This window comes from Ruegeria atlantica, from assembly GCF_013032505.1.
Lineage (GTDB): Bacteria > Pseudomonadota > Alphaproteobacteria > Rhodobacterales > Rhodobacteraceae > Ruegeria > Ruegeria atlantica_F.
Genome location: NZ_WQCG01000005.1, coordinates 224055 through 277343 on the forward strand (window position 1 = coordinate 224055; position 53289 = coordinate 277343).

Annotated in this window: 67 protein-coding genes and 2 tRNA genes (2 of these 69 running past the window's edge); 39 read left to right on the forward strand and 30 right to left on the reverse strand. The window is 60.4% G+C overall.

The annotated features are described in order from the left end of the window. From GOW92_RS18365 to GOW92_RS18430, 14 genes are all read right to left on the reverse strand, one after another. Positions 1 to 2139, reverse strand: partial view of a host specificity factor TipJ family phage tail protein gene (locus tag GOW92_RS18365; protein ID WP_170563009.1) — the beginning only. Its footprint begins 3141 nt before the window's first position; the window shows 2139 of its 5280 coding nt (coding positions 1–2139); the start codon lies at positions 2137 to 2139; its stop codon lies beyond the left edge, outside the window. Beyond that, positions 2139 to 2546 (reverse strand): hypothetical protein, encoded by a 408-nt coding sequence (locus GOW92_RS18370; protein WP_170563011.1) that lies wholly within the window; start codon positions 2544 to 2546, stop codon positions 2139 to 2141. Before GOW92_RS18370 ends, GOW92_RS18365 begins: the two co-directional genes overlap by 1 nt. Then, a complete protein-coding gene (locus tag GOW92_RS18375; protein WP_170563013.1) occupies positions 2546 to 3049 on the reverse strand; it encodes a DUF1833 family protein in 504 nt (167 codons plus the stop codon). The genes GOW92_RS18370 and GOW92_RS18375 overlap by 1 nt, the downstream gene beginning before the upstream one ends. Further along, positions 3046 to 3414, reverse strand: coding sequence for a hypothetical protein (locus GOW92_RS18380; protein WP_170563015.1), 369 nt, complete (start codon positions 3412 to 3414; stop codon positions 3046 to 3048). Before GOW92_RS18380 ends, GOW92_RS18375 begins: the two co-directional genes overlap by 4 nt. Next, on the reverse strand, positions 3414 to 6068 hold the full coding sequence (locus GOW92_RS18385) for a phage tail tape measure C-terminal domain-containing protein (protein ID WP_170563017.1): 2655 nt from the start codon (positions 6066 to 6068) through the stop codon (positions 3414 to 3416). The genes GOW92_RS18380 and GOW92_RS18385 overlap by 1 nt, the downstream gene beginning before the upstream one ends. Positions 6069 to 6193: 125 nt before the next feature. Beyond that, entirely contained in the window at positions 6194 to 6718 is a 525-nt protein-coding gene (locus GOW92_RS18390; RefSeq protein ID WP_170563020.1) for a DUF6631 family protein, read from the reverse strand. A gap of 4 nt (positions 6719 to 6722) precedes the next feature. After that, on the reverse strand, positions 6723 to 7535 hold the full coding sequence (locus GOW92_RS18395) for a hypothetical protein (RefSeq protein WP_170563023.1): 813 nt from the start codon (positions 7533 to 7535) through the stop codon (positions 6723 to 6725). Further along, positions 7532 to 8002 (reverse strand): phage tail terminator protein, encoded by a 471-nt coding sequence (locus tag GOW92_RS18400; RefSeq protein ID WP_170563026.1) that lies wholly within the window; start codon positions 8000 to 8002, stop codon positions 7532 to 7534. Before GOW92_RS18400 ends, GOW92_RS18395 begins: the two co-directional genes overlap by 4 nt. Beyond that, a complete protein-coding gene (locus GOW92_RS18405) occupies positions 7999 to 8514 on the reverse strand; it encodes a phage virion morphogenesis protein (protein WP_170563029.1) in 516 nt (171 codons plus the stop codon). Before GOW92_RS18405 ends, GOW92_RS18400 begins: the two co-directional genes overlap by 4 nt. Then, entirely contained in the window at positions 8511 to 8918 is a 408-nt protein-coding gene (locus GOW92_RS18410) for a phage protein Gp36 family protein (RefSeq protein WP_170563032.1), read from the reverse strand. Before GOW92_RS18410 ends, GOW92_RS18405 begins: the two co-directional genes overlap by 4 nt. Further along, positions 8915 to 9322 (reverse strand): hypothetical protein, encoded by a 408-nt coding sequence (locus GOW92_RS18415; protein ID WP_170563035.1) that lies wholly within the window; start codon positions 9320 to 9322, stop codon positions 8915 to 8917. Before GOW92_RS18415 ends, GOW92_RS18410 begins: the two co-directional genes overlap by 4 nt. Positions 9323 to 9358: 36 nt before the next feature. After that, entirely contained in the window at positions 9359 to 10438 is a 1080-nt protein-coding gene (locus GOW92_RS18420) for a capsid protein (protein WP_170563038.1), read from the reverse strand. 17 nt (positions 10439 to 10455) lie between these two features. Beyond that, positions 10456 to 10818 carry a DUF2190 family protein gene (locus GOW92_RS18425; RefSeq protein WP_170563041.1) on the reverse strand — a complete coding sequence of 121 codons (363 nt, stop codon included), beginning with the start codon at positions 10816 to 10818 and terminating at the stop codon, positions 10456 to 10458. Next, positions 10815 to 12074, reverse strand: coding sequence for a hypothetical protein (locus GOW92_RS18430; RefSeq protein ID WP_170563044.1), 1260 nt, complete (start codon positions 12072 to 12074; stop codon positions 10815 to 10817). Before GOW92_RS18430 ends, GOW92_RS18425 begins: the two co-directional genes overlap by 4 nt. A gap of 347 nt (positions 12075 to 12421) precedes the next feature. On the opposite strand from GOW92_RS18430, the gene GOW92_RS18435 reads away from it, so the two are divergent. Further along, a complete protein-coding gene (locus GOW92_RS18435) occupies positions 12422 to 13084 on the forward strand; it encodes a TIGR02594 family protein (protein ID WP_170563048.1) in 663 nt (220 codons plus the stop codon). A 144-nt stretch (positions 13085 to 13228) separates the two neighbouring features. Beyond that, complete coding sequence (locus tag GOW92_RS18440; RefSeq protein WP_254453081.1) at positions 13229 to 13456, forward strand: hypothetical protein; 228 nt, start codon at positions 13229 to 13231, stop codon at positions 13454 to 13456. A 17-nt stretch (positions 13457 to 13473) separates the two neighbouring features. Here the strand turns inward: GOW92_RS18440 and GOW92_RS18445 are convergent, their stop codons facing one another. Both GOW92_RS18445 and GOW92_RS18450 read right to left on the reverse strand, forming a co-directional pair. Next, entirely contained in the window at positions 13474 to 14427 is a 954-nt protein-coding gene (locus GOW92_RS18445; protein ID WP_170563051.1) for a DNA adenine methylase, read from the reverse strand. Then, entirely contained in the window at positions 14427 to 15818 is a 1392-nt protein-coding gene (locus GOW92_RS18450) for a hypothetical protein (protein ID WP_170563054.1), read from the reverse strand. The genes GOW92_RS18445 and GOW92_RS18450 overlap by 1 nt, the downstream gene beginning before the upstream one ends. Positions 15819 to 16317: 499 nt before the next feature. On the opposite strand from GOW92_RS18450, the gene GOW92_RS18455 reads away from it, so the two are divergent. Continuing rightward, the gene (locus tag GOW92_RS18455) at positions 16318 to 17109 is read left to right on the forward strand and encodes a DNA adenine methylase (RefSeq protein WP_217356567.1); all 792 of its coding nucleotides are present in this window, start codon (positions 16318 to 16320) and stop codon (positions 17107 to 17109) included. A gap of 201 nt (positions 17110 to 17310) precedes the next feature. On the opposite strand, the gene GOW92_RS18460 is transcribed toward GOW92_RS18455, so the two are convergent. Continuing rightward, complete coding sequence (locus GOW92_RS18460) at positions 17311 to 19167, reverse strand: P-loop NTPase fold protein (protein WP_170563060.1); 1857 nt, start codon at positions 19165 to 19167, stop codon at positions 17311 to 17313. 227 nt (positions 19168 to 19394) lie between these two features. Between GOW92_RS18460 and GOW92_RS18465 the strand changes: the two genes are divergently transcribed. Beyond that, entirely contained in the window at positions 19395 to 20999 is a 1605-nt protein-coding gene (locus GOW92_RS18465) for a reverse transcriptase domain-containing protein (protein WP_170563063.1), read from the forward strand. A 227-nt stretch (positions 21000 to 21226) separates the two neighbouring features. Here GOW92_RS18465 and GOW92_RS18470 read toward each other — a convergent pair whose 3' ends face one another. After that, positions 21227 to 22138, reverse strand: a complete 912-nt coding sequence (locus tag GOW92_RS18470; protein WP_170563067.1) for a S24 family peptidase — start codon at positions 22136 to 22138, stop codon at positions 21227 to 21229. 79 nt (positions 22139 to 22217) lie between these two features. On the opposite strand from GOW92_RS18470, the gene GOW92_RS18475 reads away from it, so the two are divergent. The 5 genes from GOW92_RS18475 (at position 22218) to GOW92_RS18495 (ending at position 24490) form a co-directional block, all read left to right on the forward strand. Next, positions 22218 to 22502: a hypothetical protein gene (locus GOW92_RS18475; RefSeq protein WP_170563070.1), complete on the forward strand. Its 285-nt coding sequence runs from the start codon at positions 22218 to 22220 to the stop codon at positions 22500 to 22502. A gap of 238 nt (positions 22503 to 22740) precedes the next feature. Further along, positions 22741 to 23004: a hypothetical protein gene (locus GOW92_RS18480; protein WP_170563073.1), complete on the forward strand. Its 264-nt coding sequence runs from the start codon at positions 22741 to 22743 to the stop codon at positions 23002 to 23004. Then, entirely contained in the window at positions 23001 to 23462 is a 462-nt protein-coding gene (locus tag GOW92_RS18485) for a hypothetical protein (protein ID WP_170563076.1), read from the forward strand. Before GOW92_RS18480 ends, GOW92_RS18485 begins: the two co-directional genes overlap by 4 nt. Beyond that, positions 23459 to 24052 (forward strand): helix-turn-helix domain-containing protein, encoded by a 594-nt coding sequence (locus GOW92_RS18490; RefSeq protein ID WP_170563079.1) that lies wholly within the window; start codon positions 23459 to 23461, stop codon positions 24050 to 24052. The genes GOW92_RS18485 and GOW92_RS18490 overlap by 4 nt, the downstream gene beginning before the upstream one ends. 33 nt (positions 24053 to 24085) lie before the next feature. Further along, complete coding sequence (locus GOW92_RS18495; protein WP_170563082.1) at positions 24086 to 24490, forward strand: hypothetical protein; 405 nt, start codon at positions 24086 to 24088, stop codon at positions 24488 to 24490. A gap of 138 nt (positions 24491 to 24628) precedes the next feature. On the opposite strand, the gene GOW92_RS25215 is transcribed toward GOW92_RS18495, so the two are convergent. Further along, positions 24629 to 24757: a hypothetical protein gene (locus GOW92_RS25215; RefSeq protein ID WP_302477315.1), complete on the reverse strand. Its 129-nt coding sequence runs from the start codon at positions 24755 to 24757 to the stop codon at positions 24629 to 24631. Between GOW92_RS25215 and GOW92_RS18500 the strand changes: the two genes are divergently transcribed. From GOW92_RS18500 to GOW92_RS18590, 19 genes are all read left to right on the forward strand, one after another. After that, the gene (locus GOW92_RS18500) at positions 24752 to 25009 is read left to right on the forward strand and encodes a hypothetical protein (RefSeq protein WP_170562401.1); all 258 of its coding nucleotides are present in this window, start codon (positions 24752 to 24754) and stop codon (positions 25007 to 25009) included. The genes GOW92_RS25215 and GOW92_RS18500 overlap by 6 nt on opposite strands. Next, a complete protein-coding gene (locus GOW92_RS18505; RefSeq protein ID WP_170563085.1) occupies positions 25002 to 25298 on the forward strand; it encodes a hypothetical protein in 297 nt (98 codons plus the stop codon). The genes GOW92_RS18500 and GOW92_RS18505 overlap by 8 nt, the downstream gene beginning before the upstream one ends. Continuing rightward, positions 25291 to 26109, forward strand: coding sequence for a hypothetical protein (locus GOW92_RS18510; RefSeq protein ID WP_170563088.1), 819 nt, complete (start codon positions 25291 to 25293; stop codon positions 26107 to 26109). The genes GOW92_RS18505 and GOW92_RS18510 overlap by 8 nt, the downstream gene beginning before the upstream one ends. Next, entirely contained in the window at positions 26106 to 27875 is a 1770-nt protein-coding gene (locus GOW92_RS18515) for a Mu transposase C-terminal domain-containing protein (protein ID WP_170563091.1), read from the forward strand. Before GOW92_RS18510 ends, GOW92_RS18515 begins: the two co-directional genes overlap by 4 nt. Before the next feature lie 3 nt (positions 27876 to 27878). After that, on the forward strand, positions 27879 to 28844 hold the full coding sequence (locus GOW92_RS18520; RefSeq protein ID WP_170563094.1) for an AAA family ATPase: 966 nt from the start codon (positions 27879 to 27881) through the stop codon (positions 28842 to 28844). Continuing rightward, positions 28841 to 29032: a hypothetical protein gene (locus GOW92_RS18525; RefSeq protein ID WP_170563096.1), complete on the forward strand. Its 192-nt coding sequence runs from the start codon at positions 28841 to 28843 to the stop codon at positions 29030 to 29032. The genes GOW92_RS18520 and GOW92_RS18525 overlap by 4 nt, the downstream gene beginning before the upstream one ends. 1 nt (position 29033) lies before the next feature. Beyond that, positions 29034 to 29735: a DUF3164 family protein gene (locus tag GOW92_RS18530; RefSeq protein ID WP_254453082.1), complete on the forward strand. Its 702-nt coding sequence runs from the start codon at positions 29034 to 29036 to the stop codon at positions 29733 to 29735. Between the two features lie 3 nt (positions 29736 to 29738). Then, a complete protein-coding gene (locus GOW92_RS18535) occupies positions 29739 to 29966 on the forward strand; it encodes a hypothetical protein (protein WP_170563099.1) in 228 nt (75 codons plus the stop codon). 1 nt (position 29967) lies between these two features. Beyond that, positions 29968 to 30183 carry a hypothetical protein gene (locus GOW92_RS18540; RefSeq protein ID WP_170563102.1) on the forward strand — a complete coding sequence of 72 codons (216 nt, stop codon included), beginning with the start codon at positions 29968 to 29970 and terminating at the stop codon, positions 30181 to 30183. Next, entirely contained in the window at positions 30180 to 30653 is a 474-nt protein-coding gene (locus GOW92_RS18545; protein WP_254453083.1) for a phage protein GemA/Gp16 family protein, read from the forward strand. Before GOW92_RS18540 ends, GOW92_RS18545 begins: the two co-directional genes overlap by 4 nt. Before the next feature lie 166 nt (positions 30654 to 30819). Continuing rightward, a complete protein-coding gene (locus tag GOW92_RS18550) occupies positions 30820 to 31194 on the forward strand; it encodes a helix-turn-helix domain-containing protein (RefSeq protein ID WP_170563105.1) in 375 nt (124 codons plus the stop codon). Next, entirely contained in the window at positions 31191 to 31469 is a 279-nt protein-coding gene (locus tag GOW92_RS18555) for a hypothetical protein (protein ID WP_170563108.1), read from the forward strand. The genes GOW92_RS18550 and GOW92_RS18555 overlap by 4 nt, the downstream gene beginning before the upstream one ends. A gap of 32 nt (positions 31470 to 31501) precedes the next feature. Further along, positions 31502 to 31924: a hypothetical protein gene (locus GOW92_RS18560; protein WP_170563111.1), complete on the forward strand. Its 423-nt coding sequence runs from the start codon at positions 31502 to 31504 to the stop codon at positions 31922 to 31924. Beyond that, positions 31921 to 32217, forward strand: coding sequence for a VpaChn25_0724 family phage protein (locus GOW92_RS18565; RefSeq protein ID WP_170563114.1), 297 nt, complete (start codon positions 31921 to 31923; stop codon positions 32215 to 32217). Before GOW92_RS18560 ends, GOW92_RS18565 begins: the two co-directional genes overlap by 4 nt. Positions 32218 to 32221: 4 nt before the next feature. After that, on the forward strand, positions 32222 to 32803 hold the full coding sequence (locus tag GOW92_RS18570) for a phage protein Gp27 family protein (RefSeq protein WP_170563118.1): 582 nt from the start codon (positions 32222 to 32224) through the stop codon (positions 32801 to 32803). After that, the gene (locus GOW92_RS18575) at positions 32800 to 34221 is read left to right on the forward strand and encodes a hypothetical protein (RefSeq protein ID WP_170563121.1); all 1422 of its coding nucleotides are present in this window, start codon (positions 32800 to 32802) and stop codon (positions 34219 to 34221) included. Before GOW92_RS18570 ends, GOW92_RS18575 begins: the two co-directional genes overlap by 4 nt. 2 nt (positions 34222 to 34223) lie before the next feature. Continuing rightward, positions 34224 to 35801, forward strand: a complete 1578-nt coding sequence (locus GOW92_RS18580) for a phage portal protein family protein (protein ID WP_170563124.1) — start codon at positions 34224 to 34226, stop codon at positions 35799 to 35801. Then, positions 35794 to 37197, forward strand: coding sequence for a phage head morphogenesis protein (locus GOW92_RS18585; protein ID WP_170563127.1), 1404 nt, complete (start codon positions 35794 to 35796; stop codon positions 37195 to 37197). The genes GOW92_RS18580 and GOW92_RS18585 overlap by 8 nt, the downstream gene beginning before the upstream one ends. Next, the gene (locus GOW92_RS18590; RefSeq protein WP_170563130.1) at positions 37194 to 37667 is read left to right on the forward strand and encodes a hypothetical protein; all 474 of its coding nucleotides are present in this window, start codon (positions 37194 to 37196) and stop codon (positions 37665 to 37667) included. The genes GOW92_RS18585 and GOW92_RS18590 overlap by 4 nt, the downstream gene beginning before the upstream one ends. A 270-nt stretch (positions 37668 to 37937) precedes the next feature. Here GOW92_RS18590 and GOW92_RS18595 read toward each other — a convergent pair whose 3' ends face one another. After that, complete coding sequence (locus GOW92_RS18595; protein WP_170563133.1) at positions 37938 to 38378, reverse strand: pyridoxamine 5'-phosphate oxidase family protein; 441 nt, start codon at positions 38376 to 38378, stop codon at positions 37938 to 37940. Positions 38379 to 38493: 115 nt separating this feature from the next. On the opposite strand from GOW92_RS18595, the gene GOW92_RS18600 reads away from it, so the two are divergent. From GOW92_RS18600 to GOW92_RS18610, 3 genes are all read left to right on the forward strand, one after another. Further along, on the forward strand, positions 38494 to 38925 hold the full coding sequence (locus tag GOW92_RS18600) for an excalibur calcium-binding domain-containing protein (RefSeq protein ID WP_170563136.1): 432 nt from the start codon (positions 38494 to 38496) through the stop codon (positions 38923 to 38925). Between the two features lie 89 nt (positions 38926 to 39014). Then, the gene (locus GOW92_RS18605) at positions 39015 to 39305 is read left to right on the forward strand and encodes an antibiotic biosynthesis monooxygenase family protein (RefSeq protein WP_170414756.1); all 291 of its coding nucleotides are present in this window, start codon (positions 39015 to 39017) and stop codon (positions 39303 to 39305) included. 50 nt (positions 39306 to 39355) lie between these two features. Further along, positions 39356 to 39709: an MmcQ/YjbR family DNA-binding protein gene (locus GOW92_RS18610; RefSeq protein ID WP_170563139.1), complete on the forward strand. Its 354-nt coding sequence runs from the start codon at positions 39356 to 39358 to the stop codon at positions 39707 to 39709. Here GOW92_RS18610 and GOW92_RS18615 read toward each other — a convergent pair. The 6 genes from GOW92_RS18615 to GOW92_RS18640 all read right to left on the reverse strand — a co-directional run bounded on the left by GOW92_RS18615 (position 39706) and on the right by GOW92_RS18640 (position 45256). Beyond that, entirely contained in the window at positions 39706 to 40413 is a 708-nt protein-coding gene (locus tag GOW92_RS18615; RefSeq protein ID WP_170563142.1) for an ORF6N domain-containing protein, read from the reverse strand. The genes GOW92_RS18610 and GOW92_RS18615 overlap by 4 nt on opposite strands. Positions 40414 to 40832: 419 nt before the next feature. Beyond that, positions 40833 to 41261, reverse strand: coding sequence for a hypothetical protein (locus GOW92_RS18620; protein WP_170563145.1), 429 nt, complete (start codon positions 41259 to 41261; stop codon positions 40833 to 40835). A 50-nt stretch (positions 41262 to 41311) separates the two neighbouring features. Further along, positions 41312 to 41476 (reverse strand): hypothetical protein, encoded by a 165-nt coding sequence (locus GOW92_RS18625; RefSeq protein WP_170563148.1) that lies wholly within the window; start codon positions 41474 to 41476, stop codon positions 41312 to 41314. A gap of 110 nt (positions 41477 to 41586) precedes the next feature. Continuing rightward, positions 41587 to 42378, reverse strand: a complete 792-nt coding sequence (locus GOW92_RS18630) for a formate/nitrite transporter family protein (protein WP_170563151.1) — start codon at positions 42376 to 42378, stop codon at positions 41587 to 41589. A gap of 131 nt (positions 42379 to 42509) precedes the next feature. Then, positions 42510 to 44696 (reverse strand): excinuclease ABC subunit UvrB, encoded by a 2187-nt coding sequence (uvrB, locus tag GOW92_RS18635; protein ID WP_170563154.1) that lies wholly within the window; start codon positions 44694 to 44696, stop codon positions 42510 to 42512. An 80-nt stretch (positions 44697 to 44776) separates the two neighbouring features. Continuing rightward, positions 44777 to 45256 carry an SRPBCC family protein gene (locus tag GOW92_RS18640; protein WP_170563157.1) on the reverse strand — a complete coding sequence of 160 codons (480 nt, stop codon included), beginning with the start codon at positions 45254 to 45256 and terminating at the stop codon, positions 44777 to 44779. A 154-nt stretch (positions 45257 to 45410) separates the two neighbouring features. Between GOW92_RS18640 and GOW92_RS18645 the strand changes: the two genes are divergently transcribed. The 4 genes from GOW92_RS18645 to GOW92_RS18660 all read left to right on the forward strand — a co-directional run bounded on the left by GOW92_RS18645 (position 45411) and on the right by GOW92_RS18660 (position 47975). Then, on the forward strand, positions 45411 to 45722 hold the full coding sequence (locus tag GOW92_RS18645) for an ETC complex I subunit (protein ID WP_109312827.1): 312 nt from the start codon (positions 45411 to 45413) through the stop codon (positions 45720 to 45722). Next, on the forward strand, positions 45723 to 46199 hold the full coding sequence (locus GOW92_RS18650) for a GNAT family N-acetyltransferase (RefSeq protein WP_170563160.1): 477 nt from the start codon (positions 45723 to 45725) through the stop codon (positions 46197 to 46199). It begins immediately after the preceding gene. A gap of 21 nt (positions 46200 to 46220) precedes the next feature. Next, positions 46221 to 46297: transfer RNA gene (locus tag GOW92_RS18655), tRNA-Arg, on the forward strand. Between the two features lie 238 nt (positions 46298 to 46535). After that, positions 46536 to 47975 carry a CAP domain-containing protein gene (locus tag GOW92_RS18660; protein WP_170563163.1) on the forward strand — a complete coding sequence of 480 codons (1440 nt, stop codon included), beginning with the start codon at positions 46536 to 46538 and terminating at the stop codon, positions 47973 to 47975. A 154-nt stretch (positions 47976 to 48129) separates the two neighbouring features. On the opposite strand, the gene GOW92_RS18665 is transcribed toward GOW92_RS18660, so the two are convergent. After that, positions 48130 to 48205, reverse strand: a tRNA-Val gene (locus GOW92_RS18665). Positions 48206 to 48467: 262 nt separating this feature from the next. Between GOW92_RS18665 and modA the strand changes: the two genes are divergently transcribed. The 3 genes from modA to modC are packed head-to-tail and all read left to right on the forward strand — an operon-like array spanning position 48468 to position 51032. After that, positions 48468 to 49241 (forward strand): molybdate ABC transporter substrate-binding protein, encoded by a 774-nt coding sequence (modA, locus tag GOW92_RS18670; protein ID WP_170563260.1) that lies wholly within the window; start codon positions 48468 to 48470, stop codon positions 49239 to 49241. 4 nt (positions 49242 to 49245) lie between these two features. After that, positions 49246 to 49938: a molybdate ABC transporter permease subunit gene (gene modB / locus GOW92_RS18675; RefSeq protein WP_170563167.1), complete on the forward strand. Its 693-nt coding sequence runs from the start codon at positions 49246 to 49248 to the stop codon at positions 49936 to 49938. After that, the gene (gene modC / locus GOW92_RS18680) at positions 49935 to 51032 is read left to right on the forward strand and encodes a molybdenum ABC transporter ATP-binding protein (protein WP_170563170.1); all 1098 of its coding nucleotides are present in this window, start codon (positions 49935 to 49937) and stop codon (positions 51030 to 51032) included. The genes modB and modC overlap by 4 nt, the downstream gene beginning before the upstream one ends. On the opposite strand, the gene GOW92_RS18685 is transcribed toward modC, so the two are convergent. Further along, positions 51029 to 51949, reverse strand: coding sequence for a Hint domain-containing protein (locus tag GOW92_RS18685; RefSeq protein WP_170563175.1), 921 nt, complete (start codon positions 51947 to 51949; stop codon positions 51029 to 51031). The two genes, modC and GOW92_RS18685, sit on opposite strands and share 4 nt — an antisense overlap. Before the next feature lie 14 nt (positions 51950 to 51963). Beyond that, positions 51964 to 52293: a toxin-activating lysine-acyltransferase gene (locus GOW92_RS18690; protein ID WP_170563178.1), complete on the reverse strand. Its 330-nt coding sequence runs from the start codon at positions 52291 to 52293 to the stop codon at positions 51964 to 51966. A 179-nt stretch (positions 52294 to 52472) separates the two neighbouring features. Here GOW92_RS18690 and GOW92_RS18695 point away from each other — a divergent pair, with 179 nt between their 5' ends. After that, positions 52473 to 52883 carry a hypothetical protein gene (locus tag GOW92_RS18695; protein ID WP_170563181.1) on the forward strand — a complete coding sequence of 137 codons (411 nt, stop codon included), beginning with the start codon at positions 52473 to 52475 and terminating at the stop codon, positions 52881 to 52883. A gap of 4 nt (positions 52884 to 52887) precedes the next feature. On the opposite strand, the gene hemF is transcribed toward GOW92_RS18695, so the two are convergent. Then, positions 52888 to 53289: the final stretch of an oxygen-dependent coproporphyrinogen oxidase gene (gene hemF, locus GOW92_RS18700; RefSeq protein ID WP_170563185.1), read on the reverse strand. Its footprint extends 483 nt past the window's final position; the window shows 402 of its 885 coding nt (coding positions 484–885); its start codon lies off the right edge, out of view; its stop codon occupies positions 52888 to 52890.

A 53289-nucleotide genomic window follows, 5' to 3' on the forward strand; every position in this document is an offset into this window, starting at 1 on the left:
GTCCTCCGGCAGGGCGGTGGCGGGGCGCAACAGCGGGCCGTCGGCCGTGATCCGGCTGGTGTGCAACCGGCCATCGTCGAGGCGCAACATGGCAAACCAGGTCTCATCTTCAGGGATATCGAAGGCGCGGCCCAGATCCCAGCGCTCGGGGTACGTGTCACCTGATTCCTGTACGCCAGCCAGCCGCCCGGTGAAGCCGCCATCGATGAGACTGTGGGTGAGATAGACCACATCGCCGCGCGCGATGTTGAGCCCCTCACCGGCCATTTCCCAGGACATGCGGCGGCGGTGATAGAGTTGACGCGCGGCCTGAAGGTTGCATTCGCTGGCCGCCTGACGCCCATCGGTGACGCCCGAGAGCGTGACAGTGGCGGTGCGGCGCGGTGTGGTGACGCCGGGCATGAGGCGACGGATTGTCTGGTATTGCCAGTCCGTGTTTGGGTCGAGATAGCGCATGGCGATCTCGTCGGCGGGCTCCTTGCCTGACCAGGTGACCTCGAAACTGCCCTGGATGATATTGCCCGGGGTAACCAGCGCGGTGGCGGGTGTGGCGGGATCATCCCAGATAACACCGTATTTGCCGCTGGCCAGGGTCGGGCTGGCGCGGCCGCACTGGCAGATGGTCCGGATCACGTCATCGATCTCCATCTTGCGGTCGATCACCAGGTTGCAGGTGAGGCCCTGTTCATCGCACCAGCCCGCCCAGGCGGTGATGGCGGGCAGATCGATCAGGCTGTCGGGCTTGCCCATCCCCCAGGCCAGACGGCCATTGATGAAGCTGCCGCGCAGAAATCCCAGCAGGATCCAGGCCGGGTTGGAGGTGGCGCGCGGCCGGTGCCGCCGCGTGGGGCCGGCAGGAAAGGGCTGATGCGCGATGACATGAACCGCAGGCAGTTGGCCGGAGGCCTGGGCGGAGGCCGGCAGGCGCAGGCGGACGCGGGTCTGACCCGCATAATCGGCGGTGTCGGGCTGGAACGAGCGCAGGGCGGTCCAGGATATCTCATCCACCCTGTTGTCGGCGGTGGAAGGCGGGTGCGCACGGCGAACGCGCAGCTCCCATTGGGCGGTCGTGGCCAGGTCGATGCGGATGGTGCGGCGAATGGCATCGCGGGGCGATCCGGAGCTTTGCAGCCTGACGCGCCGCCGGGTCCATCCCTCGCGCACGCCCACCCTGCGCCAGGCGATCTCCACGAACCCGGGTGCGTGATAGGAATCGCCCGACTCCCGGTTGATCCCGAACAATCGGCCTACGAAGTCGAGATCGATGCGATGGGTTCCGGCGCTAGTGCGGCGAATGACCGAGCGGGTGTCTTTAAGATCCGCCCCCTGGACGGTATCCACATTTGCGGGCCAGGCCGGGTCGGAGCCGCGCAGGATGGTGGCGATGGCCCCGGGGAAGGATGAAAGTGGCTGATCGCCGATGCGCAGATCCTCGACTGTAAACTGCGGATTGCCCAGCCCGAAGTGCAGCATCATGTTGAGCCACTGGTCATCTCCCTCGAACTCGGTCCAGGGCCTGGCACCGAGATCGGGAAACACCCGGTGGCGGCCGAGCAGCAACAGGAGTGGCTCGTAAGGACGCGCGCGGTTGCTGCCGCCGGTCAGGGAATAATCCGTGCGCACCGGTGCGCCTGCGTTGAGCCCGTCGGGATCGCGCGCCGGGACCAGCGCGTTGATGATCAGCCCGCCCGTGAACGAGATCGCGGCCCCGGCCGCCGCTCCGGCCCAGGTGGCGGCCCCGGAGCCCGCCGCGAACCCGCCGATCTTGCCCGCGGCGATGCCCGAGGAGACCCCGGCGGTCACAATAGCCGTAACGATGGTCAGGACTGCAACAAGCGGATCGGAATCGCCACCCTGAAGGGCCGCGCGAAGTGTGAGGCGCTGGCCCGGCGCAACAGGGGTGAGCGCCCAGGCAGCCTCAGGCAGCGTGACCCCGTCAAGCGAGACGATCACCGGTGCAGCACCCCGCTCCGGCCAGATCTGCCCGAGCGCCTGCATCACCGTCATCCCCGGCTCCACCGGCAGGCTGATCTGTGGAACACGGCCCTCTGCGGTCAACGGGTGCGGCCAGAGATCGGCAAGGACCCGCCCGCATGCAGGCGCGTTGCAAAGGCCTTGCAGGGGCGTTTCATCGGCCATTACAGATCCCCTTCCTCCTTCCAGCGGTAGAGTCCCACCACCTCCAACCCGCGAGGGGGAAGCATGCGCAGCGGGTGCAGCACGGTGCCGAGACCGGCGCGCCAGTGCAGGCAGGCGGGATCTGGCAGGGCTGCATAGAGCCCGATATGATGGCCCACACCGCTGCGGCGGCCGCGCGCGCGCATCAGCACGCCGTCACCGTCCACAGGTGTCTCGCTCTTTCCCAGCGGTCGCGCCAGGCAGCCGGTGAGCGCGTCCCGGATCGCCCGGTCATTGGCGCGGATACCGCCCGGTGCGGCGGGCAAGATCACGGCCCGTCCAAACTCTTGCGCGAGTACATGGGCAACCAGCGCGGCGCAATCGGCCGCGTCCTGTCCGATCCAGCGCTGCGTCCAGTGGGCGTTCATCAGAAGAGCCCCGGGCTGGTGGCCGGATCGTGGCGCATCATCACCGCCGGGCGGCCGATCTGGGGATCAAAGCCCAGCACCGCTGTGACGTGACGGCTCTTGGCGGTGATCGAGAGCACACCCATGCTCACGTCGTAATCAGGCGCGACCACAGGGGCCAGGCCGCGGGCGGTGACCGCCATGACCCGCACGGAGATGCCATGGATGCCCGTACGCGTGGCCTGCGCCTGGTCGATCCATTGGATAATCTCGCGGCCGACATTGTCGATGGAGAGCTCGGCCGCGGGGCGGCGGCCGGGCCGGTCATCGGCGATGCGCGCGTTAAACCCTAGCGCTTTATATTTGTAGCGCCCGATCCGCCGGTCCCGCTTAGGGGCGTCATTGATGATCCGCACCCGGCGGCTGATATCCGGATGCGAGATTTCCAGCGCTGCCAACTGGGTGTCCTCGGGCGTCAGCGCCGTGCGGGCGCGTTTTGTGGCGCGGCTTGCGGGTCTGCTCATATCGTCTCCACCTCCATCTCCAGCAGCCAGATGCGCGTTCCGGCCTCCGAGGCCTGTGCCTGGTATGTGATGCCCCCGTCGCCGCCCACGACCCGCACCCGGATGGAAGCGCCGGTCTCATCGGGAAAGCGGAAGGCCCGGTGGGCGTTGGCCCTGGCCCAGTCGCGGAAGAGGCCCAGATCATTGTCAGCACTGCTCTCATCGTCACCGGTGAGCCAGGCCCGGACCTGGCGACGATCGGGCGTGGCGGTAAACCGGCGCTCCTGGCGCACCGCACCGTCGTCAAGCTCGGTGCGCTCGACCACGGCTACGGGGAGGAACTGCCGTTCGGGATCAATCGAGGCATAAGAAGGCCAGCTCGACATCAAAAGGTTCCTCCCCCGGTGCCGCCAGGCATGACCGCTTGCAGGGCCGTGCTCAATTCACCCCCGGCCGCCAGGTCCTCCAGAACGACCCCGATCACCATACGGTTGAGGTCCAGACGGGCCTGGGCCTGTGCGACGCGCTGCGGCCGGTCGCGGTGGGAGAGGTTGATCTCGACCGGCACCATTGCAGGGCCTGGCATCGCGGCCGGGCGTGGCAGGCTGAGCGCGGGAATGTCACCGCCGCGCAATCCCGGTATGCCCGGCACCCCGGCAACACCGCCCGCGTGATAGCGCGCCGCCTCGCGCAGGATCTCCAGCGCCCTTTTTTGATCGGGTTGACCGGGGTGCCCCGCCAGCAGGGCTTGCGACTGGCGTGAGGTCAGAACGGCCTCGCCTTCCATGAGCACGGTATGGACCTCACCCGGTGCCAGATCCGGCATGTATGTCTGCGCCTTCGGCACACCGCCTTCATGGAAGGAGCGGGCTTTGGGGCGCAGGGAGGTCTTTGGTGCGCTGCTGCCCAAAAAACCCGCGACGAGATTTTCGGCAAGGTCTCCCAGCAGACCGGACAGCGGGCCGGTGACGTGTTCCCGGATGGTGATCCGCGCAAGATCGGCGATGATGGAATTGGCGAGGTCCGTAAACGACGCCTTGCCGGTGGTCGCAAACCGGGTGAGCGTGTCCTCAAGTCTCTGGAAGCCCGCACCCCACGCGTCGGCCACCTCGTCGCGCGTGTCGATCGCATCCTTTGAATATTCCGCCAGCGTGTCCCGCAGGGCGGTTTGCAGCTTGCGTTCCTCTTCGCGCGCCTTTTCCAGCTTTCGGCGCAGTTTGTCCGCCTCCCGCGATGCCGCTGACGCCCCGGCGCGATCGGCCCGGTCAAGGTTGCGGATCAGTTCGTTGATTTCCGCCTCTTCCCCCGCCTTCCTCGCGGTCTCCCGGGCCTGTTTGCGGCGGCGGGCGATCTCAGCCGCGATCTCGCCCTCATTCAGACCATCCTCACGCAGCAGTCGCTCGGTCTTGTCGATCACCTTGCCGGAATCATAGAGGCTGTCCTGGCGGGCAAGTTCCACCGGATCATCTTTGTATTGCAGGCGCAGCTTTGCCTTCGCAAGCCGATCCTCTGCAGCCTCGCCGAACCGGTCCAACTGATCGGCCGCCGCCCGAATCTGATCGGCCAGTGCTTCCGCCTGGCGCGCCGCCGCCTCAAGACCCGGCGCGATATTCTCCCCGGCGGCGGCCAGTTTGAGGACATGATCCTCCGCCTCCAGGGCCTTGCGGATTAATGTTTCCAGTGCTTTTTTCTGGTCGTCGCTCTGGTCGGTTGCGGCTTCGGCAGCCGCAACCAGCGCCGCGCGCAGCTCTCCCGCCGCCTCTTTCTTTGTCTCCAGATCATCTGCGTCACGAAGCGCCTGGAGGGCTCTCACGACCCGCCCGGCCGCTTCCTCGGTCAGGCCAAGCTCTTCAGCCAGGTCCCGTTGGGCGTCGGTCGCGCGACTGGCGAGATCTTCGATGCCGCGCTCAAGCCGGCCAAACGCATCCGGCTGCAGTTGCAGCGCGATCTCCTCCAGCAACTCTCCCACGGTCGCACCGAACTTTGCGGCCGCCCCTTCAAGCTCCTTTGCATCGAATATACCGGCAAGCTCTGCCTGCGCCTTCTCACGGGTTTCCGTAACCTGCGAGACCAGATCCCCGAGCGGGGTGGTCAGCGCATCGCGTGCACGGCGGACCAGATCGGCCAGCAACGCATCCTCTTCACCGTGCCGACCCACTGTCGCGCCCTGATCGAGAGGGTCAGAGATATCGCTGATCTCGCCAATCAGGTCCCGCACGGCACGCTCCGCAGCCTGCCGCTCCAACCCCTCCTGCGCCGCGATCAGTTCGCGCGCCTGATCGGCGGCCGAGCCGTAAAGCTCCGCCAGCGCCACCACATCCCGGCGCAGCCCGGCCAGGCTTCTCAGCCGGTCGGTGGCATCGGCCAGCCGATCGGTAGCCTCACCGGCCTCATCCGCACCTTCGCCCAGATCAAGGAATGAGCCCGCCAGCGGCAGCGCTATGGCCGCGACCGCGCCCAGGATCGCGCCCAGGACACCAAAGCCGCCCAGGAGCTGCGGAAGGTTCTGACCCAGCGCCACGGCCGCCGACGTTCCGGCCGCGGTTTGCACCGCGAAATCCTGTACCTGAAAGGCCACGTTCTGCACCGCCGCCCGGCGGCCCCCGCCCGCTGCCCCGGCCCGTGCTGAAGCCTGGGTCGCCCGCTCCGTGGCCTGGGCCGCGCGTGTGGCGGCGGTGGCCTGCATATCGTGCGCCTCGGCCACCTGACGCGCGGTACGGGCCGCGCGCAGCTGCGTGGTGGCGGCCCGCGTTTCCGCACGAACCAGTTTCAGGGTCTCACGCGCCGTCTTGTCCCTGGCGCGCGCCAGGTTCAGGGTCTGGCGGGTCTCCTTGGTGCTCTCGGCGGCGACGCGTTTTTTGGCGCGGCTCAGTTCCTGTGCGGCCTGCGCTGCCTCGCGCGCCGATTGCGCCTCTTTCGCGTTGGCCTGCGCCACCTCCCGACCGGATTTTTTGATCACACCGTCCAGCCGCCTGACCTCGGCCGCCGCCGCCTTCGTGTCGGCACTTATGCGCAGGGCAAGATCGAGATCGTCGGCCATGTCTCAAAGCCCTTTCATCAGCGCGGCCCCGGTCATGACCGCGATCATCTCCTCAGCCCCACGCATCCGGCGGCGCTCGGCGGCGCGCGCATAAAGGCGCATCTGCCGCCAGGTCAGACGGCGCATCACGTCGCAGGGTCGCCCGTGTCCGGCGGCGGCGAGGATATCGAGGATGTCAGCCAGGCCCAGTGTGCGCTCAGCGTCTCCCGGCCCCGATGCTGGCCCAGAAGACGCGCGGTAAAAAAACCCGAGTTCACCTGCCAGACCGCCATCGAGAAGGCCCCGGCCTCAGGCTCGCGCACTCGCGCGATCCACTCCGCCTCCCGGCCCGTGGCAACCGCGCATATCCCGATCCAGAGATCGGCATGGCGCCCCAGCACCTCGCCCAGGCGGGCCGGCGTCATGCCCCCGTCCTCATCGATCAGCGCCGCCATCGCTTCAATGAGCGGTCGGGCCTCGGCCTGCACCTTCAGCCCGTCCAGGAACCGGAACTCCCGCACCGTCACCGTGACCGGCTTGCCGGTTTTCGGGTCGGTGATCTCCAGATCGCGATCGGGCAGCAGGATCGCCGCCTCGTCCGTGGCGGTGTCCGCAGGTTTCTTACGGGCCGGTTTCGGGGTCGGGCGTGGTTTGGTCTTACGCGGGGCCATGGGCTCACTCCTGATCCGGCTCCGGGCCATATATCACCAGCGCTTCGCCGGTCGCCGGTTTGAGAATATCCACCTGAAGCGGCAGCTGCTGTTCGGAGGTGCGGGACTTGAGCGCCAACTGGCCGTTGGGACCCACCGTGCAGCGCGGCACAAAAATGCGCTTGCCCACGCCCACGGTCGCATCCTCGATATAGCGCAGGCCAAACTCGCGCACCCGTGCCTCCGTCGAAGCGGCGCGCGTCAATGCGGGGGCGGCAGCGGTGTATGAGACAAGGGCCTGTTTCACATTTTCGAGCAGTGCATTGAACCGGATGCGCCCGGCCTCTGCATCAACCGTGAACTTGTCGTCCTTGCCTTGGGTATTGTTCAGGGCGGTCGGCCTGGCGTTGTTCGCCGCTGTTTTAGTCTTGACCGTTAGACCTTCTGTGCTGATGCCCCAGACGCCCTCGGGCCGCGCCACACTCACACCGAGCTGGTACCAGACGTCTGTGCGCACGTTGTCAATGACCTCGTCTTGCGCTTGCGCGGTCGCCGCAGCGACCGCGCTTCTGTCTCCCAGGATGTAAAGCGCGAGGTTGTCGGCCGTGATGTCGCGCAGTGCCAGGTCCATCCGCCGGGTCACGCTGCGTGGTTTGTGTACCAGCCTCTGCGCCACCGGCCCGTCACCGCTCTCGACGGTGATGTATTCCGTGCTCACCGTCACCGAGGCCGAGTCGCTGTCGCCCAGATAGCGCTCGCCGCCTTCCGGCTCGATCAGATAGAGCTCCCCGGACCCCACCACCACGTTGTTGACATGGGTACTTCTCTGTAGGGTCATGATCCCGTCTCCGTTCCTGTAGCCTTTCCGGCCTGTTTTGCGCCCGACCACCAGGTGAACTCGTAGGCGTCCTGCCAGAGCGCGTGGGATGCGGTCAGATCCATCAGATGCCCCTCGCGCCAGGCAATTGGCTCCTTCACGCCCTCCGGACACCAGCCCGCAAGCTTTGCCCGCGTGGTATCCAGCAGCGGCTGCAACGATGCCCGGGCCTTCGACCCGCCCGGATCGTTGCGCACCGGCACCGCGATCAGCACGCCAATCCGCGAAAGCACGCGGGCCGCGCCGGTCTGCCGGTTGACCGGCTTTTCCGCACCCTCCCGGAGCGCCAGCACCGTCACCAGCGGCAGGCCCTGTTTGCGGGACAGGCCCCTGAGGCTCTCCCCCACCAAACAGCCCTCAAGCCCTGGTGCGCCTTCCAGTCGCTTCGCGATCGCGGCCACCGCCGCATGCCCGGTGTCCCAGCTCATGTTGCATCGCGCCGGGTCAGCGCCTCCCGCAGCCTGAACGCCACCAGATCGGCGATATCGGCGCGATCGGTCGCGCTCACGCCCAGGAAGGGCCGGGCCGGCATGGTCACCTTCTTCGTCACAACAGCCGTTCCGTCCGCCAGCGTAAAGGCCAGTGCCGGTGCGTTTTTGGCCACGATCTCACCGCCGAACTGGTGGATCGCGCCATGGATCTTGTTGGTACCCACCGCGACCGCGTTCTCCGAGACCACCCGTGTGATCGACAGTTGCAACTGCCCGGTATCGCTCAGCGTCTTGCCACCGCGCTCACCCAGGCTCGCCCGCAGGCTCTCCACCCAGGGCGTGCCGTCCGGGTCTTCCGCATCAATGAAGCGGTGCTGCACGCCCGCCTCCAGCACCGCGCCGATCTCGTCCATCAGCACCTCAGGACTGTCCAGCACCTGCGCCGCCCGTCCCAGCGCGCCGCTGAGCGCCTCATTGTCAAACTCCATGGTGACCCGCGCGCCCGTCATGATCCGCCCCCGGAGCGCAAGGCACACGCAACAGGCCCCGCTGGTGGCACCACCGTGGTCCCGGGCTGCGCCCGGCGCGGAACCACCGCCTTGTCCACCGTTACCAGGGGCCGGCTGCCATCCCCGATCTCGCGCAGGGTCCTGCGCGCCACAGACGCCGCGCGCAGGACCTGTTTGGGGGGATCCTCGTCATAAAGCCGGGCACGGGCCAGGTCGCAGGCAATCACCGTCAGGATCGGGCAGGCTGGTACCGGCAGGTCATATTCCGCCGTCAGCGCCGTATCGATCGTGGCGGCGGCGTCATCGAGCGCCGTCGGCAGGCGCGCGGGATCCTTGCCCGCCAGGCAGGCGATCTCTTCAGACTCGAAGCGCGTCTCCAGATCCTGGCGCGTCGCGTAGCTCATGCATCCTCGCTTTCATCGCCCTCCGGGCCTCTGGACGCTTGGTATGCCGCCCAGGCCAAATCGCGCTCTTTGGCGCTGATATCTCCGAGCTTGGTTGCCGCCGCCAGTGCCCGGACCTCCGGCTTGCCCGCATTCGTCCAGTGATCGGCATTGCCCGGCTCCAGCGCCGCAATCCCGGCAGCCAGCAGGGACGCCCGGTCAGGCGCGGGGTCAGAGTTCTGCGCATTGGCCGGGGCCGTGTCTGTGGCGCGGGGCGCTTTATCTGCCACAGGTTCGGCATCCCCGTCCGCGATCAGCGCTTCGGCGATCGCTTCCGGCAGCACCACGGTGTCCCGGGCAGCATGGCTCACGCCGTCATGTTTGAGGTTGGTCCGCAGCAGGATACGGGTTTCGGATTTACTCATTTGCGCTCTCCTTTTTGGCTGCGCTGCGCGCCCGCGTCAGGCAACGGCGTTTTTGAAGAAGAAGCCCGCCATCGGTGCCACCAGCACCTCGTCGCAGCTGTCCACCACGCGCACCACGAAAGTGCCGCGCGCGCCGATCCGGGGATCGAATCCCGTCATGGTCTGCTTGCCGAGATAAGGTGCGGTGAAGCCGAGCGAGGGCGGGCCCTTGTAGTCCACGTTGGGATCGGAGCGATAAAGAAGCGCATGCTTGCCCCAGAGCCGCGTCAGACGCGCGTCCTGGCCCGGACGCGCGCTGTTGATCCGCGCAGAACCCACATGGACGCGCAGATCCAGCACCTGCTCGATCGCCCGCTTCGAGGCAATGCCGCTGTCGCCGTCATTGGCATGGGTGGCCTTGAGCACCGTCGGGTGCACCTGGAGCTTCCCGAACACCTCCTCGCCCATCGCGAGATCGGTGGGCTTCACGATCATGGATGTTTTCGCCTCAACGATATCGCGCAGCGGCGTACCGTCGGCATGGCTCCATTGCGATGTTCCCGACAGGGTCGTCTTGTTCGCCGCGCCGTATCTGTTGGCATCAAAAGCCAGATCCGCGACCCGCTTCTCCCGCGCGATCATCAGCAGATCGGTCAGCGTCATGCTGGAGCGATCGAGGGGGGCGACCGTGGTCGATGGCGTATTGTTCACATCATCGAACGGGATCGCATCATCAAGGCCGAAATCCTCGATCGACCGGGTCGCTTCGGAGGCGCTCAGATGTACCATCGCGGGCACCGAACGCCGCCCGATATGTGTGTTAGGGACCGTGTAATGCTCGCCGATGGGGTATTCGGTGTAGCGATATTCCTTCCGGCTCAGCGCCGGCAGGCGCGGCAGTACCATATCGGCGATGTATTCCTCGTTGGAATATCCGATCGCCAATGCCGTGCGCTGGAAATCCACCGGATAGGGGCTGGCCAGCGGCGCGGCAGCAAAGGCGGCGGGCGGCAGGTTCGCAAAGCCGGGATGTGTCTCATGCATGCCCGGCTGTGCGCCGGGTTGTGCGGCAAAGGCAGCCAGCACGGCGGCGGCCGGCATCATCAGGCCGGGATCTGGATGGGTGAACTGAAACATGACTTAAGTCCTCAAAGTCAGATGCGATCAGGTGCCAGCAGCACCTCGATGACGTCGTTCCGGGCAGTGGCAGAACTCAGCGCGATCCCGGCCGAGTAATGGTTGGCGGTCGTGCCCGTCTGGGCACGGCCTTCAGCTGCGGCAGTGACAGAATCCCCGGCGTTGATCGCGCCATGGGCCTCGACAAGGGCGGTGCCTACCAGATGCACGTCACAAGGCGCACCATCGGCCACATCCACATCCGCCGAAGCCCCGAGCGGGCGCTGTGTGCCAGCCGTGGCCAGCCGCACTTCCCCCTCGTTGGGTCCCGTCCGCACCAGTCGGCGCGCCGGGATCGCGCCGGAAGCCTTGTAGTTGCGGGTCAGAAGGTAGTTCATCATTGCGCCTTCTCCCCTGCGCGGGCCCGTTGAATCGCCGATGGAAGATCCAGCGTGCCGCTCTTGTCAGCTGCCATCAGCGCCCGCGCATCACGGGCAAGCTGTTCCGCCGCCGTCTGCATCGCGACCTGCGGATCGCCTGCCGGAGCACCGGGCTGTGCGGGCGGTACCGGCACCGGTGCGGAAAACGCCTGCGCTGTGTGTTGCGGGGCTCCAAGCGGCACCCGCTGCGGCAACTGCGCCAGCAACGCATCCAGAACGGTGGACGGTGTTTGCAGCACCGTACGGCCATCCGCGCCCGCCATCGGCATCTGCCCGCCCGCCGTATCGAGCGCGCAGAAGAGCGCCGCATAGGCTGGCGCTTCGCCAGGCGTAACCCGACCCGCCGTGACATGGGCCTGAACCCGGGCTTGCGCGCTGCGCTCCCGGTCGATCTGCTGGTGTGCGACGCGCTCGGCAGCAATGGCCTGGCGTTCAGAAAAGAGCGCCTGCCGTTCCGCGGCAAGCTGCACCGCCTCCGAGGCATTGGCCGTTCCGGGCTGAAGCGTCTGCTGTGCGGCCGCCTGGTCCACCTGTGCCGCGTTGGGTGGCAGGGCCGGGCCGGGATCGGCGGCAAAGGCCTGGACGGGTTGGGGCGCGGGCTGTGCACCCGGCTGTGCCGGGGTCGGCCATTGCACACCCACCATCGCCATGGGCTGTGCCGCAGTCACGCACGGATCCTGCGTGGCAAACTGTTGTGGGGTCTGGGCTGCCGGGTCGGCAGCGGGTGCCGCGTTTGGCACCAACGCCACAACCTGTTGCGCGGGTTGCGCATTCGGTTGCGCGCGTTGCGCCGCCGGTTGAACCGCTGCCGCGTAGGCCGAGGCAGGTTGCGGACCCGGGTTCTGAACCACATGGGCCGCAGGCTGCGTCCGAACGCTTGTGAATACAGGGGTGTTCATCTCATCCTCCGAGGAAAAACAGAAAATATCGGCCGCACCGCAGGCAAACTGGCTGGGGGACAGCCCGTCAACAGCGGCCCGCGCACCGCCCAGAAATCCCAGGTGCCTCAGCCGCCAACCCGCGCCGGGCAGAGGCTGCAAGGCCACTGAGCGCGGCCCGAAGCTGCCCGCCTCCACCTCCGATCGAAACGCCGGATCAAGCCGCGCCAGCTTCGCCTGAAGGCGGTCACCCGCCACTCGCAAAGCCTCGACCCAGCCATAGGCCGGCGCATCCGTCTCCGGGTGCCCTTTGACCACCGGCGCGGGATCTGCACGCACGTAATCCTCCGCAACACGCCGCAGATCTTCCGCGCCCCAGGTCATCTCCCGGCCCCGGGCATCGCGATGCGTGCCGGTTCGGAAAATATCGATCCAGCCGTCCAGCGCCGAAAACTCGGACGACGCGATCTGGCCCGGATCACCGGATGTGGCGATCATGTTCATGCGATCACACTAGACCGCTCCAATCCGCCCCGGCAGCGGACCATGGTCCGCTGCACCGGATGCACGGGACCGGCTAGAGTTGCGCCAATACCCCCATGACCGGAGCGCGCCCGCCGACAGGCGCGAGCACAACAAGACGGCTGCAGCGGCGGGGCGGCCGTCTTTCCCCTGGAGCCTGCATCATGTCCCCGACCTCCCGAGCCAGCATCCCGATCAGCGCGGCGCTCCATGCCGCAGCGCTGGGTCATGTCGGCACAAGGGAATGGCCCGGCGCGCGCCATAACCCTGACATTCTGGCTATGTTCGAGGCCGCAGGCGTGCCCATGGCCGATGATGAAACCCCCTGGTGTGCCGCCTTTGTCGGAGCCGTGCTGGCCCAATGCGGGCTTCAGGGCACCGGAAAGCTCACCGCGCGGAGCTACGACAGATGGGGCGATCCGATCGATCCGGCCGATGCGATGCCTGGAGACATTGTCGTGTTCTGGCGGGTCAAACCCGATGGCTGGCAGGGCCATACCGGGTTCCTGCACAAGATCCGCGCTGACGGCCTGCTGGAGATCATCGGCGGCAATCACGGCGATGCGGTCAGCATCAAGGCCTACAGCACCGAACGTCTTCTTTCCATTCGCCGGGCGCGCAAGCCCCGGACCAATCCGGTCCAGTCCACCACCATCCGCGCCTCCGCCACCCAGATCGGCGCAAGTGCGGCCGGGGCCACCACCGCCGTCGCGGCGCTGGACGGAACCGCACAGATCATCGCCCTGGCACTGGCAAGCATTGTGGCGCTGGCCGCCCTCTGGATCCTGCGTGAACGCCTGCACAAATGGGCCGCCGGAGACCGGTGATGCTCGGGCGTATCACCCGCCTCATTCCTACCCGCGCCGCCCTCTGGGCCGCGCTTGTCGCCGCGGGCGCAATCTCCCTCGCCTGGCTGCGCCGCGACGCCGCCCGGGACGCGCACAACCGCTCCGAACTGGAGGACCTCAGACATGCTGACGACATCGAGGATCGTGTGGCTCGCAACCGCACTGATCCTGGCCGGCTGCGCAAATACGAAGACAGCGGGTGGCGCGACTGAGGCCACCCTCTGCCGCATTTGGGGTGAAAGCCTGTCCACACGCTCGCGTTTCGATACCGCTGAAACGAAGCGGGATATCGCCGAAAGCTATGCCGATTTTGTCGAAGCCTGTCCCGGATGGGCTGGGATTGTGCCGTGATTTCTACACGGCTGATATCAAGTGTTCGCCATATTCGCAAAATTTCGTTGAGCTACATTTCGATGGTTATCGATGTGATCTCGATCGATTTCAACAAGAGGTTTTGGCACTTCTGGCACGGTTAGCCCATCGCTGAAAAACATTGCCTCACGACCACGCAATCGGTTCCGCGCGCTGTAGCTCAGGCTGTATTGAAGCCAATACCAATCTTCGTAGAGATTATGGATTGGCATGACGTCGTCATAGGACACAATCCATTTGACCCCGTTCAGCTTTGAAATTGCCTCAGAGACAACGCGATGATCATCCTGGCCATAAGCGTCGTGGTACAGGTATCGCCCTTTTTCAAAGTATGGGGGGTCAATATAAATGAGGGTTTTGTCGTTCCACTTAGATGCCTGTGTTTCAAAGAACTCGACCGCATCCAATTGTGTAATTTCGATTCGAGACCGTAAATCAGCGATCTTCTGTATTCGTCTGATCAAATCAGTTTTGTTGTAGCGGGCATCAATCTTCCAATTGCCGGTTTGATCGCGCCCGCCGATTATTCCGCCGTTTAAAATTCCAGACCTGTTGGTACGGTTCAAAAAGAAAAATGCAAATCCAATCTCGAGGTTATCATCTGAACCTCGTCGGAATATGTCTTTCGAGTAGTCCCATTCGTCCACTGTCACAGGCCGGTCCTGTATTAGGCGGCAAAGGTCGTCTGTCCGGTTTAGAACGCTGTCCCAGAAGGCATAAACGGGTCGGCTAATGTCGTTGATTGTAACGCGCCTAACGACCCCGGTAATCAGCAATTCCCAAGCCACCGCGGCTCCACCTGCGTAGGCTTCAACGTATCGGCCATCCGACAATCCATTTTCACGCACGATTGACCGCATAAAGCGAGCAATCTTACCTTTTCCACCCGGGTAACGCAGAGGCGAGTATCGTCCTGTTTGCGTCAACCCAATTCGTCGATCATCTTCCATCAAACTTTGCCATACGTCGCCTCAAACACAGGAACACAACAGTCCCAACCCGCGCGCACCCCTTCGGGTGTGGGCATGGCATACTTGCTGTGGACGAAGCCATGCAAGGATTGAATTGAAGCTGGCGCTTTGCTGTCAGCGACACCTTTGCGGAACTCGCGAAGATCACTGCTGGAAGCCACCTTATTCCTAGTCATGTGCTGGATAACGGATTCGGCTTTTTGGGACAGAGACAGGTCGAATGGCTTCCCGTCCTTCGTTTTCCCCATCTTCGGCAAACCTACTTTTGCAATGTAGTCTTCGACAGCCATTTCAATGAAAGCCCGGAGAACAGCCGCAGATGAAACTGGCAACTTTTTGGGGTCAATCAGCGTTGCTTCGCGCAGCAGTTGCTTCCCCTTTTCAGAAGGCGGGTGTTGAAACGTCAGCTTCTTGGGAGCGAGCGTTGCTCGTGTGCGCGGCGCGCCCTTTGTTCTTGGCTTTGCTTTCGTTGTGGTCGTCGAAGTAGCAGGTCCGGGAGCTTTCACACTAATATCGCGGAATGCCTTGGCCGCTGGCCTCTTGCCCTTGGGTGGCTGCAACTCTTTCGGCAAAGTCTTAAAGTAATCTTCGATCTCGGACGCAGTGTTATGGCTACGGGAGTCTACCACCCCATCCCTAACGTCTTCTATGATGCGCTTTAGTACACCCAATGCCCACTCCGGGTCGGCTGAGAGCATCGGTGTCTTGCCGTCGCCATTGTTCGAGATGGAGATGCCAATGTGCTTTTTGCCCGCCGCAGACTCGAGCAGACGACCGATGTTACTCGACTTTCTACTTTCAATGGTAGCCTTGGTTTGCGCCCATTCCGCATCGGTATACTCTGCATTCCGCCCCACGAAGTCGATTATATCTAACACCGACCTATCGCCGGTGAATCTTTGTATCTCGGTCCGTCCCCATTGAATACGACCTTCCCCATCCATATCGCCCGTGTGACGACGGTATATCCAGTCGTCTGCGGTCGCCCGGTCGTCAAACCTCACGCACCGGATTGGTTCAACTTCGTTCCTGTCGAAGGATTCCGCCGCCCGCAACAGAGACTTTTTTGTTGAGGCCGATGCCTCAGTGCCATCTAGAAAATCAGGCCGAGCAAGGACCTTCAAAGCAGCAAGGCGGCGGTTCCCGTCCAATACAACGTAGTCTTCTGGTTCTTCACTATCTATCACGTATAGGTTGTCGCCGGGATCAAGCCCATTGCGTTTTATGCTAAGCATTAGGTTACGAAAATGGCTTTGATTTAGCCGCAGCAAAGCATCCAGCGCTTCAGATTGACTACCAACTGCACCGAGACGTGGATTCTCTTCATCAAGCAAAAGTTCGTCAATCGTTAGTTCGAGATATTCAACCATGTGGCTCCTCTTCGGCCACATTTCATTTGATAGGCCTGTTGTTTCGAGCACTTTATCCAAACAATCTCAGAAGTCGAGGCGGAAGAGATATCTTTTCTACTTTTGGTTGAGCGCAAGCAAACGCGCAATAGCTGAGTGTAAGCAACTGAACATTCAAATATGGCCACTTATTGGACATAGTCTGAGTATGCTTTGTTGCGGCTGGGCCCTGAAACCATTTATTTGGTTGAAACTCTTCATCCATAAGTGACGGATGCTCAAAAAGTGAACTTCCTCGGACCATGGTCCGCTGCCATAGAGGTTCCGCACAGTGTTAAACCGCTCTCGCAGCCGCCGGAGAGCCCATCAGGGCCAGACGGGGCCGGGGTGCGGGCACACCCCGAGCCGGGAGTGACACCTCCCACGACCAGAACCGGCCAGTTCAGGCCGTCCCGCCACCGTGTACACGGCGGGGACATGATTGTGGGAGGCGGACCCCTTGTCGAGTCTCGAAACACCATTGGAACCCGTCGAACCGATCAGACCTGTTGCCCCCTGGCTGGGCGGCAAAAGAAACCTCGCCCGGCGCATCAGGGCGCGCATCGACAGCGTTCCGCACACGACATATGCGGAAGCCTTCGTTGGCATGGGTGGCGTTTTTCTGCGCCGCAGGATGCGACCGCGCGCGGAGGTGATCAATGACATCGGCTGCGACATCAGCAACCTCTTCCGGATCCTGCAGCGTCATTACCCGCAGTTTTTGGACATGCTGCGCTTCCAGATCACCACCCGAAACGAATTCCTGCGCCTGGCTCAGACCGATCCCGATACCCTAACCGATCTCGAACGCGCCGCGCGCTTCCTCTATCTCCAGCGCACGGCCTTCGGCGGCAAGGTTTCAGGCCAGACCTTCGGTGTCGCAAGAGATCGCCCCGGCCGGTTCAACTTGACAACGCTCGAGCCCATGCTGGAGGACCTTCACACTCGCCTTGCAGGGGTCGTGATCGAATGTCTGGATTATGCCGAATTCATACCCCGCTACGATGGCGCGGGAACACTGTTCTATCTCGACCCGCCTTACTGGGGCTGCGAGGCCGATTACGGCAAGGGCGTCTTTGAGCGTGGTGATTTTGAGCGACTGGCGGAAATGCTGAAGCGCCTCAAGGGGCGCTTCATTCTGTCGATCAACGATCGCTACGAGATACGGGAGATGTTCGCATGGGCTGATATAGAGGAAGTAGAAACCAGCTACACTGCCAGCGCCAGGGTGCGCAAGCGGGTCCGAGAGTTATTAATCTCTGGAGGTGAGTGAGCGGTGAAGTTCAGGTTTGTGTGATTGACCAATTTCCAGCGACACAACTGAACACAGGAACAGTTTCGCCGAATGAGCCCGATGCGGTCGTAGTCGCAATACTTGGGCTCTGAGGGTGCATTCGGCAGCATTGGAGGCGATTCAGACCTTCGCTCTCAGAATTTGGGGGGCATCAAAGTGCTCAAGAATTGATTGATGCCGCTAATCGCCCAGAAAGCTCAGGTTTCGCTCAAGTAGGTATCGAATTTGAGCACTTTTTACTTCTGAAGCAGCTAGTGCAATTTCTTCAGCAGAACGTTTAAATTCCCTCATCCAACCTCTTTCGCCAAACCCATCATATGCACCCGCCTTTGCCAATCCCTCCAAACGCTCTAAGCGGTCTTTGAAGGAAGAGATGGCCGCGTCGGCGTTTTGGGGGGGCAAGCCGAAAATTTTTTCCGCCGCGAGCTTGGGGTCCATGCCGACAAGGATTGGATCGCTTGAAAAATCAGGAACGCCCTGCGCTTCGAATTTACCATCAATAGCGCTGACGAACCCGAGAATGTTTGTCTGGGCCAGTTCGAACAATTCCGACGCTCGATCAGGATTTGAACTCCAATAAATTCGGTCCAGAGCCTCTACAAGTTCAATCAGAATCTCGTTGAACTCAGTGCTCTTGATTGCGTAAAAGCCCAAGCCATAGGCCGCTCCGCCGTCAATCAGTCCGTAGAATTTTCGTCTAGAGATATCACCAGGTAAACGTTTCGAATCTTCAGCTTCGGCAATGTAGGTTTTGAAGAGCTCAACTAGATCTGACTTAGTTTCAAATCCTACGTTGTGATCCGAAAGGTCCAGCATCAACCCTGCGACGTGCAATATCACCAAAGGGTCTAAAAACTCTTTTTCTTCAATCTTTCGCCTAACATCCAACAATGCGGCCTCAACTTCCTCGGCGCCGAACTTTGTCCACCAATACAACGTTTGCCAACTCTCTTCTGTTCCAGACGGGAATTGCGGAGCGGCGCGCAAAACCGTTTCAACCAATTCACTGGATGCAAACCCCCGGCAAATCCAAGCTGACGCAAGTTCAGCAGAAATTAGTGAACCGTCCACGTATACGTGTGGATGATTGTTAAACAGAGCCCTAAACGCCTCGACGTCGTCCACGTTCGAGGACTCATGATCACTTGAGCCTCGCGCATCGTTCCGGCTTCTCACGTAAGCCGGATAGCTACACAAGAGATTTAAGTCCAAATTGGGCGACTTTTGATAGGTGATCGATAGTGCCAAAAACGTCGCTACCAAGTCTTTCATTCCCGACTTGATGGATCGCAGATCATCTGGGATCTGTTGTAAGCACCTCGCAAGATCAAAAACCGCATAGCGCAAGAGCCTCAGATTTTGCGTTTCAGACGAAATGAAAACTGACTCAATCAAGTCCTTGTGCTCACACATAAATTCTAGCGCTTCTCGTGTCTCCGGGTCGTTGCCTAGACTGCCAAAAATCTGTTCGAGCGCAGCAGATGAGTTTGCGTAAAGCGAGACAGTGCGACCAATGACTTTTTCACGCGACCTGCTGTAATCCCGGTCATTTTCGCCTTTGAGTTCCTCTTGGTTGGCTAACAAAATAACGTTGCGAGGCTCATGTTCGACAAATCGGTTTAGGACGCTCAGCAATTCCGGAGCCGGCATACAAGTGCGTTCCAAATCGTCGAAAATAATTATCCTTGGCGTTGCTTTTAGTACTGTTCTACGGAACGCCCCAGTAACGTCGATATTCGCGCCGGTAAACTTATTAAGCACCCCCTCGGCTGCATCTGTCCATCCAGAAGGGATACTAAATCCAGGGCGCTGGAGTAACGCTTGAAACAAACACTCTTCAATCGCGGGCGCGTTTTTTGCGCCGTAAAGGCTTACGTACAGACAGTCTGATCGTTCTTTCGCCCACTCTTGTATCACGTGCGTCTTGCCACACCCCCATGGCCCATCAACCATCAAGGCATAACCCGGTTCCTCTATTGTTGAATAGGCATTCAACTGCGCGTGAAATTGGTTATTTGGTAAAGATTTTACATTCATTTGAACATCTTAATGTTTGTCTAAGCTCTCGTCACACTGCAACAGCCAAAAGACTAGCAATTCATTTTATTGGTTAGCGGTTGTAGATGCATGTTTCAATTGACCTTTGCATGAAATCGCTGGTACTCAACCAGAAGAGGCGTAGTAGCCGATGGTGGGGCGGGCGAATTACCGGACGCTCAAGGTGTCGATGGCGCACCGCAAGGTGTGACGATGGACTTGTTTCATTGGAGTCCCTGACTCTTAGCTCCCCCACCGACCTGCGTGGAAATGGTGATGATTTAATGCAGAATGCTTTGAAAGCCGAAATTAAGCGTTTGTCTAAGAAAGCCTTTGCGAAGGCAGAGCGACAAAAAAAAACAGATCAAAAATATCGGGCAAGATTTGAGAAACGCACTGGGATAGCGGCGGGTGTTCCAAAGCCCAAAAGAACAACCTTTCCACACCGGCACTTTGACCCAAAGTTCTGCGCTCGAAATGCGAATTTCTTGGCCAAGACTATTTGGCACAAAGTGCTTACTCGGCAATATGAACCAACTCCTGCTGTAAATTACCAAATACCTAAGCCGGATGGGTCAAAGCGCAGCATTATGGCGTTCACCATACCAGATGCTGCTTTGGCAAACGTAGTTCTCAAACGAACGCGAAACCGAAACACAAAACGTCTTTCTCCCTCGTCCTACGCATACCACCCAGACAAGAATGTCTTTGACGCAATTCTCGCGCTGACGGACTTTGATGCCGGCGGCAAGTTGTTCGCTGTTCAAATCGACTTTGAAAAGTATTTCGATTTGATCCCAACAAGATACTTAACAGAACGATTGGAAGATGCTGGAAAAATCAGCCTGACGCCACACGAGCGACATATATTCGATAGGTTTCTGCGCCACAGCCACTGCGACTATCAAGACTATCACAAAGGCCGATTTAAAAGGCGGTTCAAAGGAACACCTCAGGGTTCGTCTGTATCTCTGTTGCTCGCCAATGTCGCAAATCACGAACTAGACACGGCATTGGCCGCTCAGTCAGGCAAGTTCGTACGCTTTGCTGATGATGTCGTCGCACTTTGCCGCACATATGAGCAGGCTCAACTTTTGGAACGTTGTTTCCATGATCACTGTTCGAATAGCGGCCTCAAAATCAACGAAGAGAAATCACCGGGTATCACCATTATTGCGGGTGGCAAGCAGGAGCTTAGTAGTTGCCCGCATTTTGATTATTTGGGGTATCGATTTGGCCAAGAGGGCCTTGGGGTTCCTGAGAAAGTAGTGGCTCGGATCAAATCGCGAATATCGCGCTTGGTTAATATCTATTTGCTGCAGTATTTGGACGCAGGCTTCAACTCCAACCGGGCTGCGAATGCACCACATGCGTACGATTGGGATTTGTTGGGACTAATATACGAGATGCGTCGCTCCTTGTACGGTGGGTTATCAGAGGAAGAATTGCGGGCCTTCATTTACGAAGGGCAGATGCTTCGTAAAATGAAAGGCCTCATGGGCTTTTACTGTTTGATCAATGACCCCAAAGAATTGCGGAAGATTGATGGCTGGATGCTGAGTATAGTCCGAAGGGCAATGGTACATCGTAATCGGGTACTGAGTACCAAATACGGGAAAAACTGTCCTACGCCCACCAACTCCCAGTTGGCAACTGGTGAATGGCTGGACGCAAAGGCGTGGCGCGGAGGAGATCTGCCAGAGTCCAGAGTGCCCAGCCTGGTACGCGGCTGGCGGGCGGCTCGAAAACACTACTATACCTTTGGTTTGGAAAACGTAGAAGCTCCCACGTATGTAGCTTACACTGATATTGCAGAACTATTTGACTATTGAGATCATTCAGTAAACTTCGCCGGGGCCAAAGTCTGGTTGATGCAACTGCACCGCAGCAAAATGATCACGTTCAGAGTCCAAAAGTAGCTGTTAAAATGGGACGCAAAATCCGATTTTAGCGCTTTGCGGTCATTTGCGAAAGATTATGGCACAAATGCAAGGAACGGCAGTTGTGTGGCGTTTCCTCGGATGATCCTGATGCTGTAGCCTTTATCTTACCCATCATCCTACCCATCCACCACAACCGCCCCCTCCGGTCCAAACCAGACTACGCGGCCCACAATCCGAGTGTTGTCCGCGAGCGAGCCCGCTTGTTCTTCATTTCCATCGTTGGTCATGATCCAAGCCCCGGCCTTACGGCGCAGCCGTCTGACGACAAGGTTGCTATCGGATACTATCATAAAAATAGCGCCTTCCCGAGGCTGGGTGGCGGCAAGATTTAGCACTAGGAGATAGTCGCTCTGAATTGTGGGTTCCATTGCCAAACCACCCGCACGTATCGCCACCGTAAGGCTGGGATCCAGATCGGACGGAACGTCATCGGCCGCGATCAGTGCAGTTCCGAGGCCAGCGTCCCTAAACAATGCACCGTCCAGCCCGCCAACAGCCCGCATCTTAAACCTGCGCACCTCCGGTGGCTTTGGCGCAGGCAGGCGCACTACCAGTTCGTCCAACCTGTCAAGCAGGTTTCTGGTTTCGATCTTGTAGGCACGTTCCATTCTGCGTTCCAGCGCGTCTGCGGACGATGCGTTGGCAATGCCCTGTGTGGGAATCTTCGCTTGCATTACCCGCCAAACCTCATCCGCGCTCACGCCCTCAGGTAGCCCCAACAGGTCAGACACGGACTTGGGTACGCGTTCCAGTGGCACGACGTTCGAGGATTCGCCTGGACTCGATACGTCAGGCGCATCCCCTTCGGCAGCGCTGCGCGGCGGGCCAATCTGGAATTCAATACCGAGCGCTTCGCAGATTTCAACAGCGCGCGAAAATCTAGGATCGTGACCATCTAATACGTTACGTATTGATCCTCTGGGCAGACCATGCCCCACCTCCGCATTGTGCAGAGAGATGTTTTTTTTCTTTATCGCATTGTTTATCAGCGACTTAAGAAACTCGGTACCGGTCAAACGCTCACTCATTGCACATATATGCGCAATAATTTGGTGGCGGTCCAATGAAATATTGAAAGTTGCACAAATATATGCAATACAGTTGCACATGTTTGTGCAATACCTTCTGGATTCAATCAAAAAATATGCAGATGCAAAGTCACTGTCGGTGGCCAGCGTCGGCCGGTACTCAATTGGCGACGTAAACCTTGTAGATCGTTTAAAAACCGGCCGGATTACCATTCGACGAGTTAATCGGGTCATACAGTGGCTTTCCAACCACTGGCCGTCGGATCTGGACTGGCCGCCTGACATCCCACGCCCCGATCCGACCCCCGATTCGCCTGCCGCTTTAGCGGCGGCGGATGCCTCCAAGGCGGAGGACGCGGCGTGACCTACGCGGCCGCACCCGATACCCGGCGCAACACCGCTCGCGTCGGTAGCCGGGCCGGGGGTCTCAAGCCCACCACTCACGCCATCCCCGGCCCGGCTCAAAGCGCTGTGACGGCCCCGGCTGCGAACACGGATGACACCTTTGTATTTCACTGCCCTCTCTGGCCCGAATGCGGCTGTCCAGGCGGCGTGATGCGCCCGGAATGCCCGGGCCTCAAATCCCGCAAAGGAACAAGAGCATGATCCTCAGTCCCCGGCATATCCGCGCGGACCGCCGTATCCGTTCCTGCCTGCCGCGCTGTACTGTCCCTGGCGCGGCACACCTGCCCCCGGCCCGCACCGGTTTACCCACCCACCCAGCCGCGCGGGCCGGGACCTTTTTGCAGAGCCTGATACGCGCAGTACACGCCCTGAACGACCATTGGCTGGGGGATGTGATCGGGGCACTCAGCATCTTTGTGCTTCTCTGGGGCGGTCTTCTGGCCGCGTGGGTGTTCTCATGACCCTGACCCGATCCCCGGAAACCGAAACCGCCATGAAGGCGCGCGTTCTGCACAGCCTGTCCCGGGCCCGCGCGCCGGGCCAGTTCCGCAAGGAGATGACAACGCTCTATTGCCGCGCCGGGCATGCCGGCCGGATGAACCTGGTCGCGGTCATGGCCGATGCGCTCTGGGACAAGATGGAGATCGCGTCTGCGCCCCGGACCGCTGTCCCCCCGACTGAGGAGGAACCCGTTATGAACACGCCTGACAACAGGCGCGCCACGTACACCACCCTCTATAAGCGTATCGCTGAACTCACCAGGAGCGTGGAGGCGCTGACCGGGGCGGTGCAGGAGCTGCGCCGTTCGGTGATCGATCTGGAAAAAGGGCTCCGCCGCACGCAAGCGCTTCTGGCTCAAGTGCTTCTGGCTGCGGCCGTGTTCTTCGGATTTCTGATTGCCGTGTGGGTGATGTCATGACCGCGCTTGCGAGCTTCCGGCAGCTGCGCGGGTCGCTGAGCGCTGCAAACACCTGCATGACTGCCGGTGGTCCGGATGCGGCGCACCACGCGATCCGGCATCTGCGACTGGCTGTATTGGCGGCGGCCACGCTGGAAAAACACAAAGTGATGGAGCGGCTGGAGGCGCGCCTGAAAATATCTGAACCGGGCCCGTTCGGTGACGTGCCCGCCTACCGGTTGGAAGCCCGCACCGCGATTGCCGAGCTTGGAGATCCGGACGTGGCCCCGCAGCTGATTGTTGGGCGGATGACGCGCATCATCTGCCTGACCGCAGCCGTCTTTGATTACGACGCGGACACGCTGCGTAACAAGGACAGACGGCCAGGTGTCGTAGAAGCCCGCAACATGGCGATGCTGCTTCTGGCCGCGCTGACGCAGGCGAGCCTGAACGAGATCGGAGCGGCCCTTGGCGGCCGCAACCACAAGACCATCCTGCATGGCATCCGTAACGCAGCCGACTGGATTGACGAAAGCGATTATGCCGCCTTCCGGGCCATGGAGGTGATGGAGCGGCTGCCGGGTAACGCAAAGCCGGGAGAGGCGCAATGAGCGGCACCTTCAGGTTGAACCGGGGAGAGACTCATGACCGAAGAGGCCACACACGACCCGCAACGCAGTGCGAAGGGCAAGCCCGATTTCCAGCGGATAGTCCTGGAGACCGTTACCAGGGATCTTCACGAGGAGAACCTGCCGCTTCAGCGTGCTTTAAAGACCTTATCGTCCCCCGCGCCGCATTCAGGAGGAGAGAGACCCATGACCCGCGATCTCTGTAACGCCCGGCGTCGGGAACTGAGCAAGGTCGGGGTTGATCGGCTTGCTATCGACATCCTGCCGACCTTGCATGGCCTCTCCGTCTCCCAGGCGGTTGCGGTCATTGAGCGTGCCAGGGACTTGCTTCTCTGGGTCTCGGTCTTTGATGCAACTTCTGCCGAGTTCAGTGCGGAGCGCGAAGCGCTTGAAGCACTGTCGGCCTCTTCTGACGAATGAGAGTGATAGCTTCATGTGTGTAGTCGCCCCCAATTTTTGTGACGCCGTGCTTGCATCTTTCTCGATCAATCTCCCGGGAAAGCAGAAGCACTTCTGCGACAAGAATGGATTCAAGCAGGTCTCTGTCGGTTTCTTTCATCATTTTCCCTCCATCGGTTGTGTGGCAGCGCCGATGGTAGCGGCGGCCTGGTCCGGTGTCGAACCATCCCCCAAGGTGGTCCGGGCCTGCGCCGCCGCAGCTGATTTGGGGAGGGCTGCCTGATGCATGCGGCAAAGCTCTCCCGCTCCCCCCGCCTGCAGCGTGTGCATGCCTGTCTCGCCGACGGTGCGGAGCACTCGACGCTGGACATCGTGCGGCGCGCGGGTGTCTGCGCGGTCAATGCCTGCATTGCGGAGCTGAGGGATAACGGTGCGCGGATCAGTTGCCGCCAAAGCGTGAGCCCGCGTGGCGAGCGGATCTGGCTCTACCGGATGGTGCGCCCCGTGCCATCACAGGACGAAGGACAAGCTGATGGCTGATGAGAGAAACGAGCCAATGGGTGAGGCGAAGAACCCCGGGCAGGCCCGCGCGGCACAGGAAGACCTGGCCGCGCGGGACATTTTGATTGCGCACATGGCAGAGGTTCTTGCGAGCCAGGCCATTGGGTTTGAAGCCCTTTCGATTGGGCTGAGCCGACTTTCAGAACAGGCCAAACGTAATTCTGAAGCGGCAGGTGAATTCCTGGAGACCCTCTCATCGGCACCACCCGCCGGACGGCCGGGGCCGCTGAACACAGGCAAACCAAACGTGCAGGACGGTGATGATTGAGATCGACGAACGCAGCCGCTCCGAGCGCGAGCGGGCGGCCTGGATAGAGGCGGGGCGGGAACCGATCGCCCAAAGGCGCGAGGCACAGGCCCTGGAGACCGGTTCGGCCTGGTCGATGGGGGACTGGGCCAACAGCTGGGATCGCGCTTACGGAGATCTCAGCTTGGCGCTGGCTGAGCTCGCTTATGACGGCGGCTACGATTATGTGAAGATTTGCGCGCATGTTGCGCGCCGTTTTCCGGCAGACCGGCGCAACGCAGGTCTGAGCTTCGGGCATCATCAGGCCGTGGCCGCGCTGGAACCGACCGAGGCGGACCGGTTGCTGGTGCAGGCCGGGCTGCAGGGCTGGTCGCGGGACCGCACGCGTGACGAGGCGCGGATTGCAAGATCGGAAGCTTCTCTGCGCCGCGAGAACGAACGGCTGCGGGCCGTGAATGCGGAGCTGGAGGCCCGCGTTGCCGCCGGAGAGGCCAGTAACGTGGTCGCCGATATTGAGCGCGCCAACAAGGCCGATCTGGCGGAAGCCCTGAGGCTGGTTGAGCGTTGCGTGAGCCGGGTGGAATCTCCGGCCTGTATCGGGGCTTTGCAGGCCCTGCACGGCAACGCAGCGGCGGCGGCCGAAAAACGCGTCTCGAAGTTGATCTTTGACTTTATCGAGAAGCAGCGGCCTGCGATGATCCGCATTCACGCCTGGCTGGAGCACCGCGGCAAAGGTGCCCGGATACAGGACACGAATGGTTACGCGGCGCATAACCATCACGATTCGGCCCAGGCACCGCCGAAACTGCAAAACACCGGGTTCTCGCCATGACGAACCGGTTCCTTGATCACCTCTACTCCCTGAATTCTTCCCCCGCAGCGCCCCTGCATGACGCCCGCACGCGCCAAGCAATGCCGGCGCAGGGCGCGTGCAAGTCCGATGCTGCACCTCTGACCGAACCAGCAGCGCCAGGGCCTGCAACCCGCCTGCGCCTCGATGCGGTGGCACAGTCCGAGCGGCTTCGCCGGGCGGGCGTGCCGCAGATCGAGGCGGATGCGCGGGTGGCAGCGAACTTCGGCGTTGCGGCCGTATCCGTGCGCCGCTGGCGGCTGGCCTGCAAGGGGCTTCCTCCGGAGGCGCGGGTCCCGGTGCTCACCGACCGGCCCGGACGCGGTCGCTGCGGGCCGCTGACCGAGGGCCAGATGCGCGACTGTGTCGAGGCGCTGATCTACGAGCATGGGCCTCATCTGACGGCCTCCCATGTGGTACGGGTGCTGAAGGCGCGTTACGGCAAGCCGCCTAGCTTACGCGCGGTGCAGCGCTGGTTGAAGGCCTGGCGCGCGAACAATGATCATGACCTCTGCGCCGTAACCGATCCGGATGGGTACAGGAACACCCGGCAGCCCGCCTTCGGCTCGCGTTCGGAAGGCGTGGTGGCACCGAACGCGCTCTGGGAGCTCGACAGCACGCCGGCGGATGTGATGTGCACCGATGGCCGCCATGTGATCGTGGGTGCGATCGATGTGTGGCCACGCCGCGCAAGGGTGCTGGTGGTGCCGGTCAGCCGGGCCACCGCTCTCTGTGCGCTGATGCGGCGCTGCCTGCTGGACTGGGGTGTGCCGGAGATGGCCAAGACCGATGGTGGCAGCGATTACGTCTCGATCCATTTCCGCCGCGTTCTGGCGGATATCGGCATCATTCATGACATCTGTCCGCCCTATACGCCCGAGGCCAAGCCGCATATCGAGCGCTTCTTCGGCACCATGACCCGCGATCTCTTTGCTTACCTGCCAGGCTTTACAGGCCATGACGTGATGGACCGCAAACGAATTGAGGCGAGAAAAGCCCTGGCGCAGCGGCGTGGAGAAACGGAACGGGAAACTTTCAACATCGCGCTCAGCGCCGCCGAGCTGCAGCAAAAATGCGATACTTGGCTGGAGGCGATCTACGATCGTCGCACCCATACACAGACCGGGCAGAGCCCGTTCGTGCGGATATGCGGCTGGACCGCGCCGCTGAGACAGATCACGGACCCGCGCGCGCTTGATCCGTTGCTGGCGGAACCGGCCAGCCAGGGCGGCAGACGCAAAGTTCAAAAGTCCGGCCTGCACGTGGGGCGCGGCCTTTATCGGGCGGCAGAGCTGGGCGGGCATATGGGCGAGTGGGTCAATGTCCGGCTCGATCCGGCGGATGCGGGGTTGATTTACGTCTTTGATGAAGGGGGTGTGTTCCTCTGCATCGCCGAAGATGAGCTGCGGCTGGGCCAGGATCGGGAGCGGGTGGCGGCCGCGGCAAAGGCCAAAGCGCGCAAACGGCGCAAAGAGGCCCGTGAACGCGCCCGCAACCTGAAGGCCACTCACAACCCGCAAGGTGCCATGGCGGACGTGCTGAACGCGGCGGCGGCCGAGGCCGACAACGTGATCGGCCTGCCGCACCGGGGCACCCCCCACGAAAGCCCGGGCCTCACCGAGGCCGCAAGGGCGGCCGACGCATCCGAGACGCACAAGGTCGCGCAAACTGCGCCCGCCGGGGCCACCGGGACGGGCAGCGCCTTCATGGATGCCCTGCACAAACTCCACCTGAAGAGAAAGGACTGATCCATGCGTCAATCATCGCTTGCCGTTCTGCCGGACACGCCTGATGCGGCACCGGACCCGATCCGGGACATGGACGCTGTGCGCGCCGCTGTGCGCGCCGAGCTGGAGGCTTATGCCCTGAGCCAGGCGGAGGCCGCGACAGCTGTGGGTGTCAGTGTGACCACACTGAGCCGCTGGCTGGTAGGCAAGTATGAGGGTGACAATCCCAAGGTGACGGCACAGATGGCACGCTGGCTGGAGACCCGCTTCGAGGCGCGCGCGCTGTCGCTGAGCCCGGCGGGGCTCGATGCCCATGTCGATCTCGGCGTGACCGGCCAGGTTATGGCGGCACTGGCCCATGCCCAGGCCACGGGCGACGTGGTTCTGGTCCATGGCCGCTCAGGGGCGGGCAAGAGCTGGGCGATCAAACGCTATGCCGCCAGCCGCTCGGGCGTGCATCCGCTGGTGATGACCTGTGGCGTTACCACGCTGGGCGGGCTTTACGGTCGGGTGGCGCGGGTGCTGGGCGTGGCCGGGCGCTATCGCTCCGCGCTGGAGGCCGAGGATGCGATACTGGCGCGTCTTGAAGGCCGCCAGGCACTGCTGGCGGTCGATGAGGCTCAGCACCTCACACCGTCCCTTCTGGATGCGCTGAGGGGTTTGCGGGATCTCTCCGGGGCCGGGTTGGCGCTGGTGGGAGGGCAGAAAGTCTGTGAGACGCTGGCGCGCTGCCCGCAGGTCACAGGGCGCATTGGCGTGAAGGTGGGCCTGAGGGCGACCGCACCGGTGGATATCGACGCTCTGGTTGCAGCAGTACTGGGCCGGGTTCCGGATCGGGAAGAGAGCCGCATCACCCGCGCCGCAGCCACTGGCCCCGGTGGGCTGCATGCCCTGCGCCGGTTGCTGGCACGCGCCTGGATGATCGCACATGCCGATGGGCGAGAGATTGTCACTGGCGCGGATATCGCGGCCGCCGGAGAAACATCATGACGGTGCGCGAGCTGATAGAACGGCTGTCCGAGTTTCCCGCCCGCGAGGAGATCCGGGTCGAAGATGTGCGTGGTGGAACCCGCGCGATCGAAGGGGTGGGTCTCAGCGATGGTATTCCCGCCATCTTTGCCCGAATGGACTTCGAGGCGGATGGCAAACCCCCAACCTCACTGAAGAAAGGAAAGTGACATGAGCAAACGCAAGCACGACCCCTTTGACGCACCCGAGGGAATGGACGGCAAAACCGATACGGCGGGTGCGGATGATGCCACCATCGAGATCGACGGTGTACCGCATATGCGCGACCACAAAGCCCGTCTGATCCCGCTGGATCTGATCCGCGCCCAGGACCAGTTACAGGACGAGATGGTGCGCAAGGTGATCCGGTATGCCGGGGACCTATCAGCACAGATCTCCCGCTTCCGGGGTCATACGATGGACGACATCAGCGCCTTCGACGCGCTGCTGGCGGCTGAATATGGCGGTCCCGCGCGCGCTTCGGTCAAAGGCAACCGTACATATCTGAGTTATGACGGTTGTCTGAAGGTGCAGGTGCAGATTACCGAGCGGATCGAGTTCGGCCCGGAACTGCAGGTGGCACGCGACCTGGTCGAGGAATGCCTGGCTGAATGGTCGGCCGGCAGCCGCGACGAGATCCGGGCCATCGTGGGACACGCCTTCCAGGTGGACAAGGAGGGCCAGATCAGCCGAAGCGCGATCTACAGCCTTCTGCGCCATGAGATCGACGACGACCGGTGGCGCAGTGCGATGCAGGCCATCCGCGATGCGATGCGGGTTGTGGGCTCAAAATCCTACATCCGCTGCTATCGCCGCAAGAGCTCTGATGCCGGCTGGCAGCCCATCACCATCGATCTGGCAAAGGCGGGATGAGTGATGGGGGTCTTTGCCAACTGGCAGCACCGTGATCCGCTGAGCGCAGAGGCCCGGGCGCTGATCGACGCGGCGGTGGCGGCCGGGCGGATCACGCGCATCCCTGCCGGTTGCAGTGGGCTTCCGGAGACGCGCCCCTCCATGACCGCGCCCGAGTACAAGGCCCGCCGGATGCGGATTGCCCGGCGGCACATGAAGTTCGAACGCGCGGCCAGAAAGCGGGAGGGCTGAGATGAACAGAGGCTATCTGCCGCCCGTCTATTCCGTGACCGCGCGCCGCGCCTTGATCCGGGACATGTTCGACATGGGTATGAAGCCCGTCGACATGACCGAGCATCTCAGGCGCGAACTGGGTCGCGTGGTGACCCTGGGCACCATCTACAACGATATCAAACATCTGCGCGCGGGCGGCGTGATCCGGGGCCGCGCCGGGGAGACACAGACATGACCCGGGCGGTTGCAGACAGCGAGCGGCTGCGCCTGATGCGCGCGGTCTTTGCCGCCTGCAAGCGTCTTGGTCTTGAGACGGAAGCGCGCCACGATGTGCAGTTGCGGGTCACCGGCCACGCCTCGCTGCGCGACATGAACAGCAAGGATATCGCCCGGCTGCTGAAGCATCTCGATCGCCTGACGGGCCCTGACAGACGTCGCGGTCAGCGGGGTCATGCATTGGCACCAAGAGGCGATCTGCGGCTGATACACGCGCTTTGGACCGAACTGGGTCGCCGGGGCGCGCTGACCCGTCCCGGTCGCGCCGGTCTCAACGCCTTCATCCGGTCCCGCTTTGAGGGGCATTGGGCCTATGTCCCGATCGATGTCGATGCGCTGAGCGATCCCGCCTGCATCAATGACGTGATCCGGGCGCTGAAAGCCATGATGGCGCGGAGCGAAGAGGAAACAGGAGGACAAACCGGATGAAACATCCCTTCCGCTTGTTCAACAGGCTTATCCACCCGGAGGCGCGCATATCGCGGCAACGTCGGCGTGCTCAGGAACGGGCGGCGGCGAAGCGCATCCGCTGGACCGCAGCTGAACAGCACCGGCGGATTATGGCGCAGCGGCGGGCACTGGGGAGAGCGCGGCGATGAGCACAAACCATACAAGGAGTGGCGGCGGCGGAGCGCTGCCGGGGGTGCTGGAAGAGATCACCGATGTGGCGGGCCGCGAGGCGGCCCTGCGCATCGCCTTGACCCATGGCGGTGATGACGGATGGAATGTCCCTGCACGCGCCGGGACGCGTGCAGGACTGGAATTGACCATGCTGATCGGAGATGCGGCTGCAGAAAAGGTCATGTATCATTTCGGCGGCAGCGCCATTGCAGTGCCATTGGCACGGCGGCACCTGGTGGTCTGGATGGCTGAACGCGGTCGCACAGTCAGCGAGATTGCGCGGATCATGCGCATCTCGCGCAGAACCGCGCGGCGGTATCTGAAGGACGAGAACGAGGATCGCGTATGAAAGACAAGACCCTGGATGAAACCCGCACCGCATTCCTGGAGCGGCTGGAGCAGATGCGTGACCCGGAGGATGTGATGGACGCGGTGACCACCGCGCTGATTGAGACCGGGGCGCGTCTGGACCTGCCTCGTTGCCATGGCGTCGTGGAAATTCAGCTTTATGGCATCGTCGCCCACGGGGCCGATCTCCGTGCCGCCTGCCTGGCCTGGCGGGAGGCGGCACGGGTGAACACCCCGGACCATGGTCCGCTGCCCCGGGCTGGTGAGAAACCCTAGACTGGGCGCATGAGTTCAGCTGAGGCCCGCCCATGATCCCGCTTCCCACCGCAGATGACTGGCAGAATGCCATTGGCATCCTGGGTGTTCTGGCGGTGATCGGCGCAGGTGGGATAATCCTGCGGCAGCTGGGGTTTCTGGGCGGCAAGGCCGCCGCATCAGCGCCAGCACCGGCTCCCAACGCGTCTCCCGCCCAGCCTCCCGCACCGGCAATGCACGCTGATATCACGGAACGTTTTGACCGTCATGCCGAGCGGATCACCCGGCTGGAGACTGCGGTTTCGGGCCTGGCCAGCCGGGCTGACATTCACCGGATCGAGATCGCCATTCAGACACAGGAAGGGGCCATACGCGAGATCCGCGCCTTCATGGCAAGTGATGCAAAAGCCGTCGCGCGGCTCGATGCATCGATCACCCGTATCGAGGATCACCTGCTCGGGGAGGAGCGGTCATGAGCTTTGCAAACGCACTGGAAAAAGACCGCCGCCTGAGGGTCCTGCAACATCTCGCGATGGTAACCGACAACAGCTCCAATGCGGAGATCCTGCTGGACGTGCTCAATGGGTTGCGCATCACCACCAATCGCGACCGGATCATCAGCACGCTGACCTGGCTGCGCGAGGCCGGGATGGTCACGATCGAAGATCACGACAGCTTTTTGGTCGTGGAGGCCACCCCGCGCGGCGTTGACGTGGCCCTCGGCCGGGACCGTCACCCCGGTGTGAGACGCCCCGCGCCCCAGGGGTGAGGAGATGCCGCAACGTCCCAGGATAGACCGGTTGCCACCCGAGATCCGGGACTGGCTGCGCACCGAACTGCAGGCGCGGGGATATGCCGATTACGATGATGTGACGGAAGCGCTGAACGCGCGTCTGGAGGCTGAAGGCCTGGATATAACGGTCGGGCGCTCAGCCGTGCACAACTTCGGACGAGCCCAGCAACGGTTCGCTGACCTGCAACGGCAGGCCAATGACTGGGCGCAGGGGTTTCTTGGTGAGGAAGGTCTGGATCGTGAGGCGCACCGTCACAAGGCGCTCTTCTCCATGTTATCCAGCCATGCCTTTCGAACGATGGCCAACGCCATGGCACCCAGGGAGGAGAAGGAGGAACTGGATTTTGACGCCCGCGATCTGCATTTTCTCGGGCGCATGCTGAAGGACATGATGGCCTCGTCAGGACTGCGCGAGGCGATCTCCGACAAAGCGCTGGAGCGGGAGATCCGCAAAGAACGCAAAGCGGCCGCGGACCGCGTCGAAAGTGCCACCCGATCGGCCGGGCTCACTCCGGAGGTATCCGCTGCAATCCGGGACGCCGTCGAAGGCAAGAGTCCATGAGAACGTTGCTGCCCTATCAGAGTTCCTGGGTTCAGGATGCCGCGCCGCTTGCCCTCATCGAGAAATCGCGCCGGATCGGGATCAGCTGGGCCGAGGCCTACGGTTCCGTCATGCATGCCAGCGACGATCTGGGCGACATCTACTACCAGTCCTATGACAAAGACATGACCCGCGGCTTCATCGAAGACTGTGCCGGGTGGATAACGGATCTCAATATCGCGGCGGGTACGGTGGGGGAATCGCTGCTACAGGATGAGGGCCGCGATATCCAGGTGTTCCGGATCAATTTCCCGAAGGGCAGGAAAATCCTCTCCATGACCTCCAGCCCACGCGGGTTTCGCAGCAAAGGGCGGCCCGGCGATATCGCTGTGGTCGACGAGGCCGCCTTTGTTGACAACATCGACGAGGTCCTGAAGGCGGCACTCTCCTTCATAAACTGGGGCGGGCGCGTGCGCATCATCTCCACCCATAATGGCCAGGCCAACGCGTTCAACACGCTTGTTCGGGATGCGCGCGAGGGCCGGCTACAGGCCAGCCTGCACCGGGTGACGCTGCGCGATGCGCTTGATCAGGGGCTCTATAGCCGGATCGCCGCGGTCACGGGCCAGCCCGACACGCCGGAAGCGGCCGCCGCCTGGGAGGCGGCCGTGCGCGCCCGTCATGGCCGCCACGCTGCCGAGGAGCTGGACTGTATCCCCTCCGCCGGTGGCGGGGCCTGGATCACCTGGGAACAGATCATGAAGGCGGAGGAGGCTTTGGCCCGGCAACCGGACAGATCGGCGGGAACGGGGCCCATATACATCGGGGTGGACGTGGCCCGCCGCCGTGACCTCTGGGTCGCCGCAGTGGTAGAGGATGCCTCCGATGCGCTCTGGTTGCTCGATCTGATCACGCTCCGGGATGCGCCGTTCTCCGAACAACGCGCCGAGGTACGCCGGTTGGCTGCCAAATACAGACCCCTGCGCATCCTCGTCGATCAGACCGGCATGGGAGAGGCCGTGGTCGAGCAGTATCAGGAGGACCACGGCACGTTCACGGTGGAAGGCGTTCTGATGACTGCACCACGCCGGCTTGATGTGGCCACAGCCCTGCGAGAGGCTTTTGAGGATCTCCGCATGCGCATCCATGCCGACGAAGATCTCAGAAACGATATCTACAGCGTCCGGGCCGAGCCCGGTGCGACCGGGGCACCGCGCCTGGTCGCCGATCGCGCGGGCACCGATGGCCATGCCGACCGCTTCTGGGCTCTGGCATTGGCCGCATATGGCGCAGCTTCCGTGAGCGGACCCTGGCAGGTCACGCCCGGCGCACCACGCCAGATGGCTGCGGGCGCGGGCATCCAGGATTTCTCACATCTGATCGATCCGGACCTGCCGGTGGTGCGCTCCCCGCTCTTTGCCGGATTGAACTGGAGGTAACGATGCACATTCAGAACGAGGTCCTCGCACGCCCGCAGAAAGATGAGCTGACGCCGCCGGAAAACACTGTTGTCGCGATCGGGTCAAACCTCTGGGGTCAGACAGCCGGATGGCTCGATGGTCTGTCGGGCGGGGCCGGAGCCGGGGGATGGCAGACCGGCTGGCAGGCGGATTACGCACGTATCGATGCGGCCGATGCCGCGCTCACCGATACCAAGGCCAGCGGCGTGCTCAGCCAGCGCATCGAAGGCGTGATCGCCTCGCCGCTGATTATAGAGCCCGGAGGAAAAAAGCGGCGTGACAAACAGGCAGCCGATGACCTGCGCGACCAGATCAAAGCGCTCGACATCGACCGTATTTGCCGGGAGCTACTGCATTCCATCTGGTATGGCTATGCGATTGCCGAATGCATTTGGGTGCTGGAAGGCACCCGTGTACGGCTGGTGGATATCCGGGTCCGGGATCCGCGCATTCTGCGCTTTGATCTGCAAACGCATGAACCGCTTCTGCTGACCCGCAACGCGCCCGGGGGCATGCCGATACCGCCCGCCAAGTTCCTGATCCTGCAAAACCCCAGAGCGCATGGCGGCTATCCCTTCGGGTTGGGAGCGGCGCAATGGTGCATCTGGCCGGTCTGGCTCAAGCGCCAGATATTCAGGATGTGGGGGACTGCCCTGGAGAAGTTCGGCTCCCCCACGCTGGTTGGCAAACACCGCAAGGAGGCCACACCAGAGGAGATCAACAAACTTCTTCGCAATCTGGCGGCAGCGGTCGCCTCCAGCGGACTGGTCATCCCGGAAGGACAAGAGGTGCAGCTCCTGGGTGCCGTTTCGGGCGGCGGAGGCCGTGGCTCCGGCGGGGGCGATTATAAGGAAATGGTCGCTGCCCTTGATCGCATGATTGCGGAAGCCGTGGTCGGTCAGCATGCCACATCCGAGATCGGCCAGCATGTCGGGACCGCCCAGGTTCAGAACGAAACCTTGCAGAACCTGATTGCCGGTGACGAGCACCGCCTGTCTGAATGCCTGCGCACCGGGATCGCAACCTGGCTTGCCGCATGGAACTTCCCCGGTGCGCAAGTGCCCGCGATCCGCCGTGACACCGCGCCACCCGAAGATCTGAAGGTGCGCTCGGAGCGGGACGCCAACATCGCCCGGGCCTCCGGTCTGCGCCCGAAGAAAGAGTATATCGAGGACGTCTATGGCGGCACCTGGGAGGAGGCACCACAAAGGTCCGTGCAGACCCTTCCCGATCCGGGTGGGCAAGCACCGGTCACTATGAGCGGGCCATTTTATACACTGGCCGACCCGTCTGTACCCCTTTCGTCGCTCGACAGGTTGGTGAACCATCTGATCGAAGAGGATATTGCCACGGCCACCGCCGCCGCCATGATCGCGCCGGTCGAGGCGGCGATCGCCGGGGCCACATCACTGGAGGAACTTCGCGCATCGCTTGGAACGCTGGCCGACCGGTCGCCGCCCGAGGCGCTGACAACTCTTTTGGCCCGCGCAGATTTTGCCGCAGGTCTCGCCGGGGTCTCGGGCGCACCGATCCTGGGCGGGGAGACCGAGGATGGCTGATGCGCTCGATCTGACACCGGTGGTCGCGCCCGTCTCCGTGACGCCCCAGGAGGCGCTGGAATACTTCCGTGCCAAAGGTTTCGCACCCCCCGACAGCCGGTTCTCCTATCTCGACTGGTGGGGGGCCTCCCATGCCCGGGGTTTCGTGGTTGCCAAAGTGATGCAGGATGATCTGCTGCGCGATATCCGTGATGCAGTGAACCGCGCCATTGCTGAAGGCCAGACACTTGAACAGTTTCGCGCCGAGCTCCAACCCCTCCTCAAACGTAAAGGCTGGTGGGGCCGCAAGGTGATGACCGACACGCTCACTGGAGAGGTTCGCGAGGTCCAGCTCGGCTCGGCCCGCCGCCTTCGCGTGATCTTTGACACCAATATGCGCACCTCCTATGCAGCCGGCCGCTGGGTGCGCATCCAGCGTACAAAAAAAGCTTTGCCATATCTGCAATACATTCAGATGGAGCGCATCAATAAGCGAAAATCCCACAAGCCGTTTCACGGACTGGTCATCCATGTCGACAACCTGTTCTGGGTCACAAACTTCCCGCCCAACGGATATTTCTGCGGCTGTACCACCATTCAACTGAGCGCTGCGGCCGTCGATCGGCGCGGTCTCACTGTCACCACCGATCCACCTGTGGGCACGCGCGAATGGACCAACCCGCGCACCGGTGAGATCATACAATTACCGGAAGGCATCACCCCTGGCTTCGATACCAATCCGGGCGCAACCTTCCTCGCCGAACAGAGGCGCTACGAAAGAATTGCCGGCGATCTGCCGCCAACTGCGGGCGGCACGGAAGCTGCGCTGATCTCTGAGGCGCGTGCGCGCGGCCTGCGCACCGGCAACGAACACCTTGCCGCTATAGATCTCGATCCCGATGAGAGCCACGCGATCGGGGACATTGCCAGCGTCGCACCGATCGAATGGGTGACCGGGACGCGCGACGGCGTCGAACCGACCAGCGTCATGAGTGCAGCGATGTCTGACCCCGCACGTCGGATCGGGGTTGTTCATAATCACCCGAATTCGTCCGGATTTTCGAAGCAGGACCTTCTGGCGCTGGACTTCTACAGCGGCTTGGAACGGTTAATCGCCGTGGGCCATGATGGCACGCTCTACAGGGCAAGTAATCCACGCCCGGGACTTAGTACGGTGATCGATCCCCTCTACCGGTACTCCGAAAGTCTGGTCAATACGGTCGCCGCCAACCTTGGCATGGATGCAATCGCTCTGTTCAATCTGCGTGGGCACGCCACGGCCAGCGCCCTTGCCCGCGCCGGATACCTTGATTACGCTCATGCCATCACCGGAGGCAGCCGCGTCAATCTGGAGCGCTTTGGTGAAGCAAACATGTCGTGGATCATCGAAAGGCTGGTGGAATGGCTGACTCAATGAGCCGGAAAGCGGATGGCCCCCTGAAAGGACGTCTCTCCGACCACCGTGATCCGCTTTGCATTCACGGCTTCGCCCAGGACACCAGGACGCCTGTTGCGCGATCGCTTCGAGCGCTGCGGGAGGTGCTGGCGGAGACGCCACCAAAAGGAACGGATCACTTTAGCCGCCGCCTTCGTTGGGCGATTGGAAATCTCTGGAATGACCTCTGCGATCAGGACAGCTATCAGGGCCAAACGGCACATCCGGACAGGCCAACTGGCGCAGAGCGGGCGCAGCTGGTCGCCTCGCTTCAGGACGCCGCAACCCACCTATATGCCTGGTGTGAGCGCAACGGTTGCGCAGGTACCTCCGAGATTCCTGATAAGAAAGCCGCCCCTCAGGGCTGGCCGGACGAAACCGGAAAGGGCTGGACACCGCCCTGGGGAATCCTTCGGATGGAACCGCCTGCCTACTGGGGAACATCCAACTGAAGCAACCTGCTCCGGTCCCGCAGGACCGCCTTGGTTCACATGGAATTTTCCTGGCGATTCAACGCCCGTTTTTGCCGGGAAAAATACCGTTTTCCGACCCGGAAACACCCTTGCAAGGCCCGTGAAAGATCAAATTCACTGTCGCAGACGACTTTTGATCACCGGCTGAACAAGCCAAACAGCAAAGCTCTTTAACTCAATGAATGAAGGCGATTGACCGGTTCCCGTCCGTCAAGTCCGGCATAGTCCGGCATAGTCCGGAATAGATCATTATTTCTGTCGTGTCACAGAAACGGTGAACGTTACGAACCCGAAATCGGTAAAGTCCACATAGAGCTTGGCCTTGGGTCGTAGGCCCAGATACCGTGCGCGCAACGCGTCGTGTTCTTCTGTCCCTCTGGCGATGAAATTCGCCGCAGCATGCAGCGTCAATCTTGGATGCGTCAGCGGATCGCCCAAATCCCCGGGTTCTCCGACCAATAGGGCGCAAGCGGAATCGGCAACCAGCGCCCGTGTGTGGTCGGCCAGGGTTGAGATCAACGTGACCGGTCGCCCCAGATCATCCGTTGCAAGGGCCACGCGCGAAACCGAAGGCAGCGCCGTATCGGGGCGCAACACGGCCAGCGCGCCGAAATTTGCGTTTTCGATCAGGTCACGGGCCGTTTGACAGGCGTTTTCATCAACCGGGCGGTACGGGTTGGCGTTGGTCATCGGTATTTTGGGCCTTGAGAGTGAATAACGGCGCGACAATATCCGCATCTCGACCTGCGCGCGAGGGCGGCGTTCAGGTCTCGGTTTTGCCACAAATTCGGTTTAGGTCTCGGGTATGACGCTCAATGAATCCGAGCAGAGCTCGAACAAGAAAAGCCCAAGAGCAGCAGCGCGACATCGGCGCGCAGATGCGACGCGCAGACGCGCGCTTTCGCCTTTTCGCATCATTCTTATGATCCTCATGTTGCCGGCCACCACTGCGGCCATCGCGGTTGGTGTCTTTTTGCGAACATCCGAATTCGAAGGCCCTGATGCCCTGTTGCATCTGGTGGCGTTGGCGGGTTGTGAAAGGGCCGAAGCTTTGGTGCCGGGACCGTACCGTGATGGTGAGCCGGGATATCATGCGCACAACGATGCGAATGGCGATGGTGTGGCCTGTGGGGCGGCGGTTCCTCAGTATGCCGCGCCTCAATCAACTGCGGCGCCTCAAACAGTTGAAGCCCCGCAGCAACGCCAGGTGGGTACCGCCAAGTTCGTCCGGCCCTGATCAGAGAATCTCCCTGACTGTGCTATACTGCGCGTGACGCGTCGCTTTGGCCGTCATTGGGGGATTTCGCCCTGAAAGGGAGGAAAGTTATGTTTGCACGTATTACTCAGTTCAAAATGAAGCCCGGGATGCGGGATGCAGCTGAGGCCAAGATGAATGAATTGAAAGACCAGATTATGGGCATGGAAGGCATGCACAGCTTTACAAATGTCATGAACGAAGACGGCACCGGATTCGTTGTCGCAGTTGTCCAAAGCGAGGAAACATCAAACGCAAACGCGTCCAAAGTGGCCAAGCTTTGGGGGCATTTTGCCGAGTTTCTGGAAGGCCCGCCATCGCCAGCAGGGTACGATGTGGTGGTTCACTGGGACAAAGGGTAGGACCCCACCCAGCGCTTGCCAAATCCCGGCCAATCGCCAAAATTGAGGCGATGACACGCGATGAATTCAACAGTTTTTGCGCCCTTCTCAAAGCCACCAGCCATGTGGTTCAATGGGGCAATGCGGATGTGTGGAAAGTGGGCGGTAAGGTTTTTGCGCTCTGTGGCTGGAACGATGGCAAGGATGCCTTCACCTTCAAGGCCACCGATCTGGCTTTCGAGGTGCTGAGTGATGAGCCCGGTATTCGCCCAGCGCCCTATCTGGCATCCCGCGGGATGAAATGGCTGCAGGTCTACGACGAACGCGGGATGGGCGATGCCTCACTACGCGAGCATATAGTGACGTCTTATGAGATGGTTGTGGCAAAGCTTACCAAGAAGGTTCGAGCCGAGTTGGGCGTCTAACCCTTCATCGCACTCAGCAATTCCAAAAGCTGTTTTCGGTCATCATCGTCGGCGTAGTCGCCGGTTGCCAGACGTTCAGCAATCCGCAGGCGCAGGCGTTCCTGTTGGGTGCGCACCTCTTCTCCGGCCGTCTCTGCGAGGGTTTTCATGATTACCGCGACCGCCTGCTGGCGCTTGGTGGTGGGGTTGGCGATGTAGTCGACAAGGCTCTGCTTACCGGAATCGAGGATGTTTTCGGCAAGATCGCGCAACTGCTCACCATTAGGCAGCAGCGGCGCAGGGGCACCTTCGGGCGGCAGGATTTCGGGCACGCTGCGCGGGGTCTCGGCCAGAGCATTTGCACCGTCGACAAAGGCCTCGGTGATCATCCGGGTGATCCTTATCGCGCGCGGGTCCTTGAACAGGGCCGAGGCGATGGCCACGCCGTAATCCGTATAGACCCAAGGATTGACTCGCCGCCCGCCGCGGCCCTTGGGTTTTGAGATCACATTCTGTGATTGCAAATCGGCAACCTCGGCGTCTGTCAGCTGAAAGCGGTAACCCTCGAACAGGTCCTTGTTGCGCGAGACGGCCTGATTGAAGGCGCTGACGGATTTTCCGTAGAACTGCGCCAGATCCTCGGCCAGCACGACGCGGGCCCCGCGTACCCGGTGAATGGCGCTTTGGACTTCACGCGTACTGGGCAGGTTTTTGGTATTCGTCATTGTAACCCTTTGGAATCACAGACTGTGATTTCAAACGTGGAGCAGGGCGCGCTGGGTCGCAAGTTTGAATTACGGGCGCGGCACAGAAGCCCGGCTGAATTTATCAGATCAAATACCTGATAAAATCTATCAAATATATGTTTTTATTGGACTTTTTATTGACACTGGATCGGCAGTTCTTATATCCAGTCCATAACGAATTCACAGGTACCCAGCTGCAGCAAGCCATCGTAAGCCACAGCAAGCAAAAGCCAGCCTCGCGCCAGCAACAGCAAGCAAAAGCCAACGACAGTCAGCTAACGCCAGCGACAGTCAGCCCACAGCAAGCCAACACGCGCCAGAGCACGGCACCCAGTTGATTTCGTTGATTTTCCGGATAATTGATGTGGTCCAAATCTGCCGGGTCCGAGCGGCTCGGTTCAGGATAGTTGCGCTCCGGCACACTCGCGAAAGATGCGAACATGAGGTGCAGCGCCGTTCAAAGAGAATTCAGTCAGACTGTCCTGCGTGTAAGCATAAGCGGTCTGATTGTACTCCAAGCCGTTCAGAACATTGCCGAAGCCAGTATCTGTAACCGTAAGCGACGCGGCGTTGGCGGACAATACATGGCGCGGCGTTGCGATTTCGACGGGGTTCGGGCCGTCAAACCGCATGGCGAACCATGGGGTCTGTGTCCAAGCTTCGGTCTTGCGAGTGATGGTCAGCGTATAAAGAGGCTCAGCCGGGTCGTAGGTCAGGAAGATCTCGGCGGTTTCCGTGTCATGTGAAAGGGTGCAGACGGAACCGACCGTTGCCTCCCAGGCAGTGGCTGGAGTGGCCAGGATCAGAGATAACAGAACGCAACGCATCTTCGTTTACTTAGCTGCCAATCCTGCTCGGGCAAGCGTCGTTATCCCCCTCAACAAAACAAGCTGGTGTTGCACGACACAGCGTAAACGAAAGCGTTGACGGATTCTGCTGAGAGGCGCGCGCGATCCTCGGTCAGCACCACGCAGGCGCCGCGCACCCGGTGAATGGCGCTTTGTACCTCATGCGTGCTGGGCAGGGAGTTCGGGTTCGTCATGGCAACCGTTTGGAGTCACAATTTGTGATTTCAAACGTGGAGGAGAGAAAGCTACGCTGCAACCTTGAAGTGTATGGCCATCGTCAATTGAGACAGGACTTGAGCTAGTGTCAGCCGCTTGCCTTGCCCAAATAGGCAAGCCGATAGGCGAGCGCGACACCGCCGGCGCCTCCGACTATATTACCGACCGTGACCCAAAAAAGGTTGCTGATGGCGGCGCCCCAACCGAGTTTGGCACCTGCTAGTGCACCCTGAGGCAGCAGGTACATATTAGCGATCGAGTGTTCGAGACCCAACAGAACAAACGCGGCAATTGGCCAGAGTATTACCATGACCTTTCCCACGACCGATCTGGCTGCGAAGCTCAGCCAGACGGCAAGGCAGACTAAGGCGTTGCACAGAATGCCACGCATAAAGGCTTGCGTCGGAGAGAGATCAATCTTGCCATTTGCGATCGCAGCAGCAGTAGCCCCCATAGGTCCATCCAGCAAACCGCTTGCAGCGCAAGCCAGAACTAGTGCGACGGCTCCAACTAAATTCCCGAGATACACGAATCCCCAATTCCTAAACAGGTCACGCATCGAGATTTTTCGGTCCACCGCCGCTATGGTCATCAGCGCGTTTCCAGTGAACAGTTCCGCCCCACCAACGACAACAAGGATCAGGCCCAGAGAAAACACCACCCCACCAAGAAACCGGGCTGGCCCAAATCCGGAATCTACGCCGGTCATAACCATAGTATAGGCGGCCCCACCGAAGCCGATGAAGACACCTGCGAGTATTGCAAGTGTCAGCGTTTGAACGATGGAAAGATGCGCCTTTGCGACACCAGATATTTCAACCAGTTCTGCAATCTGTGCAGGTTTGTAAGCGTCTACGCCGGTTGGATTGTGAGCCTTCATGCGTCGCACACTGCCAACATATTCATGTTTCGACATTGATCCGGATCAAGGCCACGCGACGAAGTGCAGAGGTTCAGTCCAGGGCTTGTGCCAACTAAACTGCTAACTTGATCTCGACAGCCACTTTTATCCTACCGCTTCCGCCTTTTCACATTCCCACCCCGCTGGCCCGGCCGTCCAGCCGTTGAGCGCCCGCGCGATTTCACCGCGTCTTCCGAAGCTTTCTCGACCGCCCATTGGCGCGCCATGGGGTCGTCGGCGACGGCCAGATCGACCGCTTCCAGACGTTTGATCTCATCCCGGATGTTGGCGGCCTCTTCGAATTCCAGGTTCTCGGCGGCTTTGTGCATCTGCTCTCGCAACCCGTCCAGATGGGCCTCGAGGTTGGCGCCGTGCATCGGTTTGTCGATGGTGGCGGTCACGCGGTTCATGTCGACGTCACCTTCGTAAAGACCGGCCAGAACGTCTTCGACATTCTTTTTCACCGTCTCGGGTGTGATACCGTGTTCCTCGTTATAGGCGATCTGTCTGGAGCGGCGGCGGTTGGTTTCGTTAAGCGCCCGCTCCATGCTGCCGGTGATTTTGTCGGCATACATGATCACCCGGCCATCAGCGTTCCGGGCGGCGCGGCCGATGGTCTGGATCAGGGAAGTCTCAGATCGCAGGAAGCCCTCTTTATCCGCGTCCAGAATGGCGACCAGTCCGCATTCAGGGATGTCGAGCCCCTCGCGCAGCAGGTTGATGCCGATCAGCACGTCGAAGGCCCCCAGCCGCAGGTCGCGCAGGATTTCGATCCGTTCCAGCGTGTCGATGTCCGAGTGCATGTAGCGGACCTTGATGCCCTGTTCGTGCAGGTATTCGGTCAGGTCTTCGGCCATGCGTTTAGTCAGCGTGGTGACCAGCGTGCGATAGCCATCAGCGGCCACTTTGCGCACTTCGTCCAGCAGGTCGTCGACCTGCATCGAAACGGGGCGGATTTCGACCTCGGGATCCAGCAGGCCCGTGGGGCGGATCACCTGCTCGGTGAAGACACCGCCGGTCTGTTCGATCTCCCATTTGGCCGGGGTGGCAGAGACAAAGACGGATTGCGGGCGCATTGCGTCCCATTCCTCGAACTTCAGCGGGCGGTTATCCATGCAGGACGGCAGGCGGAACCCGTGTTCGGCCAGCGTGAACTTGCGCCGATAGTCGCCCCGGTACATGCCGCCGATTTGCGGAACGCTCACGTGGGATTCATCGGCGAAAACGATGGCATTGTCGGGGATGAATTCAAACAGGGTCGGGGGCGGTTCACCCGGCGCGCGCCCCGTCAGATAGCGCGAGTAATTTTCGATCCCGTTGCAGACTCCGGTGGCCTCAAGCATTTCCAGATCGAAATTTGTGCGCTGCTCCAGCCGTTGGGCTTCCAGCAGCTTGCCTTCACCGACGAGTTGGTCCAGCCGGATGCGGAGTTCCTTTTTGATGCCGATGATCGCTTGGGTCATCGTCGGTTTCGGCGTCACGTAGTGCGAGTTCGCATAGACCCGCACCTGTTCCATCGACGCGGCGCGTTCGCCGGTCAGCGGGTCGAATTCGGTGATGGTCTCCAACTCCTCACCAAAAAATGAAAACTTCCACGCCCGGTCCTCTAGGTGAGCAGGCCAGATTTCCAGTGAATCGCCCCGCACCCGGAACGAGCCGCGTTGAAACGCCTGATCGTTGCGGCGGTATTGCTGGGCAACCAGATCGGCCATCACCTGCCGCTGATCGTATTCGTTGCCGACCTTCAGGTCCTGCGTCATCGCCCCATAGGTTTCGACCGAACCGATCCCGTAAATACAGGATACCGAGGCGACGATGATTACATCGTCCCGCTCCAGCAGCGCCCGGGTCGCCGAGTGGCGCATCCGGTCGATCTGTTCGTTGATCTGCGATTCTTTCTCAATATAGGTGTCCGACCGCGCAACATAGGCCTCGGGCTGGTAATAGTCGTAGTAGGAAACGAAGTATTCGACCGAGTTTTCAGGGAAGAACCCTTTGAATTCGCCATATAACTGCGCCGCCAGTGTCTTGTTGGGCGCAAGAATGATCGCTGGGCGCTGGGTTTCTTCGATCACCTTGGCCATCGTGAATGTCTTACCGGTGCCGGTTGCCCCCAACAGGACCTGATCACGCTCGCCATCGCGCACGCCCCCGGCCAGTTCCGTTATCGCCGTCGGCTGGTCGCCGGCGGGAGCGAACTCGGTATGCATTACGAACTGCTTGCCGCCCTCGAGTTTCAGGCGCGCGCGAACGTCATCTGCGGTCAGCTGTGTCTTGTCAGAATGGGCGTAGGGCATAGGAGGGCTCCGGGTCAGGCCCCTACATTTGTTCTTATTTTGTCCAACTGCAAGGCCTGATCCGGTCTGAAATCTCAGTTTCAGTAATAGGCATACTGTGCATCGGGGATTTCAACCGATTGCACCTTGTCATCCAGCGCTTTCAGATTGCCGTCCAGAACGCGACCCATCACCATCTTCAGCATTGTTTGACCCAATAGCCAGCCCAACGGTCCGTATTTCATCTGGTAATCCATGCTCCAGATGACGCGTGAATTGCCGTTCGCAAGGGGTTCGATGGTGATGGCCGCATGTGCTTCTGTCAGAGGCATAGCCGGCATTTCGGACAAGCGTACGCGGTAACCTTTATTCGCCTGCCAATCCGTCACTTCTTCGACCAACGAGGTGCCGTTTTCAAAGTGGCATCGCCGTTTTGATCCAACGCCATTTGATCCTGTGGTCAGCGCATCCACCGAGGTGACCTGAGGCGCGAACTCGTCAATATGCATGAACCGGCTGAGGATGACCCATAGGGCTTCGGGCTGTGCGTCGATTTTCAAGCTTTTTTCGTAGTGGATCATGTTGCTGTCCTCTTTGTGGGGTTGCACGATCAATACAGGGTGCTGATGACAGTTTTTGACATTAGTACGTGATCAGCCGCGACAATTCCGTTCTTGTCCCAGCGCACGCTCTGACGCATAAACGATCTCAGCCAAGTGAGGACGGAGAGGCGACATGCGCGCACGGATTTACAAGCCCGCCAGAAACGCAATGACTTCGGGCATGGCCAAGACCCGCAAGTGGGTTCTGGAATACGCCCCCGCGTCATCGCGTGAGGTTGATCCGCTGATGGGATGGACGTCTTCGGATGATACGCAAACTCAGGTGCGCTTGAAGTTCGATACCAAGGAAGAGGCGCTGGATTATGCCAAGGACAATGGCATCGAAGTACAGGTCAGCGAACCGCACAAGCGCAAACCCAACCTGCGTTCGCGCGGCTATGGTGAGAATTTCGCCACTGATCGGCGCGCGCCCTGGACCCATTGAATGATCGAAATCCACGAGGCCGACCCGACCTCGGACGCGCTGCGTCCTTTGATTGATGCGCATTTTGCCCATGGTGAGGCCGCCGGGCCTGCGGAAAGTAATCATACCATGGATGCCAAGGCGCTGGCCTCAGTTGGCATCAGGTTCTGGGCCATGTTCGACGATGGGCAGCCCGTCGGCTGCGGAGCGCTAAAGTCGTTACCAGATGGAACCGTCGAGGTGAAATCTGTTCACATCGTCTCGCATGCGCGCGGGCGCGGGCTGGCGCGTCAGATGATGAACCACCTGACAAGTGAGGCCCGCATTCAGGGTGCAGCGGCTTTGGTATTGGAAACCGGCGCTGATCACCTGCCGGAATATGAGGCGGCCCGAAAGCTTTATGAACGGCTTGGCTATTCTTATTGCGAACCGATCTTTGGCTATGATGCCGACCCAAACAGCGCCTTTATGCGCTTGGCTCTTGAACCCCGGAAGTAAAAACCGCAAGAAGGGCCCAGCGGTCCCGTAGCTCAACTGGATAGAGCAGCTGACTTCTAATCAGCAGGTTGAGGGTTCGAGTCCTTCCGGGATCGCCAATTACTCCAAACCTCAATGCATAGATCACCTTTTTTGGCCACCTTTTGCGGGCCGCGTTCAATGCAAATTTGGGAAGATGTTGCTTCTACGGATGCGTCGTACGCAAAATATTGCCGTCCCTACTACTATGTCGAGCGAATCTCTGCCGTTTAAAGCCTTCACGCGATTTTGGACTGCAGTTTTCACTGATCTGAACAAGTTTGACTGCAACTCGTGCGAACAATCGGAGGATGGACGATGTCGCAGGCCAGTGCGCTTGAGCGTGAAATGCTAAGTTTGATCAACGCAGAACGTACGTCGCGTGGCCTTGATCCTGTTCAACTTGAACTCCGCCTGAACGCTTCGGCTGAAGAGCATAGCCAGTGGATGCTGGGATCCGGCAATTTCTCTCATACCGGTGAGGGTGGAAGCTCGGCTACCCAGCGCATGCGCGACGCGGGTTTTGTATTGTCCGGATCATGGGCGACTGCCGAGAACATAGCCTGGCAAAGTCAGGGCGGTGAGCCGGGATTTTCAGACGATGTCGTTGATTTGCACAATGCGCTTATGAACAGCCCTGACCACCGCGCCAACATTCTAAATCCAAACTTGGCTTACATTGGTATCGGAATTGAGATTGGTTCATTTGGTGGCGTTCCTGCCGTCATTGTGACTCAGAACTTTGCCCGTACCACGGCGAGTGTCCAGTTGGACACTGGCGCGGGGTCGGATGCCGGCGGTTCCGATACGCCAGCCGATCCGATACCGGTAGTTCCCGATCCGGGCGAACCGGCAGATCCGGTTTCGACATCTTCGCAAGAGAATCTGTCATTTGGCGACGCGGATACCCTCAGAGTGACGCCGGAAGAACTGGATCAAAGTGTTATCAGCGGGTTTGGAGTGGGCAAGTCCCTCGTCATCGAAGGGGTTGAGCTTAGTCGGTCCAACATTCGCTTGACCGATAACTCGAACGTTGAATTCGATGTTGATGGTGACGGCACGGCGGATCTGACGATTTCGTTGGACGGTGGCCAATCGGGCGGTGACTTTTTTGCCATCACCAAGGATGGAAACACCGTGGTCAGCTATGCTAAATTTCTGCCTGACCTTGCGCCCGGGGTCCGCGTCGACAGCAGCGTAATCAACGGCATCGTGAACAACTCCTTTCTCGAAGGCGATGGCGCGACGGATTTTCGGATACAGATGGTCGACCTTGGAACCGCTGACTTCAACAATGTCCTTGGCGTTTATGATATTCTAAGTAACGGCGAAATCGCGAATGTGCGCCTGCTGTTCAAAAACACCAATGAAGCGAATGGCACGGTAGAGTTAAGTAATTTGGCTGATGGAAATCGCCTTGGATTCTTCATAGTTCAGAATGGTGCAGATTGGGCTAATTCCCTTTCAGACAGCGATGACTTGAATTTTGTTGCCAGCAACGGTGGCCTGGCAGACGTAGACGACGAATTTGACTTTGTTTTGACGGTAAACGGAGACTCTGCTGGCGTGACTACGTTTCACGCCGAAAAGGCTGCCTTGAATGGTGACGATCAACAACACGCGCTTTCCGGCGTTGTTTCGGGGGGCGAGTCAATGGCCATCGGCTTCGAGGACTTGACGGGAGGAGGCGACTCCGATTTCGAGGATGTCGTGTTCAACGTGACCAGGCTCGAGGATGACGCGCTTTCAATGGTTTGATTCTAACTTCCGAGCACATCCTGCTATACGCACAGAAAATCGCTGCAAGCCTTTCAAATCGACCCGCCAGGTCGGTCTAAGTAGTCGACTGACCGGACCAAAAACGAAACAAAATCGTTTTTGGTGAGTTCGATCGCCAATGCAGTGAAGTGGATGGTGGGTGATGAGAGACTCGAACTCCCGACATCTTCGGTGTAAACGAAGCGCTCTACCAACTGAGCTAATCACCCGTGACGCTGCATTTAGCCAAGCCTGCGCCCGGGTGCAAGAGGGTCCGGCAGAATTTCTTTCTCAGAGTTTGAATTGTTTGTGGCCGCCAAATCAATCCGGAGGGAAAATCGCTATGCTTTGTGATGTTGAGCCATTTCTATCGTGATCGGCATGTCGTTTTGCGTTCTGTCCAGTTGGTGATTGCAAAGGCGCTTGCGTGTTACCCGTCGCCTCAGATATCCCGAAAGTAACTGCAACTTTCCAGGCGGGAGAAAACCGATCCTGTCCCACGCGCGCCGAGTTCTGATCGCGGCCCTGGTTCTGGGTGCCTTGACGCTGGCTCCGCTTCGCGCGGGGGCCGAGGGGATTTTGGTGTTTGCGGCGGCCAGCCTCAAAACTGCGCTTGATGAGATAGCATCTGAGTTTGAGCAAGAAACCGGTCTAGGTGTGACAGTATCTTACGCTTCCTCGTCCGTTCTCGCGCGCCAGATTCAGTTGGGTGCCCCGGCCGACCTGTTCATTTCCGCCAATGTGGATTGGATGGATACGCTGCAGGATCAGGATCTTATTGACCCCGCTTCGCGCACTGACCTGCTTGGCAATGGGCTGGTTCTGGTCGTGGGGGGCGAGGGGGCTGACATCGCGGAAATGCAGCCTGAGAACGCTTTGGCCTCGGCGCTGGAAGACGGTTATTTGGCGATGGCATTGGTTGATGCCGTGCCAGCTGGAATCTATGGAAAAGCCGCATTGGAAAGTCTGGGGTTGTGGCAGGGGCTTCAGGGTCAGATCGCGCAGACAGATAACGTGCGCGCAGCCCTTGCATTGGTTGCCACGGGTGCGGTCCCGATGGGGATTGTCTACCGCTCCGATGCGCTGGTCGAGGGACGCGTTCGTGTCATCGCCGAGTTCTCCGCCGACCTGCACCCACCTATCATCTATCCGGCTGCTGTAACGGCAACTGGTGCAGAAAGCGCGCAGGTTTTTCTGAACTATCTGCAATCACAGCCCGCGCGGGTTGTTTTTGAAGCGCAGGGTTTTGCCCTGCCGAACGGATAACGGCATGGAGTGGTTGGGGCCTGCAGAGCTAGAGGCGCTAAAACTGTCGCTACGTGTGTCGTTTTGGGCAACGCTGGTCACATTGCCGTTGGGTATATTTGTTGCCTATGCGCTGGCCCGGTGGCGGTTTCCCGGACGACAGGTTTTGAATGGGCTGGTGCATCTTCCCTTGATCCTGCCGCCAGTGGTGACGGGCTATCTGCTTCTTCTGACTTTTGGCATTCAGGGGCCGTTGGGCAAGCTGCTGGCAGAGTTCGGAATCGTCGTGGCCTTTCGCTGGACTGGTGCCGCCCTTGCAGCGGGTATCATGGCGTTTCCTCTGATGGTGCGGGCGATACGCCTGTCGATCGAAGCTGTGGACCCCAAACTGGAACAGGCCGGTGCCACATTGGGCGCATCACGCTTGTTTGTGTTTGCGACAGTGACCCTTCCGATGATTCTGCCTGGTGTTATCGCCGGGGCGATATTGGCCTTTGCCAAGGCGATGGGAGAATTCGGTGCGACGATAACCTTTGTGTCAAACATCCCTGGTCAGACACAAACCCTGCCGTCCGCTGTCTATGCCTTCCTGCAAGTTCCGGGCGGTGAGGCAGCGGCAACCCGGCTGGTGGTGATCTCGATAGTGGTTGCCATGGGTGCATTGTTGTTGTCCGAGTTCATTGGGCGGCGTGTCGCTGCGCGGGTGGCCGGAACATGAACCTATCCGTTCGCCTCAAGCACGATCTACCCGACCTGAAGCTGGATCTGAGCTTTGATGCACCGGCCGGTGTGACGGTTCTGTTCGGGCGGTCCGGATCTGGGAAAACGACCATCGTCAATGCTGTTGCCGGGCTGGTGAAGCCGATGGCCGGTCGCGTTGCCGTCGATGAGTGGGAGCTGTTTGACACCGCGCAGGGCCTTTGGTTGCCGCCGCACAAGCGGCGGCTGGGGTATATCTTTCAGGAGGGACGGCTTTTTCCGCACCTCACCGTGCGCCAGAACCTGTTTTACGGAAAATGGTTCGCACCCAAGGGTGCGCGCAGCGAAGACCCGGGAAAAGTGATCGACATGCTGGGGATTGGTCACCTGTTGAACCGGCGTCCTTCCGGGCTGTCTGGTGGAGAAAAGCAGCGTGTTGCCATTGGCCGCGCACTCTTGGCAAGTCCCCGACTGATCCTGGCGGATGAGCCTTTGGCGGCGCTCGATGATGCGCGTAAGGCCGAGATTCTTCCCTATTTCGAACGGCTGCGGGATGAGGTTTCGGTGCCGATTCTGTACGTCACCCACTCGGCTGCCGAAGTTGCGCGTTTGGCGACTTCGGTCGTCGCGCTGCAAGACGGCAGGGTGCTGCGGCACGGCCCGGCCTCGGATGTATTGGCCGATCCATCGGTTGCACCGGCCGGAGTGCGGGCCGTTGGTGCCGTTCTTCAGGTCCGGGTCCTCAAACATCATTCAGATGGGCTGACCGAGTTGGATGCGGGCGGGGCGTCCCTGTTTTTGCCCCAAATCCCTCATAAAATCGCGGAAGAGCTGCGTATCCGCATCCCTGCACAAGAAGTCATCTTGTCCAGCAAGCGCCCCGAGGGGCTTTCGGCATTAAACGTTCTGGAAGGTACGGTCGATACGGTTCGCGCAGGCGAGGGGCCGGGGGCGATTGTATCTGTGAGGACTCCAGCCGGTTCCATTTTGGCGCGGGTCACCCGCCGTTCTGTCGAAGCGTTGGGGTTGGAACCTGGCAAACCCTGTTTTGCGGTCATCAAAACGGTCGCATTGGCTCCGCAGGACGTTGGTGGGTATCGGCGCGGGGGCTAAGCCAACGCACGGGCTTCGAATTCACGCAGGATCAGTCGGGCCGCCCTGCCGAAACCCATCCCATCCGGGGTGGCGGTGTTGGGGAAAATGGCGGCGAGTTCCTGCAATGCGTCCGAGGACAGCGTGTATAGGGATTCCTCGCCTAGATAGAGACTTTCCGCCATTGCCCCCTCGGCCGTCAATATTTCGTGGTTATCCAGCAGGATGTGAAAATACTCGACCGGGTCATCTGAAGTATCAATTGAAATACCGGGCCAGGAACAAAGGTGCTTGGCCGCAACTAGCGCTTCGTGTGCGCCGAACAATAGTTCGACCTTTGGCCCGCGGACAAGAATGCGGTGCCGCTGGGACACCAGCAGATCGCGTTCGGGCTGTCCTGTACCCAAGCTGCCCGCTTTGATCCGAACCGGTCGCATGGCGGGATTTTCCCGTAACCGTTCCGGCGACAAGGCGCTGCTTTCTACCCACCGGATCGGTTGCAGGCCGCGGTCCACGGTCATCACCTTGTCGCCAACTGTCAGGGTCTCGATCCTTTGGTCACCGCCTTCGGTCAGGATCAGTGTGCCTGCCGTAAAGCAGACGCCTTCTATTGTAATGTCGACCCTGAGGGTATCGGTTACAGGGAAAATCCCCTCGTCTGGTACGGCAAGTAACCCTCGTACTCGAATGACGAAGAAATCATCCAAAAGTTCTCCGTCATCAAGGTCAGAAAAATCGTCAGGATCGACCGTGTATACCCATTCCCCTGTGTCTTCATCTATTGTTAAGGTGCCAAACTGAGGTGGCGTGGCGATCGTCCAAGTTGGATTTATTAAGAATGTAAACGAAAGCACCGGGTCGGCCACCGGAGTGTCCGTAACGGTGTTAGGCGGATTGCCTGTAACAAACCCTGAGTCATTCCCAACAATTGAAACCATCTCAGGACCTCTCCTCAGTTAGAGCCAGAGCGAATTCGTGAATGTGGAATGGACTTTTTCAAGCTATCAACAATTTGCTTGTTTTGGCCAAATGGAGCGACCAGGTCGACGATCCAAAAGGACGAACAGCTTGTGTAATCCTTGTCCTTTAAGGGTTTCTTTTTAACCGCGTACCTGTACTCAACCTCAGAGCTTAGGCCCGCGAATGTTACAAAGCCGCGTGGAAACCCATTTTGGCGAAATATGTTGTATTGTCCTAACCGGAGTGGTGTTTCAAAGGTGCAACGAACTTGACCAAGGGTCCATTTTCGATGCGTTTCCGTCAAACCTGCCAGCAAAAACATCGCGCTGAAATCCGCTTACTTGTCGGGTGGGAAGTCAAACCAACCTTTTGGGAACGTGTTACTCGATACAAACCTCAACCAAGTACTCGGTTTGCCGGTTTTTTCACAGCAATCTTTACTCGTTGCCTCGGTCCACTATGATCCTTGGAAAGTTCTGTTTCGAAACGGGAATTGTGGTTATGCGGATTGTGAAGATGGCCGTCGTGGCAATTGTTGCAGCGTCACCTGTAATTGCGCAGGGAATTGGGGTCAGGATCGGCAATTATCCGGGCTTTAAGACCACGGTCACGCCCAAGGCCAATGGTGTTTATGAGGTCTCCGCCAGCGGGACCTCGGCTCCGGTGGCGTATTGGTGCGGCATAGGGGACTTTGCAATTCGCACACTCAGAACCAAAGCAACACAGCGCATCTATATTGTCCGCGCCTATGAGAAGGGCGTGCGTACGGTGCAGTTCTCACTCACCCCACCCGAAGGGGTCGATACTACGCCGGGCTACTCTATTACAGTAAAACGCGTGGGCGAGAACATGTCGGCGGGGTCCGCGCAGGGTTATTGCTGGGACAATTTTTTGGATTTTGGGTTCCGATAACCTATCAGGCCCATTTTGCCATTGGCGGAAGGCTCATCAGTACCGCATCCGGGTCATGGCCAGTTTCCAGCCCGAATTTTGTGCCCCGGTCGTAGACGAGGTTGTATTCGGCATAAAGGCCCCGATGCACCAGTTGGGTGTCCTTGTCCGGTTTATCAAAATCCTGCACACGGCGCTTTTCGACCAACGGCAGGAAAGCAGGCAAGAACGCGCGGCCGATGTCCTGTGTCAGCGCGAAATCCGAGGCCCAGTCTCCGGTGCAATAGTCATCCATAAATATCCCGCCTACGCCACGGGCGCGTTTCCGGTGGGGAATATAGAAATACTCATCAGCCCAGTCTTTCAGTCGGGGGTAGTGGCCGGGACCATGCGGATCCAGATGCGCCTTTTGGGTCGCATGAAAATG

Bases quoted from the DNA above. Each gene is read 5' to 3' on its own strand.
- GOW92_RS18370 (WP_170563011.1), bottom strand. From the start codon at position 2,546: ATGAACGCCCACTGGACGCAGCGCTGGATCGGACAGGACGCGGCCGAT.
- GOW92_RS18375 (WP_170563013.1), bottom strand. From the start codon at position 3,049: ATGAGCAGACCCGCAAGCCGCGCCACAAAACGCGCCCGCACGGCGCTG.
- GOW92_RS18380 (WP_170563015.1), bottom strand. From the start codon at position 3,414: ATGTCGAGCTGGCCTTCTTATGCCTCGATTGATCCCGAACGGCAGTTC.
- GOW92_RS18385 (WP_170563017.1), bottom strand. From the start codon at position 6,068: ATGGCCGACGATCTCGATCTTGCCCTGCGCATAAGTGCCGACACGAAG.
- GOW92_RS18390 (WP_170563020.1), bottom strand. From the start codon at position 6,718: ATGGCCCCGCGTAAGACCAAACCACGCCCGACCCCGAAACCGGCCCGT.
- GOW92_RS18395 (WP_170563023.1), bottom strand. From the start codon at position 7,535: ATGACCCTACAGAGAAGTACCCATGTCAACAACGTGGTGGTGGGGTCC.
- GOW92_RS18400 (WP_170563026.1), bottom strand. From the start codon at position 8,002: ATGAGCTGGGACACCGGGCATGCGGCGGTGGCCGCGATCGCGAAGCGA.
- GOW92_RS18405 (WP_170563029.1), bottom strand. From the start codon at position 8,514: ATGACGGGCGCGCGGGTCACCATGGAGTTTGACAATGAGGCGCTCAGC.
- GOW92_RS18410 (WP_170563032.1), bottom strand. From the start codon at position 8,918: ATGAGCTACGCGACGCGCCAGGATCTGGAGACGCGCTTCGAGTCTGAA.
- GOW92_RS18415 (WP_170563035.1), bottom strand. From the start codon at position 9,322: ATGAGTAAATCCGAAACCCGTATCCTGCTGCGGACCAACCTCAAACAT.
- GOW92_RS18420 (WP_170563038.1), bottom strand. From the start codon at position 10,438: ATGTTTCAGTTCACCCATCCAGATCCCGGCCTGATGATGCCGGCCGCC.
- GOW92_RS18425 (WP_170563041.1), bottom strand. From the start codon at position 10,818: ATGATGAACTACCTTCTGACCCGCAACTACAAGGCTTCCGGCGCGATC.
- GOW92_RS18435 (WP_170563048.1), top strand. From the start codon at position 12,422: ATGTCCCCGACCTCCCGAGCCAGCATCCCGATCAGCGCGGCGCTCCAT.
- GOW92_RS18440 (WP_254453081.1), top strand. From the start codon at position 13,229: ATGCTGACGACATCGAGGATCGTGTGGCTCGCAACCGCACTGATCCTG.
- GOW92_RS18445 (WP_170563051.1), bottom strand. From the start codon at position 14,427: ATGGAAGATGATCGACGAATTGGGTTGACGCAAACAGGACGATACTCG.
- GOW92_RS18450 (WP_170563054.1), bottom strand. From the start codon at position 15,818: ATGGTTGAATATCTCGAACTAACGATTGACGAACTTTTGCTTGATGAA.
- GOW92_RS18460 (WP_170563060.1), bottom strand. From the start codon at position 19,167: ATGAATGTAAAATCTTTACCAAATAACCAATTTCACGCGCAGTTGAAT.
- GOW92_RS18470 (WP_170563067.1), bottom strand. From the start codon at position 22,138: ATGAGTGAGCGTTTGACCGGTACCGAGTTTCTTAAGTCGCTGATAAAC.
- GOW92_RS18475 (WP_170563070.1), top strand. From the start codon at position 22,218: ATGTTTGTGCAATACCTTCTGGATTCAATCAAAAAATATGCAGATGCA.
- GOW92_RS18480 (WP_170563073.1), top strand. From the start codon at position 22,741: ATGATCCTCAGTCCCCGGCATATCCGCGCGGACCGCCGTATCCGTTCC.
- GOW92_RS18485 (WP_170563076.1), top strand. From the start codon at position 23,001: ATGACCCTGACCCGATCCCCGGAAACCGAAACCGCCATGAAGGCGCGC.
- GOW92_RS18490 (WP_170563079.1), top strand. From the start codon at position 23,459: ATGACCGCGCTTGCGAGCTTCCGGCAGCTGCGCGGGTCGCTGAGCGCT.
- GOW92_RS18495 (WP_170563082.1), top strand. From the start codon at position 24,086: ATGACCGAAGAGGCCACACACGACCCGCAACGCAGTGCGAAGGGCAAG.
- GOW92_RS18500 (WP_170562401.1), top strand. From the start codon at position 24,752: ATGCATGCGGCAAAGCTCTCCCGCTCCCCCCGCCTGCAGCGTGTGCAT.
- GOW92_RS25215 (WP_302477315.1), bottom strand. From the start codon at position 24,757: ATGCATCAGGCAGCCCTCCCCAAATCAGCTGCGGCGGCGCAGGCCCGG.
- GOW92_RS18505 (WP_170563085.1), top strand. From the start codon at position 25,002: ATGGCTGATGAGAGAAACGAGCCAATGGGTGAGGCGAAGAACCCCGGG.
- GOW92_RS18510 (WP_170563088.1), top strand. From the start codon at position 25,291: ATGATTGAGATCGACGAACGCAGCCGCTCCGAGCGCGAGCGGGCGGCC.
- GOW92_RS18515 (WP_170563091.1), top strand. From the start codon at position 26,106: ATGACGAACCGGTTCCTTGATCACCTCTACTCCCTGAATTCTTCCCCC.
- GOW92_RS18520 (WP_170563094.1), top strand. From the start codon at position 27,879: ATGCGTCAATCATCGCTTGCCGTTCTGCCGGACACGCCTGATGCGGCA.
- GOW92_RS18525 (WP_170563096.1), top strand. From the start codon at position 28,841: ATGACGGTGCGCGAGCTGATAGAACGGCTGTCCGAGTTTCCCGCCCGC.
- GOW92_RS18530 (WP_254453082.1), top strand. From the start codon at position 29,034: ATGAGCAAACGCAAGCACGACCCCTTTGACGCACCCGAGGGAATGGAC.
- GOW92_RS18535 (WP_170563099.1), top strand. From the start codon at position 29,739: ATGGGGGTCTTTGCCAACTGGCAGCACCGTGATCCGCTGAGCGCAGAG.
- GOW92_RS18540 (WP_170563102.1), top strand. From the start codon at position 29,968: ATGAACAGAGGCTATCTGCCGCCCGTCTATTCCGTGACCGCGCGCCGC.
- GOW92_RS18545 (WP_254453083.1), top strand. From the start codon at position 30,180: ATGACCCGGGCGGTTGCAGACAGCGAGCGGCTGCGCCTGATGCGCGCG.
- GOW92_RS18550 (WP_170563105.1), top strand. From the start codon at position 30,820: ATGAGCACAAACCATACAAGGAGTGGCGGCGGCGGAGCGCTGCCGGGG.
- GOW92_RS18555 (WP_170563108.1), top strand. From the start codon at position 31,191: ATGAAAGACAAGACCCTGGATGAAACCCGCACCGCATTCCTGGAGCGG.
- GOW92_RS18560 (WP_170563111.1), top strand. From the start codon at position 31,502: ATGATCCCGCTTCCCACCGCAGATGACTGGCAGAATGCCATTGGCATC.
- GOW92_RS18565 (WP_170563114.1), top strand. From the start codon at position 31,921: ATGAGCTTTGCAAACGCACTGGAAAAAGACCGCCGCCTGAGGGTCCTG.
- GOW92_RS18570 (WP_170563118.1), top strand. From the start codon at position 32,222: ATGCCGCAACGTCCCAGGATAGACCGGTTGCCACCCGAGATCCGGGAC.
- GOW92_RS18575 (WP_170563121.1), top strand. From the start codon at position 32,800: ATGAGAACGTTGCTGCCCTATCAGAGTTCCTGGGTTCAGGATGCCGCG.
- GOW92_RS18580 (WP_170563124.1), top strand. From the start codon at position 34,224: ATGCACATTCAGAACGAGGTCCTCGCACGCCCGCAGAAAGATGAGCTG.
- GOW92_RS18585 (WP_170563127.1), top strand. From the start codon at position 35,794: ATGGCTGATGCGCTCGATCTGACACCGGTGGTCGCGCCCGTCTCCGTG.
- GOW92_RS18590 (WP_170563130.1), top strand. From the start codon at position 37,194: ATGAGCCGGAAAGCGGATGGCCCCCTGAAAGGACGTCTCTCCGACCAC.
- GOW92_RS18595 (WP_170563133.1), bottom strand. From the start codon at position 38,378: ATGACCAACGCCAACCCGTACCGCCCGGTTGATGAAAACGCCTGTCAA.
- GOW92_RS18600 (WP_170563136.1), top strand. From the start codon at position 38,494: ATGACGCTCAATGAATCCGAGCAGAGCTCGAACAAGAAAAGCCCAAGA.
- GOW92_RS18605 (WP_170414756.1), top strand. From the start codon at position 39,015: ATGTTTGCACGTATTACTCAGTTCAAAATGAAGCCCGGGATGCGGGAT.
- GOW92_RS18610 (WP_170563139.1), top strand. From the start codon at position 39,356: ATGACACGCGATGAATTCAACAGTTTTTGCGCCCTTCTCAAAGCCACC.
- GOW92_RS18615 (WP_170563142.1), bottom strand. From the start codon at position 40,413: ATGACGAATACCAAAAACCTGCCCAGTACGCGTGAAGTCCAAAGCGCC.
- GOW92_RS18620 (WP_170563145.1), bottom strand. From the start codon at position 41,261: ATGCGTTGCGTTCTGTTATCTCTGATCCTGGCCACTCCAGCCACTGCC.
- GOW92_RS18625 (WP_170563148.1), bottom strand. From the start codon at position 41,476: ATGACGAACCCGAACTCCCTGCCCAGCACGCATGAGGTACAAAGCGCC.
- GOW92_RS18630 (WP_170563151.1), bottom strand. From the start codon at position 42,378: ATGAAGGCTCACAATCCAACCGGCGTAGACGCTTACAAACCTGCACAG.
- uvrB (WP_170563154.1), bottom strand. From the start codon at position 44,696: ATGCCCTACGCCCATTCTGACAAGACACAGCTGACCGCAGATGACGTT.
- GOW92_RS18640 (WP_170563157.1), bottom strand. From the start codon at position 45,256: ATGATCCACTACGAAAAAAGCTTGAAAATCGACGCACAGCCCGAAGCC.
- GOW92_RS18645 (WP_109312827.1), top strand. From the start codon at position 45,411: ATGCGCGCACGGATTTACAAGCCCGCCAGAAACGCAATGACTTCGGGC.
- GOW92_RS18650 (WP_170563160.1), top strand. From the start codon at position 45,723: ATGATCGAAATCCACGAGGCCGACCCGACCTCGGACGCGCTGCGTCCT.
- GOW92_RS18660 (WP_170563163.1), top strand. From the start codon at position 46,536: ATGTCGCAGGCCAGTGCGCTTGAGCGTGAAATGCTAAGTTTGATCAAC.
- modB (WP_170563167.1), top strand. From the start codon at position 49,246: ATGGAGTGGTTGGGGCCTGCAGAGCTAGAGGCGCTAAAACTGTCGCTA.
- modC (WP_170563170.1), top strand. From the start codon at position 49,935: ATGAACCTATCCGTTCGCCTCAAGCACGATCTACCCGACCTGAAGCTG.
- GOW92_RS18685 (WP_170563175.1), bottom strand. From the start codon at position 51,949: ATGGTTTCAATTGTTGGGAATGACTCAGGGTTTGTTACAGGCAATCCG.
- GOW92_RS18690 (WP_170563178.1), bottom strand. From the start codon at position 52,293: ATGTTTTTGCTGGCAGGTTTGACGGAAACGCATCGAAAATGGACCCTT.
- GOW92_RS18695 (WP_170563181.1), top strand. From the start codon at position 52,473: ATGCGGATTGTGAAGATGGCCGTCGTGGCAATTGTTGCAGCGTCACCT.